At 61.3% G+C, this 57,671-nt stretch carries 52 protein-coding genes, 1 tRNA gene and 1 pseudogene; 15 read left to right on the top strand and 39 right to left on the bottom strand.

Annotation, left to right across the window (positions count from 1 at the left end):
• Positions 1-275: 275 nt before the first annotated feature.
• The 9 genes from F506_RS22470 to F506_RS00715 all read right to left on the bottom strand — a co-directional run bounded on the left by F506_RS22470 (position 276) and on the right by F506_RS00715 (position 10,652).
• Positions 276-845: a histone H1-like DNA-binding protein gene (locus tag F506_RS22470; RefSeq protein ID WP_083457494.1), complete on the bottom strand. Its 570-nt coding sequence runs from the start codon at positions 843-845 to the stop codon at positions 276-278.
• A 504-nt stretch (positions 846-1,349) separates the two neighbouring features.
• Positions 1,350-2,543, bottom strand: a complete 1,194-nt coding sequence (locus F506_RS00750) for a ribonucleotide-diphosphate reductase subunit beta (RefSeq protein WP_053194850.1) — start codon at positions 2,541-2,543, stop codon at positions 1,350-1,352.
• 151 nt (positions 2,544-2,694) lie between these two features.
• Positions 2,695-5,667 (bottom strand): ribonucleoside-diphosphate reductase subunit alpha, encoded by a 2,973-nt coding sequence (locus F506_RS00745; RefSeq protein WP_053194848.1) that lies wholly within the window; start codon positions 5,665-5,667, stop codon positions 2,695-2,697.
• A 492-nt stretch (positions 5,668-6,159) separates the two neighbouring features.
• Complete coding sequence (ampD, locus tag F506_RS00740; RefSeq protein ID WP_053194846.1) at positions 6,160-6,783, bottom strand: 1,6-anhydro-N-acetylmuramyl-L-alanine amidase AmpD; 624 nt, start codon at positions 6,781-6,783, stop codon at positions 6,160-6,162.
• A 1-nt stretch (position 6,784) separates the two neighbouring features.
• On the bottom strand, positions 6,785-7,060 hold the full coding sequence (locus F506_RS00735) for a PP0621 family protein (RefSeq protein ID WP_053194844.1): 276 nt from the start codon (positions 7,058-7,060) through the stop codon (positions 6,785-6,787).
• Positions 7,057-7,872 (bottom strand): cytochrome C assembly family protein, encoded by an 816-nt coding sequence (locus F506_RS00730; protein WP_053194842.1) that lies wholly within the window; start codon positions 7,870-7,872, stop codon positions 7,057-7,059. Before F506_RS00730 ends, F506_RS00735 begins: the two co-directional genes overlap by 4 nt.
• 172 nt (positions 7,873-8,044) lie before the next feature.
• The gene (locus F506_RS00725) at positions 8,045-8,842 is read right to left on the bottom strand and encodes an ABC transporter ATP-binding protein (protein WP_053194841.1); all 798 of its coding nucleotides are present in this window, start codon (positions 8,840-8,842) and stop codon (positions 8,045-8,047) included.
• Between the two features lies 1 nt (position 8,843).
• Positions 8,844-9,665, bottom strand: coding sequence for an ABC transporter permease (locus F506_RS00720; protein ID WP_053194839.1), 822 nt, complete (start codon positions 9,663-9,665; stop codon positions 8,844-8,846).
• 24 nt (positions 9,666-9,689) lie between these two features.
• The gene (locus tag F506_RS00715) at positions 9,690-10,652 is read right to left on the bottom strand and encodes an ABC transporter substrate-binding protein (RefSeq protein WP_053194836.1); all 963 of its coding nucleotides are present in this window, start codon (positions 10,650-10,652) and stop codon (positions 9,690-9,692) included.
• Positions 10,653-10,959: 307 nt separating this feature from the next.
• Between F506_RS00715 and ffh the strand changes: the two genes are divergently transcribed.
• The 3 genes from ffh to F506_RS00695 all read left to right on the top strand — a co-directional run bounded on the left by ffh (position 10,960) and on the right by F506_RS00695 (position 13,738).
• Positions 10,960-12,327 carry a signal recognition particle protein gene (gene ffh / locus F506_RS00710; protein WP_053194835.1) on the top strand — a complete coding sequence of 456 codons (1,368 nt, stop codon included), beginning with the start codon at positions 10,960-10,962 and terminating at the stop codon, positions 12,325-12,327.
• A 320-nt stretch (positions 12,328-12,647) separates the two neighbouring features.
• Positions 12,648-13,106, top strand: coding sequence for an SWIB/MDM2 domain-containing protein (locus F506_RS22465; RefSeq protein WP_083457492.1), 459 nt, complete (start codon positions 12,648-12,650; stop codon positions 13,104-13,106).
• 206 nt (positions 13,107-13,312) lie between these two features.
• The gene (locus F506_RS00695; RefSeq protein WP_053194829.1) at positions 13,313-13,738 is read left to right on the top strand and encodes a hypothetical protein; all 426 of its coding nucleotides are present in this window, start codon (positions 13,313-13,315) and stop codon (positions 13,736-13,738) included.
• Positions 13,739-13,805: 67 nt separating this feature from the next.
• Here the strand turns inward: F506_RS00695 and F506_RS00690 are convergent, their stop codons facing one another.
• Both F506_RS00690 and F506_RS00685 read right to left on the bottom strand, forming a co-directional pair.
• Positions 13,806-14,462, bottom strand: a complete 657-nt coding sequence (locus F506_RS00690; RefSeq protein WP_053194828.1) for a lytic transglycosylase domain-containing protein — start codon at positions 14,460-14,462, stop codon at positions 13,806-13,808.
• A gap of 20 nt (positions 14,463-14,482) precedes the next feature.
• Positions 14,483-16,207: a proline--tRNA ligase gene (locus F506_RS00685; RefSeq protein ID WP_053194827.1), complete on the bottom strand. Its 1,725-nt coding sequence runs from the start codon at positions 16,205-16,207 to the stop codon at positions 14,483-14,485.
• 237 nt (positions 16,208-16,444) lie between these two features.
• Between F506_RS00685 and F506_RS00680 the strand changes: the two genes are divergently transcribed.
• Positions 16,445-17,044 carry an RNA pyrophosphohydrolase gene (locus F506_RS00680; protein WP_053194825.1) on the top strand — a complete coding sequence of 200 codons (600 nt, stop codon included), beginning with the start codon at positions 16,445-16,447 and terminating at the stop codon, positions 17,042-17,044.
• A 6-nt stretch (positions 17,045-17,050) separates the two neighbouring features.
• On the top strand, positions 17,051-17,617 hold the full coding sequence (locus F506_RS00675) for a CNP1-like family protein (RefSeq protein ID WP_053194824.1): 567 nt from the start codon (positions 17,051-17,053) through the stop codon (positions 17,615-17,617).
• 77 nt (positions 17,618-17,694) lie between these two features.
• Here the strand turns inward: F506_RS00675 and proB are convergent, their stop codons facing one another.
• From proB to rplU, 4 genes are all read right to left on the bottom strand, one after another.
• Complete coding sequence (proB, locus tag F506_RS00670) at positions 17,695-18,813, bottom strand: glutamate 5-kinase (protein WP_053194822.1); 1,119 nt, start codon at positions 18,811-18,813, stop codon at positions 17,695-17,697.
• A 133-nt stretch (positions 18,814-18,946) separates the two neighbouring features.
• Positions 18,947-20,056, bottom strand: a complete 1,110-nt coding sequence (gene obgE, locus F506_RS00665) for a GTPase ObgE (RefSeq protein WP_053194820.1) — start codon at positions 20,054-20,056, stop codon at positions 18,947-18,949.
• Positions 20,057-20,421: 365 nt separating this feature from the next.
• Complete coding sequence (gene rpmA, locus F506_RS00660) at positions 20,422-20,679, bottom strand: 50S ribosomal protein L27 (protein WP_007878065.1); 258 nt, start codon at positions 20,677-20,679, stop codon at positions 20,422-20,424.
• Between the two features lie 35 nt (positions 20,680-20,714).
• Entirely contained in the window at positions 20,715-21,026 is a 312-nt protein-coding gene (gene rplU / locus F506_RS00655) for a 50S ribosomal protein L21 (RefSeq protein ID WP_007878066.1), read from the bottom strand.
• Positions 21,027-21,296: 270 nt separating this feature from the next.
• Between rplU and ispB the strand changes: the two genes are divergently transcribed.
• From ispB to yacG, 9 genes and pseudogenes are all read left to right on the top strand, one after another.
• Positions 21,297-22,286, top strand: a complete 990-nt coding sequence (ispB, locus tag F506_RS00650) for an octaprenyl diphosphate synthase (protein WP_053194818.1) — start codon at positions 21,297-21,299, stop codon at positions 22,284-22,286.
• Between the two features lie 20 nt (positions 22,287-22,306).
• Positions 22,307-22,383 (top strand) — tRNA-Pro (locus F506_RS00645).
• 164 nt (positions 22,384-22,547) lie between these two features.
• A complete protein-coding gene (locus F506_RS00640) occupies positions 22,548-23,846 on the top strand; it encodes an HlyC/CorC family transporter (RefSeq protein ID WP_053194816.1) in 1,299 nt (432 codons plus the stop codon).
• Between the two features lie 174 nt (positions 23,847-24,020).
• Positions 24,021-25,193: pseudogene (locus tag F506_RS00635) on the top strand (ATPase, T2SS/T4P/T4SS family); the annotation flags it as partial.
• 22 nt (positions 25,194-25,215) lie between these two features.
• The gene (locus tag F506_RS00630) at positions 25,216-26,418 is read left to right on the top strand and encodes a type II secretion system F family protein (protein ID WP_053194814.1); all 1,203 of its coding nucleotides are present in this window, start codon (positions 25,216-25,218) and stop codon (positions 26,416-26,418) included.
• Positions 26,418-27,284 (top strand): prepilin peptidase, encoded by an 867-nt coding sequence (locus F506_RS00625; RefSeq protein WP_053194812.1) that lies wholly within the window; start codon positions 26,418-26,420, stop codon positions 27,282-27,284. Before F506_RS00630 ends, F506_RS00625 begins: the two co-directional genes overlap by 1 nt.
• Positions 27,284-27,934, top strand: a complete 651-nt coding sequence (gene coaE, locus F506_RS00620) for a dephospho-CoA kinase (RefSeq protein ID WP_053194810.1) — start codon at positions 27,284-27,286, stop codon at positions 27,932-27,934. Before F506_RS00625 ends, coaE begins: the two co-directional genes overlap by 1 nt.
• Before the next feature lie 142 nt (positions 27,935-28,076).
• Positions 28,077-28,832 (top strand): cell division protein ZapD, encoded by a 756-nt coding sequence (gene zapD, locus F506_RS00615; RefSeq protein ID WP_053194809.1) that lies wholly within the window; start codon positions 28,077-28,079, stop codon positions 28,830-28,832.
• A 66-nt stretch (positions 28,833-28,898) separates the two neighbouring features.
• Positions 28,899-29,087, top strand: coding sequence for a DNA gyrase inhibitor YacG (gene yacG / locus F506_RS00610; protein ID WP_053194808.1), 189 nt, complete (start codon positions 28,899-28,901; stop codon positions 29,085-29,087).
• A 15-nt stretch (positions 29,088-29,102) separates the two neighbouring features.
• On the opposite strand, the gene F506_RS00605 is transcribed toward yacG, so the two are convergent.
• The 7 genes from F506_RS00605 to F506_RS00570 all read right to left on the bottom strand — a co-directional run bounded on the left by F506_RS00605 (position 29,103) and on the right by F506_RS00570 (position 37,229).
• On the bottom strand, positions 29,103-29,519 hold the full coding sequence (locus F506_RS00605) for an NUDIX domain-containing protein (RefSeq protein ID WP_053194806.1): 417 nt from the start codon (positions 29,517-29,519) through the stop codon (positions 29,103-29,105).
• Positions 29,519-30,394 carry an ATP-binding protein gene (locus tag F506_RS00600; protein ID WP_053194804.1) on the bottom strand — a complete coding sequence of 292 codons (876 nt, stop codon included), beginning with the start codon at positions 30,392-30,394 and terminating at the stop codon, positions 29,519-29,521. The genes F506_RS00605 and F506_RS00600 overlap by 1 nt, the downstream gene beginning before the upstream one ends.
• A gap of 239 nt (positions 30,395-30,633) precedes the next feature.
• Positions 30,634-31,869 (bottom strand): bifunctional glutamate N-acetyltransferase/amino-acid acetyltransferase ArgJ, encoded by a 1,236-nt coding sequence (gene argJ, locus F506_RS00590; RefSeq protein WP_053194800.1) that lies wholly within the window; start codon positions 31,867-31,869, stop codon positions 30,634-30,636.
• A gap of 77 nt (positions 31,870-31,946) precedes the next feature.
• Complete coding sequence (locus F506_RS00585; RefSeq protein WP_235471314.1) at positions 31,947-32,702, bottom strand: DUF2272 domain-containing protein; 756 nt, start codon at positions 32,700-32,702, stop codon at positions 31,947-31,949.
• A 4-nt stretch (positions 32,703-32,706) separates the two neighbouring features.
• Positions 32,707-33,027 (bottom strand): quaternary ammonium compound efflux SMR transporter SugE, encoded by a 321-nt coding sequence (gene sugE / locus F506_RS00580; protein ID WP_053194798.1) that lies wholly within the window; start codon positions 33,025-33,027, stop codon positions 32,707-32,709.
• Positions 33,028-33,190: 163 nt separating this feature from the next.
• On the bottom strand, positions 33,191-35,962 hold the full coding sequence (gene secA, locus F506_RS00575; RefSeq protein ID WP_053194797.1) for a preprotein translocase subunit SecA: 2,772 nt from the start codon (positions 35,960-35,962) through the stop codon (positions 33,191-33,193).
• Between the two features lie 292 nt (positions 35,963-36,254).
• Positions 36,255-37,229, bottom strand: a complete 975-nt coding sequence (locus tag F506_RS00570) for a M23 family metallopeptidase (RefSeq protein ID WP_053194795.1) — start codon at positions 37,227-37,229, stop codon at positions 36,255-36,257.
• Positions 37,230-37,282: 53 nt separating this feature from the next.
• Between F506_RS00570 and F506_RS00565 the strand changes: the two genes are divergently transcribed.
• Complete coding sequence (locus F506_RS00565; protein ID WP_053194793.1) at positions 37,283-37,792, top strand: DciA family protein; 510 nt, start codon at positions 37,283-37,285, stop codon at positions 37,790-37,792.
• A 139-nt stretch (positions 37,793-37,931) separates the two neighbouring features.
• Here the strand turns inward: F506_RS00565 and lpxC are convergent, their stop codons facing one another.
• From lpxC to mraZ, 17 genes are all read right to left on the bottom strand, one after another.
• Positions 37,932-38,867 carry a UDP-3-O-acyl-N-acetylglucosamine deacetylase gene (gene lpxC, locus F506_RS00560; RefSeq protein ID WP_016835715.1) on the bottom strand — a complete coding sequence of 312 codons (936 nt, stop codon included), beginning with the start codon at positions 38,865-38,867 and terminating at the stop codon, positions 37,932-37,934.
• A 160-nt stretch (positions 38,868-39,027) separates the two neighbouring features.
• Positions 39,028-39,534, bottom strand: a complete 507-nt coding sequence (locus F506_RS00555) for a peroxiredoxin (protein ID WP_053194790.1) — start codon at positions 39,532-39,534, stop codon at positions 39,028-39,030.
• Between the two features lie 161 nt (positions 39,535-39,695).
• On the bottom strand, positions 39,696-40,892 hold the full coding sequence (ftsZ, locus tag F506_RS00550) for a cell division protein FtsZ (RefSeq protein WP_053194788.1): 1,197 nt from the start codon (positions 40,890-40,892) through the stop codon (positions 39,696-39,698).
• A gap of 135 nt (positions 40,893-41,027) precedes the next feature.
• Positions 41,028-42,260, bottom strand: coding sequence for a cell division protein FtsA (ftsA, locus tag F506_RS00545; RefSeq protein WP_007878109.1), 1,233 nt, complete (start codon positions 42,258-42,260; stop codon positions 41,028-41,030).
• A gap of 10 nt (positions 42,261-42,270) precedes the next feature.
• Positions 42,271-43,044, bottom strand: coding sequence for a cell division protein FtsQ/DivIB (locus F506_RS00540; RefSeq protein ID WP_053194787.1), 774 nt, complete (start codon positions 43,042-43,044; stop codon positions 42,271-42,273).
• A gap of 9 nt (positions 43,045-43,053) precedes the next feature.
• Complete coding sequence (locus F506_RS00535; protein WP_407638234.1) at positions 43,054-44,094, bottom strand: D-alanine--D-alanine ligase; 1,041 nt, start codon at positions 44,092-44,094, stop codon at positions 43,054-43,056.
• Positions 44,094-45,503, bottom strand: coding sequence for a UDP-N-acetylmuramate--L-alanine ligase (gene murC / locus F506_RS00530; RefSeq protein WP_053194783.1), 1,410 nt, complete (start codon positions 45,501-45,503; stop codon positions 44,094-44,096). Before murC ends, F506_RS00535 begins: the two co-directional genes overlap by 1 nt.
• A complete protein-coding gene (gene murG, locus F506_RS00525) occupies positions 45,500-46,576 on the bottom strand; it encodes an undecaprenyldiphospho-muramoylpentapeptide beta-N-acetylglucosaminyltransferase (protein ID WP_053194781.1) in 1,077 nt (358 codons plus the stop codon). Before murG ends, murC begins: the two co-directional genes overlap by 4 nt.
• A complete protein-coding gene (gene ftsW / locus F506_RS00520; protein ID WP_053194779.1) occupies positions 46,573-47,838 on the bottom strand; it encodes a putative lipid II flippase FtsW in 1,266 nt (421 codons plus the stop codon). Before ftsW ends, murG begins: the two co-directional genes overlap by 4 nt.
• Positions 47,838-49,925: a UDP-N-acetylmuramoyl-L-alanine--D-glutamate ligase gene (gene murD / locus F506_RS00515; protein ID WP_053194777.1), complete on the bottom strand. Its 2,088-nt coding sequence runs from the start codon at positions 49,923-49,925 to the stop codon at positions 47,838-47,840. The genes ftsW and murD overlap by 1 nt, the downstream gene beginning before the upstream one ends.
• Before the next feature lie 34 nt (positions 49,926-49,959).
• Entirely contained in the window at positions 49,960-51,129 is a 1,170-nt protein-coding gene (mraY, locus tag F506_RS00510) for a phospho-N-acetylmuramoyl-pentapeptide-transferase (protein WP_053194776.1), read from the bottom strand.
• A 1-nt stretch (position 51,130) separates the two neighbouring features.
• Entirely contained in the window at positions 51,131-52,567 is a 1,437-nt protein-coding gene (locus F506_RS00505) for a UDP-N-acetylmuramoyl-tripeptide--D-alanyl-D-alanine ligase (RefSeq protein WP_053201106.1), read from the bottom strand.
• Positions 52,568-52,575: 8 nt separating this feature from the next.
• Positions 52,576-54,132 carry a UDP-N-acetylmuramoyl-L-alanyl-D-glutamate--2,6-diaminopimelate ligase gene (locus tag F506_RS00500; protein ID WP_053194774.1) on the bottom strand — a complete coding sequence of 519 codons (1,557 nt, stop codon included), beginning with the start codon at positions 54,130-54,132 and terminating at the stop codon, positions 52,576-52,578.
• Positions 54,132-55,913, bottom strand: coding sequence for a peptidoglycan D,D-transpeptidase FtsI family protein (locus tag F506_RS00495; protein ID WP_053194772.1), 1,782 nt, complete (start codon positions 55,911-55,913; stop codon positions 54,132-54,134). The genes F506_RS00500 and F506_RS00495 overlap by 1 nt, the downstream gene beginning before the upstream one ends.
• A complete protein-coding gene (gene ftsL, locus F506_RS00490; protein WP_053194770.1) occupies positions 55,910-56,182 on the bottom strand; it encodes a cell division protein FtsL in 273 nt (90 codons plus the stop codon). The genes F506_RS00495 and ftsL overlap by 4 nt, the downstream gene beginning before the upstream one ends.
• Entirely contained in the window at positions 56,179-57,138 is a 960-nt protein-coding gene (rsmH, locus tag F506_RS00485; RefSeq protein ID WP_053194769.1) for a 16S rRNA (cytosine(1402)-N(4))-methyltransferase RsmH, read from the bottom strand. Before rsmH ends, ftsL begins: the two co-directional genes overlap by 4 nt.
• A gap of 10 nt (positions 57,139-57,148) precedes the next feature.
• Positions 57,149-57,577 carry a division/cell wall cluster transcriptional repressor MraZ gene (gene mraZ / locus F506_RS00480; protein ID WP_053194767.1) on the bottom strand — a complete coding sequence of 143 codons (429 nt, stop codon included), beginning with the start codon at positions 57,575-57,577 and terminating at the stop codon, positions 57,149-57,151.
• Positions 57,578-57,671: the final 94 nt, after the last annotated feature.

The raw sequence follows: 57,671 nt of genomic DNA, 5'->3' as shown, positions 1-57,671 counted from the left end.
GCCCGGCGGAGGCCCTCTGGTGCACATACTAAACCATGCAGCCGTTTTCCCTATGTGGGGACGGCGAATAATTAAAAAAGACTAAGACCGGTTCACGATTTTGCTGCGAGCCCATGCCCGCGAATTGGAAACCCCAGGGCAGTGGCAGGACCCGGCGTCCTCCCGGACTGCGATTGCATTCCAGGCGCATCGCGCAGGCGAAAAAAAACCGCTGCATGAACGAATCACACAGCGGTATTTTGCACCCGATTACTCAGGCGCCAGGCCAGGTCCGATTAAGGACGTGTTGTGCCTGTTGGGAACGGCCAAGCTGCTGCCGGGTTCAGCACAGTCTTCACAGCAGGAGCTGCTGCAGCGGCTGGCTTAGCTGCCGGCTTTTTAGCTGCAGGCTTAGCAGCTGCCTTCTTGGCGACTGGCTTCTTCGCTGCTGGCTTAGCTGCTGCCTTGGCGGCCGGCTTAGCAGCTGGCTTCTTGGCCGCTGGCTTGGCGGCTGCCTTCTTCGCGACTGGCTTCTTCGCTGCAACTGCCTTCTTAGGAGCTGCTGCCTTCTTCGCCACTGGCTTCTTCGCTGCTACTGGCTTCTTCGCTGCGACTGCTTTTTTGGCGACTGGCTTTTTAGCTGCAACTGCCTTCTTCGCTACTGGCTTCTTGGCTGCAACTGCTTTCTTAGGAGCTGCTGCTTTCTTTGCCACTGGCTTTGCTGCTGCCTTAGCTACTGGCTTCTTGGCGGCGACTGCCTTCTTAGGAGCTGCTGCCTTCTTGGCTGCAACCGGCTTCTTAGCGGCGACCGCTGGTTTCTTTGCAGCCGGCTTCTTGGCTGCTGGTTTCTTTGCTGCTGTTGCCATTTTGTTTCTCCTTCTTCACGTGATGGAAAAAATCAAGCTTGATTTAAGAAACCCGTCTGTACCATCGCGATGATGCAGGCGGATTATTCATCGGCACAAGCAAGCTTCTGCTTGCGCTAATGAATTCGGCACCAGCTGAACTGCTGCATCCCCTCATGTATGCAGCACTTCAGCTATCTTGACTGGACCTCTGCCCCGCTTGTTCAGGGGCTCAGAGCTTCGTTTCGCGCCTTCGCGAACGCCACAGCCAAAAAAAACGCCAGCGGATTACACGCTAGCGTCAGGAATACGATTCCCGAAAAACCCTCAGGTTTTTCAAAGGAAAAGCCGCCTGACCCGACTTGATCGAGTTAAGCGGCGATAACAGAGAAGATCGTTTCGGTCTTTTACTGTTCATTAAATTTGGTGAAAGCCTTCCGTTTTTGGCAGTCGGATATCTTGCAAGCTATCCGACCGCTGAGTGCCTCACAGATCTCGCTGAAGAGCATTGACGAGATGGGCACATCATTCCCAGTTAAGCGCGCCTCCGGTTTGATACTCGATGACTCGGGTTTCGAAGAAGTTGCGCTCCTTCTTCAAATCGATCATCTCGCTCATCCATGGAAACGGATTTTCTTCTTGCGCGAACAACGGATCGAGTCCGATTTGCTGTGCGCGACGATTAGCGATGAACCGTAAGTAGCCTTTGAACATCGGCGCATTCAAACCTAGCACGCCTCGCGGCATTGTATCCTCTGCGTAACGATATTCCAACTCTACGGCGCTTAAAAACAACGATTTAATTTCGTTTCTGAATTCCGGCGTCCACAAATGCGGGTTCTCCATCTTCACCGTGTTGATCAAATCGATCCCGAAATTGCAGTGCATCGATTCATCGCGCAGGATGTATTGATACTGTTCGGCGGCGCCCATCATCTTGTTCTGGCGGCCCAGCGCAAGGATCTGCGTGAAGCCGACGTAGAAGAACAGGCCTTCCATGATGCAGGCGAAAACGATCAGCGACTTCAGCAGCTTCTGGTCGTTCTCGGTGGTGCCGGTGGTGAACTGCGGATCGGTCAGCGTGTTGATGAACGGGATCAGGAACTCGTCCTTGTCGCGAATCGACTTCACCTCGTGATAGGCGTTGAAGATTTCCGCTTCGTCCAGGCCCAGCGACTCGACGATGTACTGGTAGGCGTGGGTGTGGATCGCTTCTTCGAACGCCTGGCGCAGCAGGTACTGGCGGCATTCCGGCGCAGTGATGTGGCGGTAGGTGCCGAGCACGATGTTGTTGGCGGCGAGCGAGTCGGCGGTGACGAAGAAGCCGAGGTTGCGCTTGACCAGACGGCGTTCGTCTTCGGTCAGGCCGTTCGGATCTTTCCACAACTCGATGTCGCGCTGCATGTTGATTTCCTGCGGCATCCAGTGGTTGGCGCAGCCGGCCAGGTACTTGTCCCAGGCCCATTTGTATTTGAACGGCACCAGCTGATTGACGTCGGTGTGGCCGTTGATGATGCGCTTGTCGGCGGCATTGACGCGGCTGGTCACGTCGACCGGCGCTTCGTCCTTGGTCACCAAAGCAGGATTCAGGGCCACATCCGAGAATTGCGGACGTGCATTGTTAGCGGCGGCCGATTGCAATTGAGGCTGAGGCGTTTGCGGGGCGCGCGGCGCGGATGGTGCCGGCGTCGCCTTCACTTCATCATCCCAGGAGAGCATGTTTGATCCTTTAATTTACTTTTGACGTCCCGGCGCGGCCGGGATGTGACTTATGACATTGATTCAGGCGGCACGTTCATCTTCCGGAGAAGACTGCCGCCGGACTTGCCGGCGGCTGCTGCCTGTATTTACTTCCTGCTGCCTGCCTCGATTACTGGCAAGCTTCGCACTCTTCGAAACCTGCATCGCCTGGGCGCAGATAGCATGCCGCGCCATCGGCTTCGACTTCTGCCGCCGCCACGGTTGCCACGCTGGCGGCAGACGCCGTCATCGATGTCGGCGCCGAGGCCGCCGCTGCGCTATGGCTGACGCCGCCGTCCACCGCCACCGCGTTCAACGCGCCGGTCTTGGAAGTCGACTTCTCGGTATGCGTCGCGCCGATGGTGCGGAGGTAGTAGGTCGTCTTCAGACCGCGCAACCATGCCAGCTTGTAGGTTTCGTCCAGACGCTTGCCCGATGCGCCGGCCATGTAGATGTTCAGCGACTGCGCCTGGTCGATCCATTTTTGACGGCGGGATGCTGCTTCCACCAGCCAGGACGGCTCGACTTCGAAAGCGGTGGCGTAGATGTCGCGCAGGTCTTGCGGGATGCGGTCGATCTTGGCCAGGCTGCCGTCAAAGTACTTCAGGTCGGAAATCATGACTTCGTCCCACAGGCCGCGGGCCTTCAGGTCGCGCACTAGGTACTCGTTGATTTCGGTGAATTCGCCGGACAGGTTCGACTTCACGTACAGGTTCTGGTAAGTCGGTTCGATGCAAGCCGACACGCCGATGATGTTGGAAATCGTCGCCGTCGGCGCGATCGCCACGCAGTTCGAGTTGCGCATGCCGAACTCGGAAATGCGCGAACGCAATGCCGACCAGTCCAGCGTTTCCGACATGTCCGCTTCCAGATAGCCGCCGCGTTCCTGCGCCAGCAGCTTCAGGGAGTCTTGCGGCAGGATGCCGCGATCCCACAGCGAACCGCGGTAGGAGCTGTAACGGCCGCGCTCTTCCGCCAGTTCGGTCGATGCCCAGTAAGCGTAGTAGCAGACGGCTTCCATCGAACGATCGGCGAATTCCACTGCGTCCGCCGAAGCGTACGGCACGCGCTTGACGTGCAGGCAGTCCTGGAAGCCCATGATGCCCAGGCCGACCGGACGGTGACGCAGGTTCGAGTCACGCGCCTTCTTGACCGCGTAGTAGTTGATGTCGATCACGTTGTCGAGCATGCGCATTGCGGTGCGGATGGTCTTTTGCAGCTTGGCGTGGTCGATCTCGCCGTTCACCAGGTGAGCAGGCAGATTGACCGAACCGAGGTTGCAGACGGCGATTTCGGATTCGTTGGTATTCAGGGTGATCTCGGTGCACAGGTTCGAGCTGTGAACAACGCCCACGTGCTGCTGCGGGGAACGGATGTTGCATGGGTCCTTGAAGGTGATCCATGGGTGGCCGGTTTCGAACAGCATCGACAGCATCTTGCGCCACAGGTCCAGCGCCTGCACCTTCTTGAACAGCTTCAGCTCGCCGCGGGCAGCCTTGGCTTCGTAGCCGGTGTAGGCTTCTTCGAAGGCCTTGCCGAACTTGTCGTGCAGGTCAGGCGCATCGGATGGCGAGAACAGTGTCCACTCGCCCTTTTCCATGACGCGCTTCATGAACAGGTCGGGAATCCAGTTGGCGGTGTTCATGTCATGCGTACGGCGGCGGTCGTCGCCGGTGTTTTTACGCAGGTCGAGGAATTCCTCGATGTCCATGTGCCAGGTTTCCAGGTAGGCGCAGACTGCGCCCTTGCGCTTGCCGCCCTGATTGACCGCCACGGCGGTGTCGTTGACCACTTTCAGGAATGGCACGACGCCTTGCGACTTGCCGTTGGTGCCCTTGATGTGCGCGCCCAGCGAGCGGACCGGAGTCCAGTCGTTGCCCAGGCCGCCGGCGTACTTGGCCAGCAGCGCGTTTTCCTTGATGGCTTCGTAGATGCCGTCCAGATCATCGGCCACGGTGGTCAGATAGCACGACGACAGTTGCGAACGCAGGGTGCCCGAGTTGAACAGGGTCGGCGTCGAGCTCATGAAGTCGAACGACGACAGCAGGTTGTAGAACTCGATGGTGCGCGCTTCGCGGTCGATTTCGTTGAGCGACAGACCCATCGCGACGCGCATGTAGAACGCTTGCGGCATTTCGATGCGGGTGCCCTGGATGTGCAGGAAGTAACGGTCGTACAGAGTTTGCAGGCCGAGGTAGCCGAATTGCAGGTCGCGCTCAGGCTTGATGGCTTCGGCCAGCTTGACCAGATCGAACTGGGCCAGCTTGGAGTCGAGCAGGTCGGCGGCGATGCCCTTCTTGATGTACTTGGCGAAGTAATCGAGATACTCGGCCGGCGCATCGGCTTGCGCCACTTCCTTGCCGAACACTTCTTTACGGATCGTGTGCATCAGCAGGCGCGCGGTAACCTGGCTGTAGGCCGGGTCTTTTTCCATCAGCGCGCGGGCAGCCAGGATGGCCGACTTGTGCAGCTCTTCGACCGGCACGCCGTCGTACAGGTTCTTGACGGTTTCGGCCAGGATGGCGTCGGCGTCAACGTGCTTTTCCAGGCCGACGCAGGCGGCGGTGATCAGGGTGCGGACTTCGTTGAGGTCCAGCAGACGGCTCTGGCCGTCTTCCACCACGTGCAGTTGCGGTGCGGCGAAATCGGTCTTGGCGGTGCTGCCTTGTTGCTGGGCGCGCTCTTCCATGCGCTTGGCGCGGTACAGAACGTAAGCGCGGGCGACGTCGTGTTCGCCGGAACGCATCAGGGCCAGTTCGACCTGGTCCTGGATGTCTTCAATATGGAAAGTGCCGCCGGTCGGCTGGCGACGCACCAGGGCCGAGACGACGCTGGTGGTCAATTGCTCGACCATTTCGCGCACACGCGCCGAAGCCGCACCCTGGCCGCCGTTGACGGCGAGGAACGCCTTGGTCACGGCGATCGAGATTTTCGATGGTTCAAAACCGACCACCGCGCCGTTGCGGCGGATGATTCTGTATTCGCCCAAACCGGAAGCCGGCTTGATCAACTGCGAAGGCGTCGCTTCGTCGAGATTGCCCGCGGTGGGAATGACGCCAAAATCGGCTGGGGATTTAGCGGAAATTTCTTGAGTAGAGCGCACTGAGCCTCCTAAAACTGTGATTGATGGGCAGCAAAACTGCCCGCGTTGCCAATAGAACCTTCTCTCTATATAGATACCAAAACGGAGAGAGGTTCACGAAATACCGGGAACAGGAGAACACCAATGCTGCTGCCTGTTTGCAGCCGCCTGGTTGCTACTGCTCCAAACTGTTAAATAAAAATCTGAGAAAACCTGAGATGAGAGGACTGCCGAGACATCGTTTGAATTGTTGCTTGCCTCAAGACCCGCCACCTTCCATGGAGCCCAACCGTGAAGCCAACTCTGCCGAACCTGTCGAGCCCCTCTTGAGAGCCTGATCCGGCGCTTTATGATGCTTTATGCGTACCGCAGCGAACCGTGAACAGCTACTTCCAACCCGAAGAACGGCTAAAGATTTACTTACCAAAAACACTACATCTAGTTCCAAAGGAATGATTGAGACTAATTCTAGTGTCTGGCATCGGGAGATGCAACCGCTATTTCTGGATATTTTTATATGTTTTGCGCTTGACTTCCGCTACCCCCAGCAGGGAAGCGCAATTGCGCTTGTTCTGCAAGGCAATAGAAATTTTTCTGGAATCTCGTCCAGTCAAAAAATGGACCGGGATCGGTCTTGCGACCGGGAGCGATGTGCTCGTGACCGGCCACGTCAGTCAGAGGATAGTGCCGGCGTAGTGCATCGGTGAGCGCCGCCAGCACCTCGTACTGGAGATCGGTGAAGGGTTCGAAGTCGGTTCCCTCAAGCTCGATGCCGATGGAAAAGTCGTTGCAGCGCTCGCGTCCATGGAAGCTGGACACGCCCGCATGCCAGGCGCGGTCGTTGGCCGAGACGAACTGGACCAGGCTGCCGTCGCGCTGGATCACGAAATGGGCCGACACCCGCAAGGGGCGCAACTGGTCGAAATACGGATGGGCGTCGCAATCCAGCCGGTTGCAGAACAAGTCGCCGATGAACGGCCCACCGAACTGGCCCGGCGGCAGGCTGATGTTATGGATCACCAGCAACTCGGCCGCCACGCCCTCGGCGCGCGCGTCGAAGTTGGGCGACGGCTGGCGATGCGCCTGGCCGCACCAGCCGTCGGCGGCGATGTCCAGGACCGGCGCCGGGCGGTTCATTTCAGGACGAGGCCAGGCGCAGGTGTTCTTCGCTGCAGAACACGGCGCCGGCGGCGCTGCTGACGGATTCCGAGGCAGGGAAATGAATGCCGCAATGCGCACACTGCACCATGGCCTCGGCCTGCTGCTTGTTTTCATTGCGCCTGCGCGCGAACGGATTGCGTCCCGCGCCTTCTCGGTCCGGGGCAGAGGCGGCGCCCGCCGTCATGGACTTCTTGGCGCGCTGGAACCAGACCACCACCGCCACGGCAATCACCAGCCAGATGAGATATTTCATACGAGTATCCGATGCAGCACGACTTCAAGCACGAAGCGGCTGCCGACATAGGCGAGCAGCAAAATGGCAAACCCGGTGAGGGTGAAACTGAGCGCGGTGCGACCGCGCCAGCCTTGCCATTTGCGTCCCGCCAGCAATAAACCGAACAGACCCCAGGACAACAAGGTGAAGATCGTCTTGTGATCCCACACGAACGCCTTCTGGAACAACTGCTCGGAAAACACGACCCCCGACAACACCGTCAGGGTCAACAAAACGAAACCGAATGCGATCAGGCGAAACAGGATTTTTTCCATCGTCAGCAATGCCGGCAAGCGGTCCAGCGCAATCGAGAACCAGCCTGGCTGCGCCGTGCCCATTTTCGGACGGGTATGCAGGCGCGACTCCTGCAGCACCATCAGCACCGCATGGAAGGCCGCGATGGTCAGCGTGCTGTAGGCCAGGATGGAAATCGCGATGTGCCACAGGAACCAGTCGGACTTGCCCGCCAGCTCGACCATGTTGCCCGGGAACACGCTCGGCAGGATCACCGCCACCGCTGCCACCGGCAGCACCAGCACGCGCAGGCTGTCGAGCGAGAAATTGCGGTTTTCCAGCCAGTAGGCGGCCACCGAGACCCACATCGTGGCCGACAGCATCACCGCAAAACCGACGCGCACGGCGTCGGGCGCAAACATGTCGTAGACCAGGGCGCCGCCATGCAGCAGCCAGCCGACCACCGTCCCGAGTGAAATCGGCAGGCGCCGCTCGGAAGGCAGGAAGGCGCAGCCCAGATAGAGCAGTGCAGCCAGAATGAAAAAATAAGTTTGCATCGACTAAGTTTACACCATGTCGCCACTTCGCTGACTGCGGCAGGGCTCGCGAAAAGCGGTCAAATAAGAGCACGATGTGCGCCCACGGCATTTGCCGGAGGGCAAATACGACGCCACCCTATTGCTTCAGCACGAACCAATAGAGTGGGGGCAAAACGGCGAAAAACAATGTTCAGTCGACGGCGGCGGCGCGCATTTCGTCGTGGTGATGGCGCTGCTGCTCTTCCATGACCAGTTGGCCGAGTTCGCGCTTCAAGGCGTTGAACTCGGGGTCGGCCGGGTCGCGCAGACGCGGCAGCGTGACCGTGATGTCGCGCTTGATGGTGCCGGGACGATAGGTCATGACGACGATGCGATCGGCCAGGTAGATGGCTTCTTCGATGCTGTGCGTGACGAAGACGATGGTCTTCTTGAACTCGTCCCAGATGCGCAGCAACTCGTCCTGCAAATTGCGGCGCGTCAACGCGTCGAGCGCGCCGAACGGTTCATCCATGAGCATGATCGGCGAATCCAGTGCCAGCACGCGGGCGATCGCCACCCGCTGGCGCATGCCGCCGGACAGGTCTTTCGGGAAGCGGCTGCGGAAATCGATCAGGCCCAGCTTGTCCAGCAGCTGCGTCACGCGGGCCTGGATCTCGGCCTTGCCGACGCCCTTGATTTCAAGACCGAAGGCGACGTTCTGCTCGACCGTCATCCAGGGGAACAGCGCGTACTCCTGGAACACCATGCCGCGATCCGGCCCCGGCTCGGTGACCGGCTTGCCGTCGGTGGTGATGTTGCCGCTGCTGGGCAGCGCAAAACCGGCGATGGCGTTGAGCAGGGTCGACTTGCCGCAACCCGACGGGCCGAGCAGGCAGACGAACTGGCCGTCCGGGATGTCGAGGTTGATGTCCTTGAGCGCCACCACTTCGCGCTCGTCGCTTTTGAAAACCTTGTTGACGCCGGTGACGACGATTTGGGATGCGCTCATGTCAGCTCTCCAGTCCGCGATGCCAGCGCAGCATGTAATTGTTCAGGCGGCTCATGCCGAGGTCGATTGCCAGGCCGAGCAGGCCGATGGTAATCATGCCGGCGATGATCTTGTCGGACCAGAAATACTCGCGCGCTTCCATGATGCGGAATCCCAGGCCGTTGCTGACCGCGATCATCTCGGCCACGATCACCACGATGAAGGCGGTGCCGATGCCGATGCGCACGCCCGACAGGATATAAGGTACGGCCGCCGGCAGCATCACGCGCACGAACAGCGTACGCTGGCTGGCGCCGAGGTTGCGCGCCGCGCGCAGGTAGATGCTGTCGACCTGGCGTACGCCGGCGATAGTGTTCATCAGTACCGGGAAGAACGCGCCCAGAGAAATCAGGAACAGCGCCGGCGGATTGCCCAGCCCGAACCACAGGATTGCCAGCGGGATATAGGCGATCGGCGGAATCGGACGAATCACCTGTACCGTCAGATTCATCAGACCGTAGACGCGCTGGCTGGATCCCATCAGCAAACCGAGCGGCAAGGCCAGGCCGGCGCCGATCAGGAAACCGACCACCACGCGGTACAGGCTGCCGATGGCATCCATCAGCAGCTCGCCGGAAAACAGCCAGGCCAGCCAGCTACCCTCGGCAGGGTCATACGGTTTCAGCGGCGCCGCGTACTCGAACCACTTGCGCACCACCGCCCACGGCGACGGCAAAACCAGCGGATTAATCCAGCCCAGCGAAGACGCCGCCTGCCAGATGGCGATCACCGCCACCGGCACCAGCAATCCCTGCAGGGCTCCCCCAATTTTCTGTTTTGCCATCGCTGTTCCCTGTTGCTGAAAGAATTACTTCAGATTCATGCTCTTCTTGGCTTGCTCGAGCAGATCGGTCTTCACCCAATCCTTGGCGACCGGCGGCTTGGCCATCTTGCCGGTGCCGTACTTGGCCATGGTGTCGGTGGTGACCTGGATATGCTCGGCAGTGATGTCATAGGCGTAAGGCGAATTGCCGATGGCGTCATAGAAGTCTTCCTTGGTGATCTGGTTCTTGAAGATGACTTCACGCACGTATTTCTCGGCGGTTTCCTTGTTGTCGATGAAGGTCTTGGTCGCCTCCAGGAAGCAGCGCATGAACTTCTCGGCCAGCGGACGCTTCTCTTTGTAGAACTTCTCGGTCATCACCATGGTGCGCACCGGTTCGCCGATCGGGGTGTCGTACGGCTTCATGACTTCGACGCCGAATCCCTTGTTGATCGCCTGCGAGGATTGCGGTTCGCTCTGCATCATGGCGTCGATGTTCTTGCCCAGCAGCGCCTGGTTGAGGTCGGCGAAGGCCAGGTAGACGATGGTCACATCCTTGGCAGTCAGGCCGTTCTGGCCGAGCTCGGCGTCGAGCAGCACTTCATGGATGCCGCCGCGGGTGACGCCGACTTTCTTGCCTTTCAGGTCCTTGACCGACTTGATGCCGGAATCCTTGGCTGCCACGAGACGCGCGCCGCCCTTGGCGAAGCCGGCCACGACATAGATCGGCGCACCGTTGGCGCGGCCCGAGATGGCGGCTTCCGAAGCGGTGGTGCCGACATCGAGCTCGCCGGCGAGGATGCCCTGCATCACGTCGGGGCCTTTGGCGAAGACTTTTTCGTCGACCTTGATGCCGCATTTCGGGGCGATTTCCTTGATATAGGACACCGCGCCGTAGTGCGCGAACTTGAGGTTGCCGAGGCGGATCACTTCCTGTGCGCCTGCGCTGAACGAAGCGCCTGCCGCCACGATGGCGACGGCTGCCGCCGCGATGAGTTTCTTGTGCATCTCTCTCTCCTGTCGTTATGTTTGCGCCGCGGGCGAAATACGCCGCGGGTTGATATGCGCCTTCCTCGTGGGAAGAACCGTCCATTCATTCTGTGCAAGGCCACTGTATACACAAATCCTGCAGCGAGAACAATACCGTACTTTCCCCTACTCCTGCGCAAGGCCCTGCAGGGCCAGCCGCTGAGGCGCGGTGCGATCAGGTAAAATGCCTGTTTACCCTGCGGTTCTCGCCCGGACGGTTTTTGTCCGGATGGTTCGTCTGATTCCAGCGCGACCCGCACCTATTTTCTCAAGATAACGGTTCATCATGCTCGACAATCTCACCCAACGCCTTGCCAAAGTCGTCAAAACCATGCGCGGCGAGGCGCGCCTGACCGAATCCAATACCGCAGAAATGCTGCGCGAAGTGCGCCTGGCGCTGCTGGAGGCCGACGTCGCCCTGCCGGCCGTGCGCGAGTTCATTGCCAAGGTCAAGGAAAAATCCGTCGGCGAAGAAGTCATCGGTTCGCTGACCCCCGGCCAGGCGCTGGTCGGCGTGGTCCAACGCGAGTTGGCCAGCCTGATGGGCGCCGATCTCGGTCCGGAAGCATCCCAGCTCAACTTCGCCACCCAGCCGCCGGCGATCATCCTGATGGCCGGTCTGCAAGGCGCCGGTAAAACCACCACCGTCGGCAAGCTCGCCAAGTACCTGCGCGAGAACACCAAGAAAAAAGTCCTGACCGTCTCCGCCGACGTCTACCGTCCGGCTGCGATCGGCCAGCTGGAAACCGTCACCGCCCAGGCCGGCGCCGACTTCTTCCCGACCAAGACCACAGACAAGCCGGTCGACATCGCACTGGCCGCGCTCGACTACGCCAAGCGCCATTTCCATGACGTGCTGATCATCGACACCGCCGGCCGCCTCGGCATCGACGAAGCGATGATGCAAGAAATCAGCGCGGTGCACGCCGCCGTCAAGCCGATCGAAACCCTGTTCGTGGTCGACGCCATGCTCGGCCAGGACGCCATCAATACCGCCAAGGCCTTCAGCGATGCGCTGCCGCTGACCGGCATCGTGCTGACCAAGCTGGACGGTGACTCGCGCGGCGGCGCCGCGCTGTCGGTGCGCCACATCACCGGCAAGCCGATCAAGTTCGCCGGCGTGGCCGAAAAACTGGACGGCCTGGAAGCCTTCGATCCGAGCCGCATGGCCAACCGCATCCTCGGCATGGGCGATATCCTGGCGCTCGTCGAAGAAGCGCGCAAAGGCGTCGACGTCGCCGCGGCGAACGATCTGGCGCAAAAAATCAAGGGCGGCGGCAAGTTCGATCTCAACGACTTCAAGGCCCAGCTCGGCCAGATGAAAAAGATGGGCGGCATGGCCGGCCTGCTCGACAAACTGCCGGCGCAGATGCAACAGGCCGCAGGAAAAACCAACATGGACCAGGCCGAAAAACAGGTGCGACGCATGGAGGGCATGATCAATTCGATGACCCTGCAGGAGCGCGCCAAGCCGGAACTGATCAAAGCCACGCGCAAGCGCCGCATCGCCGCCGGCGCCGGCGTCCAGGTGCAGGAAGTCAACCGCATGCTGGCTCAGTTCGAGCAAATGCAATCGATGATGAAGAAGCTCAAAGGCGGCGGCATGATGAAAATGATGCGCAGCATGAAGGGCATGATGCCGGGCATGCGCTAAGAACCTCTTCGCAATCCATGAGGATTCCGGGCATCGCCCAGGTTTTTTCGATTGGCGGATCACGACCTTGCATTGAGATCGCGATCCGGTTCCGGGGACCTCTTTGCAGGATGCCCCGGAACAGTGCGAAAGCCGCGCCGGGCGGCTTTTTGAGAGGAGCGAGGGGGGTTTTCGCAATCGTCGTTGCTTATAGCGTGTTTTCGCCCCGAAAAGCGCTAAAAAACACTTGCATCGCCGGGAAAACCGCACCACTATTGCTGGTGCGTGATTTGCGCATTCAACTCTTTCCTTGCTTGATCTCTTATTAAGGAGGCTTACAGATGGCCACAGCCAAAAAACCCGCAGCCGCAGCGAAGAAGCCCGTAGCAAAAGCAGCACCGAAAGCAGCTCCAAAGAAAGCAGTCGCAGCACCGAAAAAGGCAGCACCAAAAGCAGCAGCAAAGCCTGCAGCAAAAGCAGCCGCTCCAAAGAAAGCCGCAGCACCGAAAGCAGCAGCCAAGCCGGCAGCAAAGAAACCAGCCGTCAAACGTACTCCCAACGCCGCCTTCATGAAACCGCTGACACCATCCGCAGCGCTGTCTGAAGTCGTGGGCGCGAAACCTCTGCCACGTACCGAAGTGACCAAGAAGGTCTGGGAATACATCAAGAAACACAATCTGCAAAACGCCGAAAACAAGCGCAATATCGACGCGGACGACAAGTTGAAAGTCGTGTTCGGCGGCAAGAAACAGGTATCGATGTTTGAAATGACCAAGCTGATTTCCGGCCATTTGAAATAAGCAATACAGGTTTTTGCAGACTTCCTTGCAAAACAAAAACGCCCGCAACGCGCGGGCGTTTTTGTTTTCCGGACGCAACCCGGGCACATACCTGCCATGCGCCGACAGTGCATTCCTACAGGACGTCGATATCTCTGTCGCCGGCTGAACTTTGGGTTTTCGGCCGGAGTCTAGATGGCACGGACGTAACCTGAAAGGACTTCAGCATGACATTCCCTCAACAGAATCCGGCCCGTACGGGCTTGCGTAAAACTGCCGCTGCTCTCGGCCTCGCCGCAGCAGGCCTGCTCGCGACCAACTGCGCTTTCGCAGCCGCCAAGAGCAACTCCGAACTCGAGGCGCAATACCAACGTGAAAAAGCCGTCTGCACCAGCGGACAATCGAACCAGGACAAGGCCACCTGCCTGCGCGAAGCCGGCGCCGCTTACCAGCAGGCCAAACAAGGCAAGCTGAATGACGGCCAGCAGGCGCAATACTCGGCGAACGCGCTGGACCGCTGCAAGGCCCTGCCGGCCGGCGATCAGGCGGATTGCCAGCGCCGCATTGAAAACCCGAGCGACGTGGAAGGCAGCGCGCCTTCCGGCGGCATCCTGCGCAAGGATGTGACGATCGTGCCGGCGACGACACAGTAAGCGACATACGGTAAACGATTTACCCGGCAGACTGGACTAGCGACGCGGGCAGAGAAGGCAGAGGGAATCAGCGCAGGATGGTTGCGCCGGTTCCCTCTCCTTTTTGGCCGGCAGAATTTGTGTATTCCCAACGCCTCCACGCACTCAGTACTGCGTTCGGATACTCGGCCTGGCCGCGGCTGCCGTTGTAGCGTCCCAGCGCCATGAAGTAATCGCCGCCTTCCTGATCGAGATAGAGCCGCAGGATCACGCAGCCGTAGCGCAAATTGCTGCGCATGTGGAACAGCTTGCGGCGGTCGCCATCGCCGATGACGCGCGTCCAGAATGGCATCACCTGCATGTAGCCGGTGGCGCCTGCCGACGAGATCGCATATTTCCGGAACGCCGATTCGACCTCGATCAATCCCAGCACCAAAGCCGGATCGAGTCCTGCGCGGCGCGCTTCATACCAGGCGCTCTCCAGCAATTCCAGCCGGCCGCGCCGGTCGGGTACCGTTTCACGCAGGCGATCGGACATCTCGCCCAGCCAGTTGACGTAGGCGATGCGTTCTTCGATGGTGGGGAATTGCGGCTGCGGCGGACGAGCGTCCGCCACCGCTTGCGAGAGCACCGAACGGAGCGAGTCCGCCAGTTGCTCTTCTTTTTGATTGCCGGCGTGAGCGGCTGCGGCGACAAGCCATTGCGCGCCGCACGCCAACGTCAGTACCAACCGGAACAACCGCATGTCGCGGCGAGCGCCGGTCGTCAGGCCAGCTTGCCCTTGATGAACGCCAGCGCGTCGGCCAGCGGCACCGGTGTCGCCGCAGTGTCGCGACGGCCCTGGTATTCGATCTGGCCGTCCTTGAGACCACGGTCGCCGATGACGATGCGATGCGGCACGCCGATCAGTTCCCAGTCCGCAAACATGGCGCCCGGACGTTCGCCGCGATCGTCGAGAATGACGTCGACGCCCGCCGCAACCAGCGCGTCGTACAGCTTGTCGATTTCCGCCTTGACCGCTTCGCTGCGGTCATAGCCCATCGGGCACAACACCACTTCAAACGGCGCCAGCGTGGCCGGCCAGATGATGCCCTTGTCGTCGAAATTCTGTTCGATGGCGGCGCCGAGAATGCGCGTCACACCGATGCCGTAGCAACCCATTTGCAGCGGTTGCGGCTTGCCTGCTTCGTCGAGGTAGGTCGCCTTCATCGATTCCGAATAGGCGGTGCCGAGCTGGAACACGTGGCCGACTTCGATGCCGCGCTGGATCGCCAGCACGCCCTTGCCGTCCGGCGAGGCGTCGCCTTCGACGACGTTGCGGATATCGGCGACGACCGGTTCAGGCAGATCGCGGCCCCAGTTGGCGCCGGTGAAGTGGAAATCGACTTCATTGGCGCCGCAGACGAAATCGTTCATGTTGGCGACGGTGCGGTCGGCCACGACCTTGACCGGCTTCTTGGTGCCGATCGGGCCGAGGTAGCCAGGCGGCGTGCCGAACCATTCGACGATTTCGGCTTCGTTGGCGAAACGATAGCCTGCCAGGCCGGGGATCTTGCCGGCTTTGACTTCGTTGAGTTCATGATCGCCGCGCAGCAGCAGCAGCCAGACTTCCTTGTCGGCCGGCTTGTCCTTTTCCACGGTCAGGACGATGGACTTGATGGTGCGCTCCAGCGGCAGCTTGAGCAACTCGGCCACCGCTTCGCACTTGGCCTTGCCCGGTGTCGCAGTCTTGGTCAGCGCTTCGCTTGCCGCGCCGCGCGTGGCGTTGACGGCGACCGCTTCGGCCGCTTCCATGTTGGCGGCGTAGTCGGAAGTCGGGCAATACACCAGCGCGTCTTCGCCGGTGGCGGCGATGACATGGAATTCATGCGAGCCGGAGCCGCCGATGGCGCCGTTGTCCGCCGCGACGGCGCGGAACTGCAGGCCGAAGCGCGTGAAAATGCGCACGTAGGCGTCGTACATGACCTGGTAGGACTTCTTCAGGCCGTCGACGTCGCGGTCGAAGGAGTAGGCGTCCTTCATGGTGAATTCGCGGCCGCGCATGAGACCGAAGCGGGGACGACGCTCGTCACGGAATTTGGTCTGGATGTGATAGAAGTTGACCGGCAATTGCTTATAGCTGCGCAGCTCGGTGCGGGCGACATCGGTGACCACTTCTTCGGAAGTCGGCTGGATGGCGAAGTCGCGGCCGTGGCGATCCTTCACGCGCATGAGCTCGGCGCCCATCTTGTCCCAGCGGCCGGTTTCCTGCCACAGCTCGGCCGGCTGCACCACCGGCATCAGCAATTCGATGGCACCGGAGCGGTTCATTTCTTCACGCACGATTGCTTCCACCTTGCGGATCACCTTCAGGCCCATCGGCATGTACGTGTAGATCCCGGAGCCGAGCCGCTTGATCATCCCGGCCCGCATCATCAGCTTGTGGCTGACGATTTCGGCGTCGGAAGGAGCTTCTTTCAAGGTGGAAATAAAAAATCGGGAGGCGCGCATGACGATGAGTTCTTTTTAAAAGAGGAAGGTTTATAATCAACCTAATTTTAAAGGATTAGCTGGCTGATGCGCCCACTCTTTGCACATTTGATCCCTGTTTCATGCACATCGCACGTTGATGTGCCGGTCTTTGCCGCGCCTGACAAAGGCGCGTGCTGACAATTATCGAGCAATTGCCAGCGGAGGCCGGATAGGGCAAGAGAGGACGCCCTGCCGCAGAAAGTTTTGAGGTACACCATGCTGGATCGAGAAGGCTTCCGCCCGAACGTCGGCATCATCCTGCTCAATGCCCAGAATGAAGTCTGGTGGGGCAAGCGGGTTAGAGAACATTCGTGGCAATTTCCACAAGGCGGAATCAAACATGGCGAAACTCCCGAACAGGCGATGTTTCGCGAACTCGAAGAAGAAATCGGCCTGAAGGCGGAACACGTCAAGATCATCGGTCGCACGCGCGACTGGCTGCGCTATGAGGTGCCCGATCATTTCATCAAGCGTGAAATCCGCGGCCATTATCGCGGGCAAAAGCAGATCTGGTTCCTGCTGCGCATGGTCGGCCGCGATTGCGACGTCAACCTGCGATTGACCTCGCATCCTGAGTTCGACGCCTGGCGCTGGCACGACTATTGGGTGCCGCTGGACGTGGTCATCGAGTTCAAGCGCGACGTCTATCAGCAGGCGCTCAAGGAGCTGTCGCGTTTCCTGGCGCGGCCGCATGCCGGGCATCGCCGCCCCGACTCCGCCGCCAGGAAAGAGCAAGCACCATCCGACCATCCCGGCAGCGCCCAGCAAGCAGACCCTTGCGGCTCCGCTACTCCGCCCCCGCCCACCACCAAGTGAATCTTCATGCCCCAACGCTTCTGGAATACCTTTGCCTCACCCCGACTTGTCCGCAGACTGGCGGCAGGTGTGCTGCTGTGTTCGGCCACGCTCGGTTTTGCTCAGCAGATGGGCAACTTCGACGAAGAATTCGACGATGAAGAAAAGCCATGGCAAGAGATCGCCGTGCAGCTGCCTCCGGCGCCGCTGCCGGAGAATCTTGCCGAATTCTATGTCGGTCCGACCACGACCTCCAAATCCTATGTCGACCTCAAGTCGCTGAGCATCGGCAGCGACAACGTGGTGCGCTACATCATGGTGACCAAGAGCAGCGGCGGCGCGACCAATGTCATTTATTCGGGCATTCGCTGCGAAACTTACGAGATCAAGCAATACGCCTTTGGCCGCAGTGACGGCAGCTGGTCGCGTTCGCGTCACGACAAATGGATACGGATCAAGGACGCCGGCGCCAATCGCCAGGACGCGGCGCTCTACAAGAGCTATTTCTGCCAAATCGGCATGCTGGCCGGCGACCTGAGAAAAATCAGCAACCGCCTGCGTGAAAATCGACCGATCGATCCCGCCAAAGAGTAAGTCCTGACAAGGCAGAATGCAAAAAGGGGCACAGTTGAACACTGCGCCCCTTTTTTTCGGCCAACTTTTAGCCTCGCTTAAAGCAGCACCAGATTGTCGCGATGGATCAGTTCGGACTCTTCCACGAAGCCGAGGATGGACAGGATTTCCGAAGAAGGATGGCGCACGATGCGGCGTGCGTCCGAGCTGGCGTAATTGCTGATGCCGCGCGCGACAGGCTTGCCGCTTGCATCGACGCAAGTGATGACATCGCCGCGGCCGAATTCGCCGGCCACTTCGGTGACGCCGATTGGCAGCAGCGACTTGCCTTCGGCCGTGAGCTTCTGCACGGCGCCGTCGTCCAACACCACGCGGCCGGCGGTCTGCAAATGATCGGCCATCCATTGCTTGCGGGCGGTCAGTTGCGCAGTTTGCGCCGTCAATTGCGTACCGATGGCTTCGCCGGCGGCGAGCCGGCTCAGTACGCGCTCTTCACGCCCCCAGGCAATCACGGTGTGCGCGCCCGAGGTGGCGGCGCGCTTGGCCGCCAGGATTTTGGTGAGCATGCCGCCGCGGCCGATGCCGCTGCCGGCGCCGCCTGCCATCGCTTCTAGCGACAGATCGCCGGCCTTGGCTTCATGCACGAACTGGGCATCGGGATCGCGACGCGGATCAGCCGTGTACAGGCCGCGCTGGTCGGTCAGGATGATCAGGGCGTCGGCTTCGATCAGGTTGGCCACAAGCGCGCCGAGCGTATCGTTGTCGCCGAATTTGATTTCATCGGTGACGACGGTATCGTTCTCGTTGATGATCGGCACCACGCCGAAGCGCAACAGCGTAAATAAAGTCGAGCGCGCGTTGAGGTAACGTTCGCGATCAGCCAGGTCGGCGTGCGTGAGCAGCACCTGCGCCGTGCCGAGCTGATGCGCGCGGAAACTGGTTTCGTAGATCTGCGCCAGGCCCATCTGGCCGACGGCGGCGCAGGCCTGCAATTCATGCACGCCGGTCGGGCGGCGATCGAAGCCGAGACGCTGCATGCCCTCGGCGATCGCGCCGGAGCTGACCAGCACCACTTCCTTGCCGAGCGTGCGCAAGTGCGCGATCTGCTCGGCCCACATGGCGATGGCGGCGCTGTCGAGCCCCTTGCCATCGTTGGTCACGAGCGATGAACCGACTTTGATGATCAGCCGCTTGGCTTGTTGTATGACGGAATGCATGTTGTTAGAGGAAGATCGGCCGGGCCGTAAAATTCAAATGTCCGCCGCACCGCAGGTGTCGACGGACATGCATCGAGAACAAGATAGTAAACGATTTACTGCGCGATTTACTGCGTGATTTACCGGCAGGTGATCAGTCGATCACCTTGAAACGCGGATCGTCCGGATCGATCGATGAAATGCCGCGCGCTTCTTCGGTCATCTGGGTTTCTTCGGAACGATGTTCCTGGTGACGCTTGGTTTCCAGGTAGCCGTAGATTTCAGTGATCAGGTCTTCGCAACCGTCGCGGGTCAGCGCGGAGATTTCAAACACCGGGCCCTTCCAGCCGAAACGCTTGACGAAGTCCTTGACGCGCTTCTTGCGGTCCGCTTCCGGCACCACATCGAGCTTGTTGAGCACCAGCCAGCGCGGCTTGTCGAACAGGGAGTCGTCGTACTTTTGCAATTCCTTGACGATGGCCTTGGCTTCCTTGACCGGATCAACGGTATCTTCAAACGGCGCCAGATCGACGATATGCAACAGCAAACCCGTGCGCTGCAAGTGGCGCAGGAACTGCACGCCCAGGCCGGCGCCATCGGCCGCACCTTCGATCAGGCCCGGAATGTCGGCGATCACGAAGCTCTTTTCATGGCTCACGCGCACCACGCCCAGATTCGGATGCAAGGTGGTAAACGGGTAATCGGCGATCTTCGGGCGCGCGTTGGACACGGCCGAGATGAAGGTCGACTTGCCGGCGTTGGGCATGCCCAGCAGGCCGACGTCGGCCAATACCTTCAGCTCCAGGCGCAGTTCGCGGCGCTGGCCTTCCTTGCCTTCGGTCTTTTGACGCGGGGCGCGGTTGGTGGAAGTCTTGAAATGGATGTTGCCCCAGCCGCCTTCGCCGCCTTGCGCCAGCAGCACGACCTGCTCGTGTTCGGTCAGATCGGCAATGTGTTCGCCGGTGTTGTGGTCGACGATCAGCGTGCCCACCGGCATGCGCAGGAAAATATCGTCGGCGCCCTTGCCGTAGCAATCCGAGCCGCGGCCGTTTTCGCCGTTGCGCGCCTTGTGCAGCTTGGAATAGCGATAGTCGATCAGGGTGTTGACGTTACGGTCGGCGACGGCCCAGATGCTGCCGCCCTTGCCGCCGTCGCCGCCGTCGGGACCACCGAACGGACGGAATTTTTCACGGCAAAAACTGGCGACGCCGTTGCCGCCATCGCCCGCGATCAGTTCGATCTTTGCTTCGTCGATAAACTTCATGATTGTTACCGCTAACTTAAAAGTAAGAAGCTCTGCTTAAAATAAACTTAGCCGGGCAAGCGGTAGGCATGAATGAAGACCGTTCGCCGGAGACAGTGTCCGAACGACGGCGGCGCCAGGGAGAAAACCGCACGGGCCATGACATCGGAACACGGGTAGCTCAGGCAGAGATTCCTGGAGCTACAAGTACAGTCGCGTCAGCCACGCCGCTGGTCACACCGGACGGCAGGCCTGCGCGCTGCAGGATGAAAACAAAAACAGACAGCTAGAAACTAAAAAAGGCTCCACCAGAGGCAGAGCCTTAAACAACTTTTACTAAGGCTTGCGCCTCATGTAGTCACTAATGTGCAGGACTCAAGTAGAACTTAAGCTGCAACAACAGTAACGTACTGACGCTTCGCAACGCCCTTGATCACGAACTGGACTTTACCTTCTGTCAATGCGAACAGAGTGTGGTCCTTGCCCATGCCGACGTTTTCACCAGGATGGACCTTGGTGCCGCGTTGACGAATGATGATGCCGCCAGCGTTGATCGCTTGGCCGCCATAGACCTTGACGCCGAGTCGTTTCGACTCTGAATCACGGCCGTTGCGCGTAGTGCCGCCGCCTTTTTTATGTGCCATTTAATGACTCCTTGTATCTAGTTTGACCTACGCTTTTAAGCGTTGATCGAGACGATTTGCAGTTCGGTGTAGTTCTGGCGATGGCCTTGACGCTTCTGGTAATGCTTACGACGACGCATCTTGAAGATCTTGACCTTGTCATGACGACCTTGCGCTATGACAGTAACCAGCACCGTTGCACCCTCGACCAATGGCGCACCGAATTTCACGGTATCGCCTGCGCCCACTGCGAGCACTTGATCCAAAGTGATTTGGGAGCCAATGTCTGCCGGTATCTGTTCTACTTTAAGTTTTTCACCAGCGGCAACTTTATATTGTTTGCCGCCGGTTTTTATGACCGCGTACATGTGAAACCTCATCGAAAATGAATGAATAAATTTTCTTCCCCCTCTGCGAAACCCCAGAGAAGCGGCTTTTGAATCGGGAAAACCTCCAATTATACATAGACTTAGCCTGCTCGTCAAAAGCTCTTGACTTTCGTGTGCAACATCTGACGAAAATGGCAATACGGCAATTTCCCAGAGGAAAAAGCACAATTCGAAACAGGCGCGACGGTACGTGGCGGCGTCTTTGTCATCGTATAATCACGGCAATCTTGATTTTTCACAGGTTCAGCCTTGTCCGCCGCTCTCCAAACCGCTACGCCCAATTCCTTCATTGACCCGATAGCTGCCGACATGGGCGAGGTCAATACCGTTATCCGCCGGCAACTTTATTCCGAAGTCCCGCTGGTCAATCAGGTGTCCGAGTACATCATCAGCGCCGGCGGCAAGCGCATCCGGCCGGTCTTGGTGCTGCTGATCGCCAATGCCTACGCCTATAAAGGTACAGCCCACCATTCGCTGGCGGCCGTGATCGAGTTCATTCACACCGCCACCCTGCTGCACGACGACGTTGTTGACGAATCGTCATTGCGCCGCGGCAAGGAAACCGCCAACGCGCTGTTCGGAAATGCCGCGTCCGTGCTGGTGGGCGATTTCCTGTATTCGCGCGCCTTCCAGATGATGGTGGCCGTGGGCAACGCCCGCGTCATGCAAATCGTCGCCGACGCCACCAATGTGATCGCCGAAGGCGAAGTGCTGCAGTTGCTCAACATGCACAACCCGGACGTCAACGAAGAAGATTACCTGCGCGTGATCCGTTCCAAGACGGCCAAATTGTTTGAGGCTGCCGCCCAACTGGGTGCACTGATCTCCGGCGCCGACGAAGCCGGCATCGAAGCGGCCGGCGAATACGGCCGCTCGCTGGGCACCGCATTCCAGCTGATCGACGACGTGCTGGACTATTCCGGCAATGCGGCCGAAATCGGCAAGAACGTCGGCGATGACCTGCGCGAAGGCAAACCGACGCTGCCGCTGATCTATCTGATGGAAAACGGCACGGCCGAACAACGCGAGCTGGTGCGCACCTGTATCGAGAACGGCGACGAGCAGCATTTCGACCAGATCCTGGCCGCCATCACGAGCTCGGGCGCGCTCGATTACACCCGCCAGGAAGCGCAAAAAGCGGCACGCCGCGCAGCCGACGCGGTACAGTCGCTGCCCGATAGCAAGTACAAAAATTCTTTGCTAGAATTATCGACATTCGCCGTTGACCGCAATCACTGATCAACGATGACACACACCGTCGGGGTGTAGCTTAGCCCGGTAGAGCGCTACGTTCGGGACGTAGAGGCCGGAGGTTCGAATCCTCTCACCCCGACCAGGTTTCCCGTGTTTCAAGGTCCGTGTTTTTCATCCGGCACCAGGCCTCGCCCCCTCTGTCCCCCTCTGAATTGATGTTAGAATCCAGCTTCGTTTGCGTCATGGACCGGGCTTGTACCCGTCGCCGGAGCAGGCGGACACATCAACTTCCCTTACGGTGACCCTTTGGATACCGTGCCCATATGGGTGCAAATTCTTGCACTGGCACTTCTGATTCTTTGCTCGGCATTCTTTTCGATGACCGAGACTGCCCTGATGGCCGCCAACCGGCATCGCCTCAGGCATCTGGCCAAGCATGGCAACAGGCGCGCCATCGCCCTGCTGTGGCTGCTTGAGCGTACCGACCGCCTGCTGTCGCTGATCCTGATCGCCAATACGCTGATCAATGCACTGGCGACGGCGCTGGTCACGGCGCTGGCGATCGCCGCCTTCGGCAACCACGAAAAAGTCATCACCCTGGCCACCGCCTGCGTGGCCGGCCTGCTGATCATCTTTGCCGAAATCGTGCCAAAGATCATCGGCGCGACCTATCCGGAACGCATCTCGCTGTTCACCAGCTACATCCTGAAGCCGCTGATGGCGCTGGCCAAGCCACTGCTGTGGGCGGTCAACATCGTCGTGTCGACGATCCTGCGCATCATCCACATCAAGGCCAGCGGCCGCTCCCACGATCAGCGCCTGTCGCCGGAAGAGTTACGCTCAATCGTGCTCGAGGGCGGCAACTTCATTCCGCAAAAACACAAGAGCATCCTGCTGAACCTGTTCGACCTCGAGAAGATTTCGGTGGAAGACGTCATGACACCGCGCGCCCAGGTCGAGGCGCTCAACCTGTCGGTCTCCATCGACGAAATCCGCAACCAGCTGGCGACCTGCTATCACAACAAGCTGCCGGTCTACGAAGGCGAAATCAACCAGATCGTCGGCATCCTGCACGTGCGCAAGGCGATCATGCTGTTCAGCCAGGACGAGGAGATCACCAGTGAGGAAATTCGCGCACTGCTGAGCGCCCCGTATTTCATCCCGCAGGACACCGACGTCTTCACCCAGCTGCAGTACTTTCAGGAAAACCACGAACGCCTCGGCATCATCGTCGACGAATACGGCGAGGTGCAGGGCCTGGTGACGCTGGAAGACATCATCGAAGAAATGATCGGCGAGTTCACCACCTCGGTGCCGGGCGCCGCGCGCGCCGACAGTTTCGCCTGGAACAAGGACGGTGAATGCCTGCTGGAAGGCGCCACCACTTTGCGCGACATCAACAAGCGCCTGGGCCTGAGCCTGCCGCTGGACGGCCCCAAGACGCTCAACGGCCTGCTGCTGGAATGGCTGCGCGACATCCCCGAAGCCAACGTGTCGGTGCGCATCGCCGGCTGCATCATCGAGATCGTCCAGGTGCAGAACCAGGCCATCAAGGTGGTCAAGCTGTTCGCGCCGGCCTCTGCAAAAACGCCGAAAGCCGAATAGCTACGATTTACAAGGCGGTACGCAAGCCGCATCATCGATCGCTTCGGACTCACTTCCGATGCGATACGACGATGCAGGCGAGATGCCGGCGCAACGCCGGTCGCTCCCTCGACTCTTGCCGGCACCGTTACCATGCTCCAGCGCGCCCCTGCTTCTGTTTCCTCGCCCTTCCCGGACTTCGACGACGCTTCCGCCGTCAATTACCTGCAGAAGATCCTGCTCGACGCCGTCAACCTCGGCGCCTCGGACCTGCATTTCGAACCGTTTGAAAAGCATTGCCGCATCCGCTTCCGGATCGACGGCCAGTTGCGCGACATCGTCGAGCCGCCGCTGTCGATGAAGGACAAGCTGGCCTCGCACATCAAGATCGTTTCCGGCCTCGACATCGCCGAAAAGCGCGTGCCGCAGGACGGCCGCATGAAACTGGCGCTGTCATCGACGCGCGCCATCGATTTCCGCGTGTCGACGCTGCCGACGCTGTTCGGTGAAAAAATCGTCATGCGCATCCTCGACGCCAGCCGCTCGCAACTGGGCATCGACACGCTCGGCTACGACGCCGCGCAGAAAGAATTGCTGTTGCAGGCGATCCGCCGTCCCTACGGAATGGTGCTGATGACCGGGCCGACCGGCTCGGGCAAGACGGTGTCGCTGTATAGCTGCCTCAGCATTCTGAATCAGCCCGGCACCAATATTTCCACGGTCGAGGATCCGGCTGAAATCAGCCTGCCCGGCATCAACCAGGTCAACGTCAACCAGCGCGCCGGACTGACCTTTCCGATCGCGCTGCGCGCCTTCCTGCGCCAGGATCCGGATGTGATCATGGTGGGCGAAATCCGCGATCTCGAAACCGCCGATATCGCCGTCAAGGCAGCGCAGACCGGACACCTGGTGTTTTCCACGCTGCACACCAACGATGCGCCGTCGACGCTGACGCGCCTGATGAACATGGGCGTGCCGGCTTTTAACGTGGCCTCGTCGGTGATCATGATCACGGCGCAACGGCTGGCGCGCCGCCTGTGCGGCTGCAAACAGCCGGCGGACATTCCGGCAGCAACGCTGCGCGAAGCCGGCTTCGGCACAGCAGACCTGAATGGCGGCTGGACGCCGCATCGCGCCGCAGGTTGCCGGCGCTGCGGCGCCACCGGCTACAAAGGACGCGTCGGGATTTACCAGGTCATGCCGATCAGCGAAGCCATCGAAAGCCTGATCCTGGCGCACGCCGCAGCACCGGAGATCGAAGCGCAGGCGGTGCGCGAGGGCGTGCTCACGCTGCGCCAGGCAGGCTTGCAAAAAGTGCGCGAGGGCCTGACCAGCCTGGAGGAAATCCTCGCGTGCACCAATCTGTGACGACCGTGCCGGGTGCATCGGCATGACGGCGGCGCGCGACGAACTCTACGCGTGGGAAGGCCGCGACCGCGAGGGCAGACCCGTGCGCGGCGAGATGCGCGCGGGCGGCCCGGCGCTGGTCGGCGCCACGCTGCGGCGCCAGGGTATCCAGCCGACATTGATCCGCAAGAAAAGCGTGCAGCGCGACAAGCGCATCGGCGACAAAGACATCGCGCTGTTCACGCGTCAGTTGGCGACCATGCTCAAGGCCGGGGTGCCGCTGTTGCAGGCGTTCGACATCGTCGCGCGCAGCCAGGCCAATCCGGCGCTGGCGCGGCTGGTGGCCGGGCTGCGCGCCGACGTGGAAGGCGGCAGCGGCCTGCATCAGGCGTTCGGACGCCATCCGCGTCAGTTCGATGCGTTGTACTGCAACCTGGTCGCGGCCGGCGAGCAGGCAGGTCTGCTCGACGAATTGCTGGCGCGCCTGGCCCACTACAAGGAAAAGACCCTGGCCACGCGCAGCAAGGTGCGCGCGGCGCTGGTCTATCCGGTCGCCATCGTGGCCTTCGCCGTGCTGGTGACGTCCATCATCATGATCTGGGTGGTGCCGTCGTTCAAGGAAGTATTCGGCAGCTTCGGCGCCGCGTTGCCGCTGCCGACGCTGATTGTGATTGCGATCTCGGATTTCCTGACGAGGTATTGGTGGATGATGGCCGCCACGCTCGGCGGCGCCGGCGCATGGCTGCTACGGGCATGGCGCCGGTCGCCGGCCTTGCAGGCGAAGGCCGACCGCTGGCTGCTGCGGCTGCCGGTGTTCGGCAACGTCGTGCGCAAGGCGGCGTTGGCGCGCTGGAGTCGCACGCTGGCGACGCTGTTCGCCGCCGGCGTTCCGCTGGTCGAGGCGCTACAGTCAGTGCGCGGCGCGGCTGCCAATGCAGTGTATGCCGACGCCACCGCCGCTATCGGCCGCGACGTCGGCGATGGCGCCAGCCTGGCGGGGGCGATCGAGCGTACCGGCCTGTTCCCCCAGCTGGTCGGACAGATGGTCGCCATCGGCGAGGAATCCGGCGCACTTGACCAGATGCTCGCCAAAGTCGCCGATTTTTACGAAATCGAGGTCGATGAAGCGGTTGCCTCCATCTCCACGCTGATGGAACCCTTTATCATGCTGGTATTGGGCGTCGTCATCGGCGGCCTGGTGATCGCGATGTACTTGCCTATTTTCAAACTGGGATCTGTTATCTGATGTTCGAACTGCTGACTCTGGCCGACATGCACGGCAGTGGCAATGCCGCAGCAGCGGCGCTGGCCGCCTGCGCGGGACTGCTGATCGGCAGCTTCCTCAATGTCGTGATCCACCGGCTGCCGCAGATGATGCAACGCGAAGCGGAAAACTACCTGGCTCACGAAGCCGGGCGCAGCCTGCCGCACGGCGAACGCTACAACCTGTGGACACCGCGCTCGGCCTGCCCGCATTGCGCTGCGCCGATCGCGCCCCGGCACAATATTCCGCTGCTCGGTTATCTGCTGCTGCGCGGGCGCTGCGCGGCGTGCGGTACGGCCATCTCGCGCCGCTATCCGGCAGTGGAGATTTTCACGGCGCTGCTGTCGGCGCTGACGGCCTGGCATTTCGGCCTCGGCCTGGAAGGCGTCGCCGCGCTGGCCCTGGTCTGCTTCCTGATTGCGCTGGGGTTCATCGACGCCCGCACCCAGCTGCTGCCCGACAGCCTGACTCTGCCGCTGCTGTGGCTGGGCCTGCTGGTCAATCTCGACGGCACCTTCGTGCCGTTGGCCGATGCTGTGACAGGCGCGGCGGCCGGTTATCTTGTACTCTGGAGCATTTACTGGGTCTTCAGGCTGGCCACCGGCAAGGAAGGCATGGGTTACGGCGACTTCAAGCTGCTGGCAGCGCTCGGCGCCTGGCTGGGCTGGCAGGCGCTGCCGCTGATCCTGGTGCTGGCATCCTGCACCGGCGCCGTAGTCGGCATCGGCATGGTGATTCTGCGCAAGCACGGCAAGGACCAGACCATTCCGTTCGGCCCCTACCTGGCGCTGGGCGGCGTACTGATGCTGCTGTACGGCAAATCCCTGTTTCTATTCGGATTGTATTGATGAGCGACATTTTTTCCAGCGTCGGCGCAACACTATTTTCCATCGGCCTGACCGGCGGTATCGGCAGCGGCAAGACCACGGTTGCCAATCTGTTCGGCGAGCGCGGCGCCGCGCTGATCGACACCGACGCCATCGCCCATCAGCTGACGACGCCGGGCGGCGTCGCCATTAACGCCATCCGCACGGCATTCGGCGACAGCTTCATCGGCGCCGACGGCGCCATGGACCGCGCCCGCATGCGCGCCCACGTGTTCGCCGACGCCGCTGCGCGCAAACGACTGGAGGCGGTATTGCATCCGCTGATCCGCAGCGAGACCGCGCGCGCGGCACAAGCGGCGCGCGGCGATTACCTGATCTTCGTGGTGCCGCTGCTGGTGGAGTCACAGCAATGGCGCACGCGCACCTCGCGCATCCTGGTTGTCGATTGCAGCGAAGACGTCCAGATCGCACGCGTCATGCAGCGCAACGGCATGACGCGCGCCCAGGTCGAAGCCATCATGGCGGCCCAGGCGACACGTGCCGAACGGCTCGCCGCCGCCGATGACGTCATCGAAAACAACGGCGATGCCGCTGCGTTGCTGCCGCAAATCGAGCGCCTGCACGCGCTCTATCTGTCGATGGCGAAAACAAATCGCGATGGGCATTTGTAATTTTCCTCTGCATGGGTCAGAATCACGTAAATTGAACGCGCGCTTTATCAATATCAGCCATATCTTCAATATTCTGCAATCGTTGAAGACATATTCATAAAGCGTGTTGTCGAATCCGATTCAACTTTAAAGGGACGCAGCTTTGATCGTTTACGAATACCCTTTCAACGAGCGTATTCGCACGCTGTTGCGGTTGGAGGATTTGCACGAGAAGTTCGTGTTCTTCCTGCATCAGGAAAGCCCGCTGCAACATCATGTCGCCCTCTCCACCATTTTCGAGATGCTCGAAGTGGCTGGACGCGCCGACCTCAAATCCGATCTGCTGCAGGAACTGGAACGCCAGAAACAAATCCTGCTGGCCTACCAGTCCAATCCGAACGTCGAAGCCGAGATGCTCAACGCCATCCTGAGCGAAGTGGACCGCGCCAGTGCCGCCCTGTCGGCCTCGCAAGGCCGGACCGGCCAGAACATCCGCGAAAACGAATGGCTCATGAGCATCCGCGGACGCACCATCATTCCGGGCGGCGCCTGCGAATTTGACCTGCCGTCCTACTATGCCTGGCAAAAACGCACGGCGGAGCAGCGTTTCACCGACATTTCCAACTGGTTTGCACCGCTGGAGCCTTTGTTCGACGCCGTCGGCATCGTCATGCGGCTTCTGCGCGAATCGGGACATCCGGTCAAAATCAACGCAGAAGGCGGAAGTTACCAGCAAATGCTGCAAGGAAAAATCTACCAGATGCTGCGCCTGGTGATCGATGAAGAAATGGGGGCAATCCCCGAGATTTCGGCCAACAAGTACATGCTGTGGGTGCGCTTCACCTCGCAGGACGGCGACATGAAACCCAAGCCTTTCGAAGGCGAAGTGCCGTTCGAGCTGGCGCTGTGCGGATTTTAAGCAAGAATATGTTCACGGCGTCGCAGTAATAGCGCGAACAGGTTCCAAGAGATTCAGGTAGAAATTATGGCAACAATCGTAGACTGCCCCACTTGCGGCACCAAGGTGGAATGGACCGAAAAGAATAAATACCGGCCATTTTGCTCGGAACGCTGCAAACAAATCGATCTCGGCGCATGGGCCGAAGAAAAATACGCGATTCCCGCCGTCAACCTGCCGCAGGAGCAGGACGACGACAACCCGTCCGTCCAATAGACGAAGCCGTACCGGTCAGACCGGCAATCGGAGTTTATCGATCCACTCGATCAAGGGAATCGTGGCCGGCAGCAAGGGCGTGACGTCCACGCTGCCCTGCCATGCGAACGCTTGCCCTTCCAGGCTTTGCGGCTCACCGCGCCATTCTCTGCTGATATAAAAATGCAAACGCACGTGGGCGTGCGGATAGATGTGCTGCACCCCGCACCAGGCTTCGGCCGACATCACCTCAATGCCCAGCTCTTCCAGAAACTCGCGCTTGAGCGCATCCAGCACCGACTCGCCGGCTTCGACCTTCCCGCCGGGAAACTCCCAATAACCCGCATACGGCTTGCCTTCGGGGCGCTGCCCCAGCAGGACGTCGCCATTCGGCTTCATCAGGATACCGACCGCAACGTCGATCGGCGGCGTTGTCTCGACAGCAAGCGTCATCAGGCTTTCAGCTTTCCGGCGTAATCCTTGGAGAACTGCCAGGCCACGCGACCCGAGCGCGAGCTGCGCTGCAGGGCCCAGCGCAGGGCGTCGCCGCGGGCTGCCTCGATCTGGGTGGCATCGCAGCCGAAATGACGCAGCCAGTGCGCCACGATCTCGAGATAGTCGTCTTGTTTGAACGGATAAAAAGTCACCCACAGGCCGAAACGCTCGGAGAGGGAGATCTTTTCTTCCACGGTTTCACCCGGATGCAGGTCGCCGTCATCGGTGTGGGTGTAGGTCGAGTTATCCGACATGCGCTCAGGCATCAGGTGGCGGCGGTTGGAGGTGGCGTAGATCAGCACGTTGTCCGACTGCGCCGCGATGCTGCCGTCGAGCGCCACCTTGAGCGCCTTGTAGCCGCTCTCGCCTTCTTCGAAGGACAGGTCGTCGCAGAAGATGATGAAGCGTTCCGGACGCGCCGAGACCAGGTCGACGATGTCTGGCAGGTCATGCAGGTCGTCCTTGTCCACCTCGATCAGGCGCAGGCCGCGATCGGCGTACTGGTTCAGGCAAGCCTTGATCAGCGAAGACTTGCCGGTGCCGCGCGCACCGGTCAGCAGCACGTTGTTGGCCGGACGGCCGTCGACGAACTGCCTGGTGTTCTGGTCGATCTGTTCCTTCTGCGGCCCGATGTTATGCAGGTCGGACAAGGCGATGTGGGAGATATGCCCGACCGACTGCAGATAACCGCCGCCGTTGTTGCCGTTGCGGCGGCGCCAGCGAAACGCCACGCCCTTGTCCCACTCCACCGACGTCGCCGACTGCGGCAGAATGGATTCGATACGGGCCAGCAAGGCCTCGGCGCGCTGAAGAAACTGATCTAATTGGGTCATGACAAAATAGGCAAAGTGGATCGAGCAATCAAGAGCTCACATTGTGACGCAAACCCGATCCGCCCCGCGTGAATAAAATTCGTGAAAACCGCAAGCCGTTCAACTAAAAAATCGCCGGCTCTGAATTCGTTCAGAAGCATAGCGAGCGGCTCAAGGTCGGTGCGAGAAGCGCAGCCGTACTGAAGTACGGCGAGCATCGCAGCGCCGAGATTGAGCCGCGCAGTAGCTTATGAGCGAATTCAGGAGCGGTAGTCGGCATTGATGGTGACATAGTCGTGGGACAGGTCACAGGTCCAGATCGACGCCTTGGCCGTGCCGCGCGCCAGCTTCACGCGCACCACGATCTCGCTCTTCTTCATGACGCGCTGGCCGTCCTCTTCCTTGTAGTCCGGATTGCGGCCGCCGTTCTTGGCGACCCAGACGTCGTCCAGATACAGGTTCAGTTTCGACACGTCGAGGTCGTCGACACCGGCGTAACCGATCGCCGCCAGGATACGTCCCAGGTTCGGATCGGACGCGAAGAAGGCGGTCTTGACCAGCGGCGAGTGGCCGATGGAGTAGGCGATTTTGCGGCACTCTTCGACGCTCTTGCCGTCTTCCACGGTGACTTCGATGAACTTGGTGGCGCCTTCGCCATCGCGCACGATCTGGTGTGCGAGGTTCTGTGACAGCGCGCTCACGGCGGCGGCCAGTTCCTTGTACTCGGCGCTGTCGGCGCTGGTGATTTCCAGTTCGCCGGCGCCGGTGGCGATCAGCATGAAGGAGTCGTTGGTCGAGGTGTCGCCGTCGATGGTGATGCAGTTGAACGACTGGTCGGCGGCGTCCTTGACCAGCTGGTTCAGCAGCGCCTGCGGCACTTTGGCGTCGAACGCCAGGTAACCGAGCATGGTCGCCATGTTCGGCTTGATCATGCCGGCGCCCTTGCTGATGCCGGTCATGACGACTTTCTTGCCTCCGATGGTCAGCGTGCGTGAGGCCGCTTTCGGCTGGGTATCGGTGGTCATGATGGATTCGGCGGCAGCGAACCAGTTGTCGGTCTTCAGGTTGGCGATCGCTGCAGGCAAACCGGCCTTGATGCGCTCGACCGGCAGGGGTTCGAGGATGACACCGGTGGAGAACGGCAGCACTTGCTCCGGCTTCACGCCGAGCAGGCCGGCCAGTTCGGCGCAGGTGGCGTTGGCGCGCGCCAGGCCTTCTTCGCCGGTGCCGGCGTTGGCGTTGCCGGTGTTGATCACCAGGGCACGAATCGGCGCGGCGTCGGTGGCTTGCTCCAGATGCGTCTTGCAGACTTGCACCGGTGCGGCGCAAAAACGGTTGAGCGTGAACACGCCGGCGATGGTGGCGCCCGGCGCCAGCTTCATGACCAGCAAATCCTTGCGGTTGGCCTTGCGCACGCCGGCTTCGGCGTAGCCCAGCTCGATGCCGGCAACGGGTTTCAGATCGGCGGAAACGGGAAGAGGAGAATTGACGGCCATGGTTGTCTAGTCAGCGTTAAAGGTGAAAGGAAATGCGGGAGAGCGTTATTGTAATCGGATCGGATGACGGCAATATTTTATGGCATCAGATTCTTGGCGACCACGAACCACGGCCGCCGCGCCAGCGGCAACAGGCGTGCATTGGCGTCGATGGGGATCAGCGACTCCGACACCGAATTGAAAACATTGCCGCCGATCACGCCGGCCCAGCCGCGCTCGGGATGGATTTCGTAGACAAGATCGCAATGCCCCGGCAAGCCGGGGCGAATATCGTCGAGCGTGGCGGCCTGGTTGGTGTCGCGCGGTGCGCAGATCAGGTCGCCCGGCGCAATCGGCTCGGTGGCCGCCGGACGCAGCACGAACAGCGGCGCCGGAAGGCTCTGGCGCGCCTTGAGATAGCTCAGGTAATTGAAGTGCACGTCGCTGGGCAGGAAGTCGTCCGAAGAAATCCCCGCCGCCTGCATCAGGTAGGAAATGAACGCCGCCGACCAGGCCTGCTGGGTGTCCGCGCCGGTGAAGGACTTGCCCACCGACTGCCAGTACATGCCGACGCGCTGCACCGCTTCGCCTTCATCTTCCAGCAAGCCCAAACGTGGCGCACTCAGGACTTCACCGCGCATGTCGATTTGCTGGCGATCGAAAAACGACCATTCGGTTTCAGCCGCCGCCAGCAAGGCGGCGCGCGGCGGGGCATCCTGGCGCAGCGCCAACGCCGAAACCGCCGGCGCCGATACAGGTGCGCTACCGCAAGCAGCCAGCGTCAGCAGCAAAGCCGTGACCGCAAGGAAGCGGAACGAAGCTGTCGGGAAACGCATTGTTGCTTTCTTTGTCATGTTGTCATTCCGGCGAGACCACTTTCAAACCGATGATGCCGACGATGATCAGCGCCAGGCAGGCCAGCCGCGCCGGCGACGCCGATTCGTGGAACAGTACGATGCCGAGCACGACCGCACCGACAGCGCCGATGCCGGTCCAGATGGCATAGGCGGTGCTGAGCGGCAGTGTCTTTACCGCCAACGCCAGCAAACCCACGCTGACGACCATCGCGGCCAGTGTCGCCACGCTCGGCAACAAACGCGTGAAGCCGTCGGTGTACTTCAGCCCGACCGCCCACGCCACTTCAAACAAACCCGCCAATACCAGAATGATCCAGGCCATCGCCTATTTCCTTTATGCTGCGGGGCCGTCCCCATCGATGGAATCCGCTGCGCGGTCGTCCGCGCGCGGCGCCGGCCATCGATGCACATGGCAGGCGAACAAAAGAAAAAGCCGCTCCGGAATCCGGAGCGGCTCGGCGACGGCTATTGCCAGGTTGCCCTGCTTAAGCCAGCTTGCCGTGGCATTGCTTGTACTTCTTGCCGCTGCCGCACGGACATGGATCGTTACGGCCGACCTTCGGCAGACCGTTGACCAGCGGCTGCTGGCCCTGATCGTCGGAAGCGGCGTTCGCGGTCGGCGCCAGCAGTTCTTCCGGCGCCGCATTGGCGTCGAAGTCGGCATGCTGGTAATGCACGTTTTCGACGTGCGACTGCGCCAGGTTTTCTTCGGCTTCTTCGATGGCTTCACGGCTTTCAATGCGCACCGTCATGACGATCTTGATCACTTCGTTCTTGATCAGGTCGAGCATCTGGGCGAACAGTTCGAAGGCTTCGCGCTTGTACTCTTGCTTCGGATTCTTTTGCGCATAGCCACGCAGATGAATACCCTGGCGCAGATGATCCAGTGCCGCCAGATGCTCACGCCAGTGGCTGTCGATGCTCTGCAGCATGACGCTGCGCTCGAAACCGCTGAACGCTTCGGCGCCAACCACGTCGACCTTGGTCTTGTATGCCGATGCCGCTGCGGCCAGGACGCGCTCGAGCAACTCTTCGTCGGTCAGGTTGGGCTCGGCTTCCAGGATGGCGGTGAGCGGCACGTCCAGCTGCCATTCGTTGCTGAGGGCGGCTTCCAGCGCCGGGATGTCCCATTGCTCTTCAACCGACTCTTCCGGTACGTGGGTGCGGAACGCTTCGGTGAACACGCCTTCGCGCAGCGAAGTGATCATTTCTTCCATTTCGGCGGCTTCCAGCAACTCGTTGCGCTGCTGATAGATCACCTTGCGCTGGTCGTTGGCGACGTCGTCGTATTCCAGCAATTGCTTGCGGATGTCGAAGTTGCGCGCTTCCACCTTGCGCTGCGCCGATTCGATCGAGCGCGAGACGATGCCGGCTTCAATCGGCTCACCCTCGGGCATCTTCAGACGGTCCATGATGGCGCGCACGCGATCGCCGGCGAAGATGCGCAGCAGCGCGTCGTCCAGCGACAGATAGAAACGCGAGGAGCCCGGATCGCCCTGGCGACCGGAGCGGCCGCGCAGCTGATTGTCGACGCGACGCGACTCGTGGCGTTCGGTACCGATGATGTGCAGGCCGCCGGCGCCGACCACGTGGTCGTGCAACGACTGCCACTCGTCGTTCAGCTTTTGCGCTTGCGCCGCCTTGTCGGCATCCGACAGGGATGCGTCGGCTTCGATGATCTGGATCTGCTTCTCGACATTGCCGCCCAGCACGATGTCGGTGCCGCGACCGGCCATGTTAGTGGCGATCGTGATCATCTTGGGACGGCCGGCCTGCGCGATGATTTCCGCTTCGCGCGCGTGCTGCTTGGCGTTGAGGACGTTATGCGGCAGCTTGGACTGGTTCAGGATGCCCGACAGCAGCTCGGAGTTTTCGATCGAGGTGGTGCCGACCAATACCGGCTGGCCGCGCTCGTAGCAGTCCTGGATATCCTTGACCATCGCCATGTACTTCTCTTGCGATGTCTTGTAGACCTGATCCTGGCGATCCTTGCGGGCGCTTGGACGGTTGGGGGGGATCACCACGGTTTCCAGGTTGTAGATTTCCTGGAATTCATAAGCTTCGGTGTCGGCGGTACCGGTCATGCCGGACAGCTTGCCGTACATGCGGAAATAGTTCTGGAAGGTGATCGAGGCCAGCGTCTGGTTCTCGTTCTGGATCTTGACGCCTTCCTTGGCTTCAACGGCCTGGTGCAGGCCGTCAGACCAGCGGCGACCCGTCATCAGGCGGCCGGTGAATTCATCGACGATCACGACTTCGCCGTTCTGCACCACGTATTGCTGATCCTTGTGATACAGCGTGTGGGCGCGCAGGGCGGCGTACAGGTGATGCACCAGCGAGATGTTGGAAGCGTCGTACAGCGAAGCGCCTTCCGGCAGCAGCCCCATGCTGGTCAGGATTTGTTCGGCGCGCTCGTGACCGGCTTCGGTCAGCAGGACCTGATGGCCCTTTTCGTCCTTGGTGTAGTCGCCCGGGACTTCGACCTTGCCCTTGCCGTCGGGAGTCTCTTCACCGATCTGCAGTGTCAGCAGCGGCGGCACGCCGTTGATCTTGTGGTACAGGTCGGTGTGGTTCTCGGCCTGGCCGGAAATGATCAGCGGGGTGCGCGCTTCGTCGATCAGGATCGAGTCGACTTCATCGACGATGGCGAAATTCAGACCGCGCTGCACGCGATCGCCCGCATCGAACACCATGTTGTCGCGCAGGTAGTCGAAACCGAATTCGTTGTTGGTGCCGTAGGTGATGTCGGACGCATACGCGCCCTGCTTGAGGTCGTGCTCCATCTGCGACAGGTTGATGCCGGTCGTCAGGCCGAGCCAGCCGTACAGCTTGCCCATCCATTCGGCATCGCGCTGCGCCAGGTAATCGTTGACGGTGACCACATGCACGCCCTTGCCCGACAAGGCGTTCAGATAGGCCGGCAGTGTCGCCATCAGGGTCTTGCCTTCACCGGTGCGCATTTCGGCGATCTTGCCGAAGTGCAGCACCATGCCGCCGATCAGCTGGACGTCGAAGTGGCGCATCTTGAGCACGCGCTTGCTGGCCTCGCGGCAGACCGCGAAGGCTTCGGGCAGGATGTCGTCGAGCTTGGTTCCGGCGGCCACGCGCTGCTTGAACTCCGGCGTCTTGGCTTGCAGCTCGGCATCCGACAGTTTCTCGATGTCCGCTTCGAGCGCATTGATTTGACGGACAATTTTTTGATATTGTTTGAGCAACCGCTGATTGCGGCTACCGAAAATCTGGGTCAGTAATGACATGCTTGGATTCTAAAAAAGCGCCGAAAAATGACTCTGCGCGGCAGTTTTGCCCGCACGGAACCGGAATGAGGCTGATAAACCGTGAATTCTAGCATGCAAGCGCCCCACGACAGTGTTCCCGCCGGGCACAGACACGCCGGTGAAGCTTGGCCGCCATCATCGCGGGCCAAGTGGTTTCCAACATGCAATGTTTTGCAACCGCCGCAGCGCACCGGGATGCGTGCGCTGAAATACTGTCAATAGATTGGGCTGGGACGCAAAGATTCAATATGTCCGGCGCAGTGCGGCCGGATCAGCGCCCGGCCACGAACACCGGCGCCGCCCTGGGGCCGCCGCCCGGACTGCCGAGGGCGAGGAATTTGCGCGGATCCTGCGCCACGCCGCGGATGCGCACTTCGAAATGCAAATGCGGTCCGGTGGAGCGGCCGGTCGTGCCGATGTCAGCCACGTGCTGGCCGCGCCTGACGATGTCGCCCACCTTCACGAACAGCTGCGAGGCGTGTGCATAGCGCGTGATGATGTCGTTGCCGTGGTCGATTTCCAGCATGTTGCCGAACTGGTAATGATATTCCGCCGCGATCACCACGCCGGCTGCTGCCGCGACGATGGACGTGCCGGTCGAGGCCGGGAAATCGAGCCCCTCGTGGAACGCGTTATGCCCGGTGAACGGATCAAGACGCCAGCCGAAGCTCGACGAGTTGTAGGCCACATTGACCGGCGGATTGGTCGGCAACAGGCGCGACTTGATCTTGTCTCCCATCAGCGTGGACTCCACCGCATTCATGTAATCGGCCCGGTGGCCGACATCGACCGACAAGGCGTCCAGCATTTTTTGCAGCTCGCTCATGCCGAGTTCGCGGCCGGGGCCGCCGATGGATGAAGTCTCGACGCCGCCGCGGCCCGGCTTGTCCTTGAAGTTGAATTCTTCCGGACGTACGCCGGCCAGACCTTGCACGCGTTCGCCGAGCGCGTCGAGACGCATCAGCTGGGCTTGCATTTCACCGAGCTTGACCGCCATGACGGCGAGGTTTTCCTTGAGGTATTTGTCCTTGCGGTCGTCTTCCTGCTGCGTCATCGAGACCATCAGCTTGTGCAGCATCGGAGAACTGTCGCTGTCGGAGGCGTGGCGCAGCACCAGATACGACAGGCCCGCAGCCGAGGCTGCGATACTCACCACCAGGAACAACAGCACCGCGACCACATGCTTCGACGTCAGTGTGACCGACCGAGCGCGCGTGAAGCGCGGGTGCAGCAGAATAATTTGCATCTTTACTCCCTAGTCCCTCCTCCGCACGAGAGGAGATGTGATAAGGTTTAAAGATGAAGTATCCCTCCACATTTACCCCTTATCGCCGTGGCCCTTCGGCCGCGCAGTTGATGCGCAGGCCGCGGGACGCGACAGATTTCTTGCGGGCGGATAATGCGATGGCGACACTGATGCCAGCCATTACCCGCATGGCGTCGCTGCAAAAAAGTTGTGCAGCGATTCTGCCGGCTATTTTCAAATCGTGCGACGTCATGAATTTCGAAGGCGGGCAACTGGTGCTGAGCATGCCCAACGCAGCGCTGGCAACCAAGCTCAAGCAACAATTGCCGAAATTGCAAGAACGCCTCATCCAGGATGGATGGCAGGTTAATGCAATCCGCATCAAAGTACAAGTTGGCAAGAATTACGTGGTGCCGCCACCGCCGCGCCGCCAACTGACTTTGCCAAGCCTGGCGGTGTCGTCATTCGCCGAGCTCAACGACGCTCTCGAAGACTCGCCGCAGAATCAGGCCTTGAAGGCTGCACTGGCGAACATGGTACGCCGCAACACCGGCGTCAAATAGGAAGAGAACCGAAAGAAACCCGGCCTTGTTCTTGCTCTGGCGAAAGAACGGCGGCGGGTTGCAGGGAAGTGCGGGGACGCCTGATCAAGACCTCATTGAATAGGCGGTCGCCTCGCCGGGCGGCTTGGCGGCCAACGGCTCAGTTAAGCGCCCACTCCTGCTTGGCCTGCATGACATACGTCTGCGGCGCCGACTCCAGCGTGTCGAACGTCACGATGTCATAGGCATCCGGCTGATCCAGCAAGGCGCGCAACAACTGGTTGTTCATGCCGTGGCCGGACTTGTGGGCATTGTAGCTGGCCAGCAGCGGATGGCCGATCAGGTACAGATCGCCGATGGCGTCGAGGATCTTGTGGCGCACGAATTCATTCTCGTAACGCAAGCCGTCGGCGTTGAGGATGCGGTATTCGTCCATGACGATCGCGTTCTCGAACGAGCCGCCGCGCGCCAGTCCCATGCCGCGCAAAGTCTCCACGTCCTGCATGAAACCGAAGGTGCGTGCGCGGGCGATTTCCTTGACGTAGGACTCGATGGCGAAATCGACTTCGGCGGTCTGGCCGGTGCCGTCCACTGCGGGATGGTTGAATTCGATGAAAAACTTGAGCTTGAAGCCGTTGTACGGTTCCAGCCGCGCCCATTTCTCCTTGGCGCCCTCGCCTTCGCGCACTTCCACGGGCTTTTTCACGCGGATGAATTTCTTGGCGGCGTTCTGCTCTTGCAAACCCGCTTGTTGCAGCAGGAATACGAACGACGACGCCGAGCCGTCCATGATCGGGATTTCTTCTGCGGTCAGGTCGATGTAGAGATTGTCGATGCCGAGGCCGGCGCAGGCCGACAACAGATGCTCAACCGTCGAAACGCGCGCACCGTCCTTCGACAGCACCGACGCCATGCGGGTATCGCCCACGCCGGTGGCCGACGCAGGAAACTCCACGACAGGATCGAGATCGACGCGACGGAAGATGATGCCGGTGTCGACCGCCGCCGGACGCAGGGTCAGTTCGACCTTGGTGCCGGAATGCAAACCGACGCCGACGGTCTGGACGAGATTCTTGATGGTGCGCTGTTTTAACATCCCGACATTATAGCCAAGATGCCATCCGGCCTGCTGCCGGCTTGCGCACTGTTGCAAAAAAATTCCGCACTGCAAAAAAACGTAAAAGGCGCGGGAGCAGCCCTTTCGGACCGCCCTCCGCGCCTTTCCGGTCAGGCCTCGGGGTGCCTGGAACGGCAGATCAGCCCAACTGGCCCAGCAAGGTCTCGGCGTTCGACACTTCGAACTTGCCTGGCGCTTCCAGGTTCAGTTGCTTGACCACGCCGTCTTCGACCAGCATCGAGTAACGCTGCGAGCGCACGCCCATGCCCTTTTCGGTCAGGTCGAATTCCAGGCCCAGCGCCTTGGTCAGGGTGGCGCTGCCGTCGGCCAGCATGCGCACGGCGCCGCCGGCTTTCTGATCGCGGCCCCACGCGCCCATCACGAACGCGTCGTTGACCGAGATGCACCAGATTTCATCGACGCCCTTGGCCTTGAACTCTGCCGCGTGCTGGATGTAGCCCGGCACGTGCTTGGCCGAACAGGTCGGCGTGAATGCGCCCGGCAGCGCGAACAGCGCGATTTTCTTGCCCTTGACCAGATCGGACACCTTGAACGTGTTCGGGCCGAGCGAGCAGCCTTCGGTTTCGGTCTCGATGAATTCAGCCAGGGCGCCTTCCGGCAGGCGATCGCCAACTTTGATGGTCATGATGATTTCCTTCTTGTGAGTAATTCGGGAATACGGAGTGCCATGAAAAAACAGGCAAAAAAACGCCGCGCCAGGAGGCGCGGCGCGCAGGCGATAGTATGCCTGTTTATGCCATCGGTTGCTGCCCGCGGAAACAGGCGGCAACCGGGGCCTGATGCTGCTTAGTCGGCTTGCTTGCGCAGGAACGCCGGAATGTCATACGTTTCCATGCCATTCTTTTCCAGCGCGCGCACGGTGTCGGAAGCCGACTCGCGACGCCATACCGCCGGCGCCTTCATGCCGCCGAAAGCAGCGCCGGTTTGCGCGCCGCCGTTGACACCGTTGTTCATGGTGCCGGTACCGGCCATCATCGGTTCATTGTGAGTGCCGGTGCGCAGCATCGGGGTCTGCACCAGTTGCACCGACTTGCGGCTGCGGCCCAGGCCGGTCGCCACCACGGTCACGCGGATGTCGTCGCCCATGCCGTCGTCGTACGCGATGCCTTGCGCGATCGATGCATCGGGAGCGGCGAAAGCACGCACGGTCGCCATGACTTCCTTGATTTCCTTGCCCTTCAGGTTGCGGCTGGCGGTCACGTTGACCAGCACGCCGCGCGCGCCGGACAGGTCGATGCCGTCGAGCAGCGGCGATGCCACTGCCTGCTCCGCCGCGACGCGGGCGCGATCCACGCCGGAAGCGGTGGCCGTACCCATCATGGCCTTGCCCTGCTCGCCCATGATGGTCTTGACGTCGTTGAAGTCGACGTTGATGTGGCCAGGCACGTTGATGATCTCGGCGATACCGGCAACGGCGTTGTTCAGCACGTCGTCCGCATGGCCCAGCCATTCGATCATGCTGTCGTCCTCATAGATCTCTTCCAGCTTTTCGTTGAGGATGATGATCAGCGAATCGACATGCTGCGCCAGTTCTTCCAGACCCTGGTCGGCGATGTCCATGCACTTCTGGCCTTCGTACGAGAACGGCTTCGAGACCACGGCGACAGTCAGTGCACCCAGCGACTTGGCGACTTCGGCCACCACCGGCGCAGCGCCGGTGCCGGTGCCGCCGCCCATGCCTGCGGCGATGAACACCATGTGCGCGCCGCGCAGCGCATCTTCGATGCGCGAACGGGTTTCTTCCGCCAGGCGGCGGCCGACTTGCGGCTGCATGCCTGCACCCAGGCCGGTTTCACCGATCTGGATGACGTTGTCGGCCTTCGACATTTTCAATGCTTGCGCATCGGTATTGGCTGCAATGAACTCAACGCCGGACACGCCCTTGTTGATCATGTGCTGCACCGCGTTGCCGCCTGCGCCGCCCACGCCCACGACCTTGATGATCGTGCCGAGAGTGGCATTGTCGAGCATATCTATTTCCATGATGACTCCTTAAATATATGTATGTGCAGCTTGCAGTTGATAGGCATCACGCGGTGTGACGACTAGCAACTGAGAACTGCGTGTTGCTGATCCGAAGACTGAATAACTAAAAAACCAATTGAATGCTGCGACTGCTTAAAAATTACCTAAAAACCATTCCTTCATACGCTGCCAGATTGCCTTTACCGAACCTTCCTGGCGGGTCACGATGTACCCGCGCAGATACTGCTTTTTCGCTTCCAACAACAACCCCAATACGGTGGAATATCGTGGACTGCGCACCACGTCGGCCAACTGGCCGCTGTATTCCGGCGTCCCCAGGCGGGCCGGCTTGAGGAAGATGTCCTCCGCCAGCTCAATCATTCCCGGCATCATCGCTGAGCCGCCGGTGAGGACGATGCCCGACGACAGCACCTCTTCGTAACCCGACTCGCGCACCACCTGATGCACCAATGCAAACAACTCTTCGACGCGCGGCTCGATCACCGCCGCCAGCGCCTGGCGCGACAGGGTGCGCGGATTGCGGTCACCCAGGCCCGGCACTTCCAGCGTCTCGGTCGGATCCGCCAGGATCTGCTTGGCCACGCCGTAGCGCAGCTTGATCTCTTCCGCTTCCAGGGTCGGCGTACGCAAGGCCATCGCGATGTCGTTGGTGATCTGGTCGCCGGCGATCGGGATCACTGCGGTGTGGCGGATCGCACCTTCGGTAAACACCGCCACGTCGGTGGTGCCGCCGCCGATGTCGACCAGCACCACGCCCAATTCACGTTCGTCCGGCGTCAGTACGGAATCGGCCGAGGCCATCGGTTGCAGGATCAGGTCGGATACTTCCAGACCGCAGCGGCGTACACACTTGACAATGTTCTGCACCGCCGACACCGCGCCGGTCACGATGTGCACTTTCACTTCGAGTCGGATGCCGCTCATGCCGATTGGTTCACGCACATCTTCCTGGTTGTCGACAATAAATTCCTGCGGCACGGTATGCAGCAATTGCTGGTCGGTCGGGATGTTGACGGCCTTGGCGGTTTCGATAACGCGCGACACGTCCGCGGCGCTGACTTCCTTGTCCTTGATCGCCACCATGCCGCTCGAATTGAAGCTGCGGATGTGGCTGCCCGCGATGCCGGTGTAGACATTGCGGATCTTGCAGTCGGCCATCAGCTCGGCCTCTTCCAGCGCGCGCTGGATCGACTCGACCGTGGCTTCGATGTTGACCACCACGCCCTTTTTCAGCCCCTTGGATTCGGACTGGCCCAGGCCGATCACCTCGTGACGTCCGTCCTGCAATACTTCCGCCACCACGGCCACCACTTTGGAGGTGCCGATGTCGAGACCGACGATCAGGTTTTTTGCGTCTTTTGTCATATCGTTCCGCTTATTTTTTCTTTCCGTTCAATGCAGCCAGTACCAGTCCATCCGCCTTCAGCGCCAGACCGTTCGGGTAACGCATGTCGACATTTTCAATCTTCTTCCCCTGCAGGCGATCCACCAGTTGTGGATAAACCGAGACCAGCCTGGCAATTCTTTCCTTCAGCGTGGCGTCGCTTTCGGCGCGCCCCAGTTCCACCGTGAGACCGTTGTCCAGCTTGACGGTCCACGCGTAACGATTGGACAGTGCCACCGATTCCGGCTCCAGCTTGATCGGCGCGAACCAGTTGCGGAACTGGTCGAAGCGCGCCACCACTTCCTTCTCGCTGCCGGCCGGCCCGTCGAACTCCAGCAGATCGCCGTCGTCTTCCGCCTCCGCCAGGTTGGCGGTGAATACGTCGCCCTTGACCGACAGCAAGCGACCGTCGTCGCCCCAGGTGCCGAGCGCGCGATGCTCTTCCAGCGTCACGATCAGCTTGTTCGGCCATTCACGCCGCACCATCGCCTTGCGCACCCACGGCACCGACTCGAAGGCGGCACGCACCGCATCGAGGTCGGCGGTAAAAAAATTGCCCTTGATGCGCGGCACCGCGCTGGCGCGTATCGTCAGCGGATTCACGCGACGCAACGGTTCTTCGGCCACGCCCTCGACGCGTATCGTCCTGAGCGTAAACATCGGCCGCTGCGCCAGCCACCACAGTCCGGACGCCAGCAATGCCAACGCCACCAGCGCCAGCAGGGCGTTGGTGGTTGCGTTGAGCATCTTGACGTCTTGCCACATGGTCGCGCCTTATCCTTTATCCGAAACGTCGGCATCACCGGCATTCGCCGCTGCGGGTGATTTCCACGCATCGGACGGCTTCAGGTCGAGTGCCGCGAATTTCAGAATCTCGTAGCACAGGTCTTCGTAAGTCATTCCTGCCTGGCGGGCCGACATCGGCACCAGCGAGTGTCCGGTCATGCCTGGCGAGGTGTTGATCTCCAGCAGGAACGGCTCGTTGTCCGAGGCGCGCAGCATGAAGTCGACGCGCGACCAGCCGCGGCAGCCGAGCGCGTTGTAGGCCTTCACCGCGAGTTCCTGTACGCGCTGCGTCAGCGCTTCGTCGAGCGGCGCCGGACACAGGTACTTGGTGTCGTCGGTGAAATACTTGTGCTGATAGTCGTAGTTGCCTTCCGGCGCGCGGATCTCGATGACCGGGAAGGCTTTCGCCTTGTTGTCCCCGCTCGTGCCCTTGCCCATCACCGGCACGGTCAGTTCACGGCCGGTGACGAATTCTTCGGCCAGCACCACCGCGTCGTATTGCGCGCACAGGTCGAAACCTTCCTGCATGTCGGAATAACCCGCCACCTTGGCGATGCCGATGGTCGAACCTTCGTGCGGCGCCTTCAGCATCAGCGGCAGACCCAGCACGTCGGGCACCTGGCGCAATTCTTCACGCGGCGTCGCGGCGCTGTCGAGCACCACGAAGCGCGGCGTCGGCAAGTCGTAACCCAGCCAGATGCGCTTGGTCATGACCTTGTCCATGGCAATCGAAGACGCCATCACGCCGGGGCCGGTGTAAGGAATGCCGAGTTGCTCCAGCGCGCCTTGCAGCGTGCCGTCTTCGCCGTAACGGCCGTGCAGCGCGATGAACACGCGGTCGAATTTCTCGGCCGCCAGTTCCGCCAGGCTGCGCTCGGCCGGATCGAAGGGATGCGCGTCGACGCCCTTGCTGCGCAGCGCCTTGAGTACGCCCGCGCCGGACATCAGCGACACTTCGCGCTCGGCGGAACGGCCGCCGAACAGCACGCCGACTTTGCCGAATCCGGCAGCTTGATTGATCTGGTTCATCATGCCCCCTGTCCTTGCGCCGCCAGCTTGGCCGGCACGCCGCTGATGGAGCCAGCGCCCATGGTCATGACGACGTCGCCGTCGCGCACCACATTCAGTATCGTTGCCGGCATGTCGGCGATGTCTTCGACGAACACCGGTTCGACCTTGCCCGCCACGCGCAAGGCGTGCGCCAGCGCGCGACCGTCGGCGGCGACAATCGGCTGCTCGCCGGCGGCATAGACATCGGCCAGCACCAGCACGTCGGTCGTCGACAGCACCTTGACGAAGTCTTCGAACAGGTCGCGCGTACGGGTGTAGCGATGCGGCTGGAACGCCAGCACCAGACGGCGGCCGGGATAAGCGCCACGCGCTGCGGAAATGGTGGCCGCGGTCTCGACCGGATGGTGGCCATAGTCGTCCACCAGCGTGAACGAACCGGCAGGTTTGCCGGCGGCGTCCTGCAGCTGCACGTCGCCGTAACGCGTGAAGCGGCGGCCGACGCCGTTGAATTCGGTCAGCGCCTTTTGCGTGTCGGCATCGGCGACGTCGAGTTCGCGTGCGATGGCGACGGCGGCGCAGGCATTCTGCACGTTGTGCATGCCGGGCTGGTTCAGGCTCACTTGCATCGGCGCGTAGCCGTCCTGGATCACGGTGAATTCCATCTTGCCGTCGACCGCCCGGGCATCGACGGCGCGGATGTCGGCGTCTTCGTGGAAGCCGTAGGTCAGGATGGGCTTGGAGATCATCGGCATGATTTCGCGCACGTGCGGATCGTCCAGGCACACCACCGCGACGCCGTAGAACGGCAGGCGCTGGGTGAACTCGACGAAAGCCTGCTTGAGCTTGGCGAAATCGTGGTTGTAGGTTTCCATGTGATCGGCATCGATGTTCGTGATGACTTCGATCACCGGCGTCAGGTTCAGGAACGACGCATCCGATTCATCAGCCTCGGCCACGATGAAGTCGCCCGAGCCAAGCTTGGCGTTGGCGCCGGCGCTGGTCAGGCGGCCGCCGATCACGAAGGTCGGATCGAGTCCGCCCTGCGCCAGCACGCTCGCCACCAGGCTGGTGGTGGTGGTCTTGCCGTGGGTGCCGGCAATCGCAATGCCCTGCTTCAGGCGCATCAGTTCGCCCAGCATCACCGCGCGCGGGACGATGGGAATATGTTTCTTGCGCGCCGCGACCACTTCCGGATTGTCGCCCTTGACCGCGGTCGACGTAACGATGGCGTCGGCGTTTTCAATGTTCTCGGCCGCATGGCCGTACAGGATGCGCGCGCCCAGTTGCGCCAGGCGCTGCGTGGCCGCGTTGCTGCCCAGATCCGAGCCGGATACGCCGTAACCCAGGTTGAGCAGGACCTCGGCGATGCCGCTCATGCCTGACCCGCCGATACCGACGAAGTGAATATTTTTAACCCGATGTTTCATTGCTTTACCAATCTTTCCAGCACCTGCGCAATCGCCTCATTGGCGTTGCGCCTGCCTTGTTCATATGCCGCCAGCGCCATTTGCAGGCAGGCAGGCCGATCCATTTTTTGCAGCAATGCCGCCAGGCTGTCCGGCGTCAGCCCGGTCTGCGGCAAATGCACTGCCGCCTTGTTCTGCGCCATCCATTTGGCGTTGTCGCGCTGATGCGAAGTGGTCGACGCCACCAGCGGCACCAGCACGCTGGCCACGCCTGCCGCGGTCAATTCCGACACCGTGATGGCGCCGGCGCGGCAGATCACCAGATCGGCGTCGGAGTAGCGGCGCGGCATGTCGTCGATGAAATCCACCACTTCCGCCTGCACGCCCGCCTGCGCGTACGCCGCACGCAAGGCCTCGATATGCTGTTTGCCCGATTGATGCGTCACCAGCGGACGCCGATCCGCCGGCAACCTGGCCAGCGCGGCCGGCACGCATTCATTCAATACTTTTGCCCCCAGGCTGCCGCCCACCACCAGGATGCGCAGCGGGCCGTCGTGACCCGCATAGCGCGTCGCCGGCAGCGGCAGCGCCAGGATTTCCTTGCGCACCGGATTGCCGGTGACTTCAGCCTTGGCGGCGGCCTTGCCGAAATCGGCAGGAAAACCGAACAGCACCTTGTCCGCCAGTGGCGCCAGCGTCTTGTTCGACAGCAGCAGGGCCGCGTCGGCGTTCACCAGCGCCAGCGGCACGCCGCGCAACCGCGCCATCGCGCCGCCCGGCACCGTCACGTAACCGCCCATGCCCAGCACCACGTCGGGGCGGCGCTTGCCGATGATCCCGTAGCAGGCGCCGAAGCTTGCCATCATTCGCCACACGCCCTTGAGCGTATGCATCAGTCCTTTGCCGCGCAGGCCGGCAAAGACGATGGAGTCCATCTCGACGCCATGCTTCGGCACCAGATCGCGCTCCATGCCGTGCGTCGTACCCAGCCAGGAAACCTGCCAGCCGCGCGCGCGCATGGTGTCGGCGATCGCCAGGCCGGGGAAAATATGCCCGCCTGTGCCGGCCGCCATGATCAGAAGACGCTTCGTCATAGCCGTCCTCCCCGCATCAGCACGCGATTTTCGTAGTCGATGCGCAGCAAAATCGCCAGGCCGACGCAATTGATCAGCACGCCCGATCCGCCATAACTCATCAGCGGCAAGGTCAGCCCCTTGGTCGGCAGCAAGCCGAGGTTCACGCCCATGTTGATGAAGGTCTGCACGCCGATCCAGATGCCGATGCCCTTGGCCACCAGGCCGGCGAACGTCAGGTCCAACGCAATCGCCTGGCGTCCGATTTCGAAGGAGTGCTTGATCAGCCAGTAGAACAGCAGCACCACCACCAGCACGCCGGCAAAGCCGAGTTCTTCGCCGATCACGGCCAGCAGGAAGTCGGTGTGCGCTTCCGGCAGGTAATGCAATTTTTCCACGCTGCCGCCGAGGCCGACGCCGAACAGCTCGCCGCGGCCGAAGGCAATCAGCGAGTGCGACAACTGATAGGCCTTGCCGAGCGCGTTCTCTTCCACCCATGGATTCATGTACGCAAAAATCCGCTCGCGCCGCCATGGCGACAAAATGATCACCAGCGAAAAGATTCCCACCAGCGTGGCGCCGATGCCGCCGAACCAGATGCCGTTGATGCCGCCCAGGAACAGGATTCCCATGGCGATGCAGACGATCACGCCGAATGCGCCGAGGTCGGGCTCCAGCAGCAGCAGCAAACCGACCACGCCTACCGCCAGCGTCATCGGCATGAAGCCCTTGGTCAGCTTGTGCATCACTTCCTGCTTGCGCACCGTATAGTCGGCGGCGTACAGCACGATGAACAGCTTCATCAATTCCGACGGCTGCAGATTGAATACCTTGAACGACAGCCATCGCTTGGCGCCGTTGACGCCCTTGCCGATGCCCGGGATCAGTACCATCGCCAGCAGGATCAGCGTGCCGACGAACAGATACGGCGCCAGCTTTTGCCAGGTCTCGATCTTGATGCGGAACACCAGCAGGCCGGCCAGCAGCGAGACGCCGATGAACATGGCCTGGCGGATCAGGAAATGGGCCGTCTTGTAATTGGCGTACTTGGGCGAGTCGGGCAAGGCGATCGACGCCGAATACACCATGACCATGCCGAACAGCATGAGCAGCAACACCACCCATACCAGCGGCTGGTCATATTCCATCATGCGCGAACGCTGCTCGATGCCGCTGATGCCTTTCAGGCTGCCGCTGCTGCTGCCCGAGCGCGCGCTGCCGCGCACGCCAGGTTCATCCTTGGCGCCGAACCAGCCGGTGATCGAGGGCAGCGTCAGTTTCATCACATTACCTCACCGCGCGACAAGGCCAACTCACGCACGGCATTAACGAAAACTTCGGCGCGATGCGCATAGTTGCGGAACATGTCGAAACTGGCGCACGCCGGCGACAGCAGCACGGCATCGCCACCGCGCGCCATGGCGCCGGCTTTTTCGACGGCTTCTTCCAGCGTCGCGCAGTCAATCAGTTCGATGCCGCTGTCGGCCACGGCGCTGCGGATGGCGCCGGCATCGCGGCCAATCAGGAACACGGCGCGACCGTACTTCGACAGCGGTTCGGCCAGCGGCGCGAAATCCTGTCCCTTGCCTTCACCGCCGGCAATCAACAGCAGGCGATTCGGCGTGCCGCCATGACCGAGGCCATTGAGCGCGGCCACGGTGGCGCCGACATTGGTGCCCTTGCTGTCGTCATAATATTCCACGTCCTGGATGGTCGTGACCAGTTCGACACGGTGCGGTTCGCCGGTATATTCGCGCAGGCCGTGCAGCAGCGGCGCCAACGGCAAGTCGACGGCGCGGCACAGCGCCAGCGCGGCCAGGCCGTTGAGCGCATTGTGCAAGCCACGAATGCGCAAGGCGTCGGCGGGCATCAGGCGCTTAAGCTGGAACGGCTGCTCGGCCACTTCCTTGGGGTCCTTCTTGCGGCGGCGGCCTTCGGGTTTTTCTTCGTCTTCGATGGCCACGGCGTTGGCCAGCCACAGCATGCCGTTTTCATCGACCAGGCCGAAGTCGCCGGCCTTGGTCGGCTCACTCATGCCAAAACTAGATATGTTCGCGCCCGGCCTGGTCATCTGCATGACCAACGGATCGTCGCGGTTGAGCACGCGCACGGTGTTGTCGCCAAAAATCTTCGCCTTGTCGGCGGCGTAGGCTTCCATATCGCCGTGCCAGTCGAGATGATCCTGCGTGACGTTGAGCACGGTCGCGGCGCTTGGCTGCAGGCTGTGCGTGGAGTGCAGCTGGAAGCTCGACAGCTCCAGCACCCAGGCTTGCGGCAGGATGCCGGTGTAGACTTTTTCGGGTTCGGGCGGCGGCAGTTCGAGCTGCAACGGGCTCGTGTCTTCTTCGTCGGCAGATCCGGCTTGAGGCGGTGCGGCTTCTCCTGCTGGGTCGCCCTGCTCTGCCTGTGCTTGCGCGTCGAGCTCCGGCGCTACTTCGCCAACGATCGCGGCAGCTTCAGCGTCCGATTCTACGTCTGATTCTGCGTCTGATTCAGCATCCGGCACTGCCGAGGCGTCGACACTCAGCATCGCATCGCCTTCCATCCGGGCGGCCTGGGTCGCCGGTGCACCGGCTTCCTTCAACTCATTCGCGGCTTCATCGATGGCGGCCTGCAGTTCAGCGGCTTCTTCCTGTTCACGCAATTCCAGCTGGGCTGCGGCTGCTTCAGCTGCTGCGGCGAGTTCGGCTTCTTCCGCTGCCTTCCGTGCAGCTTCGGCTGCTTCGATGGCGGCTTGTCGCGCAGCCTCCGCAGCAAGCTTTTCAGCTTCCACCGCATCGGCCTCGGCTTGCAAGGCGGCGGCTTCCTGCTCGATCCGTATTTGTTCTGCAACTACCTTGGCGTGCGCGTCATCATCGATCAGCGCCTGACGCAAGACGTCCAGCACTGCCGGGCTGATATTGCCCGCGACCTTGGTAGTCAGGCCTGCGCGGCGGCACAGCATGCCGGTCAGGGTGGTGACGGTGGTCTTGCCGTTGGTGCCGGTGATCGCCAACACTTTCGGTGCATAAGCTCGTCCTTCGCGCAACGCCGCCAGGGCTTGCGCGAACAATTCCATTTCACCCCACAGCGGGATGTTGCGTTCGTTCGCGGCGGCGGACACCGCCGCCAGTTCGCGCCCGGGTGCCAGGCCGGGACTGACGGCGACGAAGTCGACGCCGTCCAACAAATCGGCCGACAAGGCCCGGCCGCCGACAAATTCGATATCGCCGGACGCCGCGCGCAATGCCGCCAGGCGCTCAGTCACGGCCTGCTCGTCGCGGGTGTCGGCCACACGCACGCGCGCGCCGCAATGGACCAGCCATTGCGCCATCGCCAGACCGGATTCACCGAGTCCGAGCACCAGAGCGTGTTTCTCGACGTAATTCATTCTTTAATACCTGAGTCTTTCCAATGAGATCTGATCAACGCAACTTCAGCGTCGACAGACCGAACAGCACCAGCATCATCGTGATGATCCAGAAGCGCACCACGACCTGTGTTTCTTTCCATCCTTTTTGCTCATAGTGATGATGCAAAGGCGCCATCAACAGAATTCGTTTGCCAACCCCGTAGCGCTTCTTGGTGAACTTGAAATACGCCACCTGGATCATCACCGACAGCGTCTCGACCACGAAGATGCCGCCCATGATGAACAGCACGATTTCCTGGCGCACGATCACGGCGATGGTGCCGAGCGCGCCGCCCAGCGCCAGCGCGCCGACATCGCCCATGAACACCTGCGCCGGATACGCGTTGTACCAGAGGAAAGCCAGACCCGCGCCGGCCATCGCGCCGCAGAAAATCAGCAATTCGCCGGCGCCCGGGATGTGCGGAATGAACAGATATTTGGCGTAGCTGGCGCTGCCGGTCAGGTAGGCAAAGATGCCCAGCGCACCGCCGACCAGCACGGTCGGCATGATCGCCAGGCCGTCCAGGCCATCGGTCAGGTTGACCGCATTGCTGGTCCCGACGATGACGAAATAGGTCAGTGCGATGAAGCCCCACACGCCCAGGGGATAGCTGACGGTCTTGAAGAACGGCACGATCAGGTCGGCCTTCGGCGGTAGGTCGAGATTGAAGCCCGACTGCACCCAGGCGAAGAACAGATCCAGCACCTTCATGTTGCTGACTTCGGACACCGAGAAAGCCAGGTAAAACGCCGCCACCAGGCCGATCAGCGATTGCCAGAAATACTTTTCACGCGAACGCATGCCGTTCGGATCCTTGTAGACCACCTTGCGATAGTCGTCGACCCAGCCGACCGTGCCGAAGCCGAGCGTGACGATCAGCACGATCCAGACGAAGCGGTTGCTGAGATCCGCCCACAGCAGCGTCGAAATACCGATGCCGATCAGGATCAGCACACCGCCCATGGTGGGCGTGCCGGATTTGATCAGATGCGTTTGCGGACCGTCCGTGCGCACTGCCTGGCCCACCTTGAGCAAGGTCAGCATGCGGATCACCGCCGGACCGGCGACCAGGCCGATCAGCAGCGCCGTCAGCGTCGCAAACACGGCGCGGAAGGTGATGAAGTTGAAGACGCGCAGGAAACTGAAATCCTGCTGAAAATTCTGAGCCAGCCAAAGCAGCATGTTAATGAGTCTCCTGGTGAAGTGGCGCCCCGGTCTGCAGCTGCGCCCCGACCAAATGCTGCACAACGCGTTCCATCTTCATGAAACGCGAACCTTTTACCAACACCGTTGCGGCGGCGACGGCAACCTCCTGGGCTGCAGCGCCGATGGCGTCGACGGTGTCGAAATGGCGCGCCGGGAATGCTGCTCCCGGCACGCTGTTGTATGCCTCGATGGCGTCGCGCATGGCGTCGCCGAGACCGAAGAAATGCTCGATGCCGCGTTCGCGCGCATAGGCGCCGATTTCGCGGTGGAATTTGGGACCTTCGTTGCCGACCTCACCCATGTCGCCCAGCGCCAGCACACGCGGTGCGGCTGTTTGCGCCAGCACGTCGATGGCGGCGCGCACCGAATCCGGATTGGCGTTGTAGGTGTCGTCGATCACCAGTGCGCCACTGACAGCGGTCTTGCGCTGCAGGCGGCCGTTGACCGGCGCAAAGGCTTCCAGTCCGCGTACGATGGCGGCGGCGGAAATGCCCGCACCCAGCGCGCAAGCGGTCGCCGCCAGCGCGTTGCGGACATTGTGCTCGCCGACGGCGGCGAGCTTGATGCCGAATTGTTGCGAACGGCCGCCGACTTTTGCATTGACGGCGATGGCGCTGCCGAATTCGCGGATCTGATACGTTGCGCTGACGTCCGCATCCGGATTGAGTCCGAAGCTGATGACCGGACGCGTACCGGCGATCTCGCGCCAGACCCAGGCGTGGTCGTCTTCTGCCGGGAACACCGCGACACCGTCGGCCGGCAAGGCGGCGAACACGGCGCCGTTCTCGCGCGCCACAGCTTCGACGGTCGCCATGAATTCCTGATGCTCGCGCTGGGCGTTGTTGACCAACGCCAGCGTCGGCCGTGCGATCTCGGCCAACACGGCGATCTCGCCGGGATGGTTCATGCCGAGCTCGACCACTGCCGCCTGGTGTTGCGGCTGCAAACGGAACAGCGTCAGCGGCACGCCGATTTCATTGTTGAAATTGCCGCGCGTGGCCATGCAGCGGTCCTCGCCGAAATCGGCGGCGAGGATGGAAGCGATCATTTCCTTGACCGTCGTCTTGCCGTTGCTGCCGGTCACGGCAATCAGCGGCAACTTGAATTGCTGGCGCCAATGGCGTGCAATCTGCCCCAGCGCGACGCGGGTGTCCGGCACGACGATGACGGGAAGAGTCAGTCCGGCGGGAACACGCTCGACCACGACCGCTGCAGCACCTTGAGCCGCTACCGCGTCGAGGAAATCATGCGCGTCGAAACGCTCGCCGCGCAAGGCGATGAAGAGGTTGCCGGGTACGACCGCGCGGCTGTCTGTGGTGGCGCCCCGAATGGACCGCGGCCCCGATGCGCCGGTATCGTTGTGCACCTCCGCCCCATCCAGCCACTGCTTCAATTGTTCAAACGTCGTCTGCATCGTATTGCTCATGATGCGCCCCCCATCATCGTGGCGCGCGCGGCCAGGGCCAGCGCAACGTGGTCGGCGTCAAGGAAGGGATATTTCTTTCCGGCGATTTCCTGGTAGGTCTCGTGGCCCTTGCCGGCCAGCAGCACGACGTCCTGCTTGACGGCGTGGCGTACGGCCCACAGGATCGCGCCGGCGCGGTCCGCCAGCACATGCGGCGTCAGCCGGGTCATGCCGCTCTTGATATGCGAAATGATGACGGCAGGATCTTCGGTGCGCGGATTGTCGCTGGTCAGGATCACGTGATCGGCCAGCTCGGAGACGGCTCCCATTTGCGGACGCTTGCCCGGATCGCGATCGCCGCCGCAACCGAACACGCACCACAATTCGCCGCCGCGCTGATTGGCGACCTGGCGCAGCGCCAGCAAGGTCTTCTCGAGCGCATCCGGCGTATGGGCATAGTCGATCACGATCAGCGGCACTTCCTGGCCGCCGAATTGCTGCATGCGTCCAGGCACTGCCGTGAGCGTAGCGATTACCGCCAGTGCGGCATCCCAGCCGGTGCCCTTGGCCAGCATCACGCCAAGAATGCCGAGCACGTTGCTGACATTGAATTTTCCCACCAGCTGCGTCTTGACCTGGCCGGCGCCGAATGGCGACTCGATATGGAAACTGGTGCCGGCATTGGTGCTGCGGATCGCCGAAGCGCGCAACACGGGCACATCTTCCAGCCCCTCGTCCACGGCGGCGTCGCCCAGCGAATAGCCGATGATCGGCACACTCTTGGCCTGCACATAAGGAATCAGGCGCTGCCCCATCTGGTCGTCCAGATTGATGACGGCGTGCTGCAAGCCGGGCGAATCGAACAACTGAATCTTGGCTGCTTCGTAGGCGATCATGTCGCCGTGGTAATCCAGGTGGTCGCGCGTGAAATTGGTGAACAGCGCGACGTCGACGTGCAGGCCGTTCATGCGGCCCTGATCGAGACCGATCGACGATGCTTCGATCGCCAGCACCGATGCGCGCGCCGCGCGCAGATCGGACAACTTGCGCTGCAGCAGCACCGCGTCCGGCGTGGTGTAGCCGGTAACGTCGAAAGCGTGCGGCTTGCCGTCCTGGAACATGCCCACGCCGAGCGTGCCGACCACGGCTGCCGGCGCGGCCGAACCCTGCAGGCGTGATAGCGCCATGCCGAGCCAGTACGAGCACGATGTCTTGCCGTTGGTGCCGGTCACGGCGACGGTGAACATTTCCTTGTCCGGCTGTTCGTAGTAGGCATTGGCGGCAAAGCCGGCCAGATGCTTGAGTCCGCTCACGCCCAGATGGGGTACGTCATCCGGCTTGACGCCTTGCATCTCGTCCCAATCGTAACCGGCCTCTTCATACACCACCGCAGCAGCGCCGCGCTCGACGGCGTCGGCAATGTAGCGGCGTCCGTCGGCGCTGTCGCCGGGATAGGCGAAGAAGATGTCGCCGGCCTGCACACGACGCGAGTCCGCAGTCAAATTCGCGCCGGCGACGGCGATTCCCTGCAGCCAGGTCACGATTTTTTGCGCGGGAAGCATGTTCGCAAGCATTACATGCTCTCCTCTAAGGCGTCTTTTGGAATGATGATGTTGGTCACGCTGGAATCCGGTGCGACATTGAGCGCACGCAAGGCGTTGGCCGTCACGCTGGCGAAGACGGGACCGGCGACGGTGCCGCCGAAGTGACTGCCGGCGCTGGGCTCATCCAGCATCACGGCGATGATCAGGCGCGGATCGGACATCGGCGCAATGCCAACGAAGGACGATACGTATTTTTTCACGTACTTGCCGCCCTCGATCTTGTAGGCGGTGCCGGTCTTGCCACCGACACGATAGCCGGGCACCTGGGCCTGCGGCGCGGTGCCGCCCGGCGCCACCACCGTTTCCAGCATGCGGCGCATTTGCAGTGCGGTGTTTTCGGAAATCACGCGCTGGCCGATCGGCGAGTCGTTGACCTTGGTGAACGACAAAGGAATCAGATCGCCGTTGCGGGCAAAGATCGTGTAGGCATGCGCCAGTTGAATCAGCGATACCGAAATGCCGTGGCCGTAACTCATGGTGGCCTGTTCGATCGGACGCCACGCTTTATAAGGACGCACCCGGCCCGCCACCGCGCCGGGGAAACCGAACTTCGGTTGCTGGCCGAGGCCGACGTTGGTGAACATTTCCCACATTTCCTGCGCCGGCATTTCCAGTGCGATCTTGGCGGTACCAATGTTGGAGGATTTCTCGATGATCTGCGCGACCGTCAGCGGTCCGTGCGCATGCGAGTCGCCGATGGTCGCGGTACCGATGGTCATCTTGCCTGGTGACGTCTGGAACACCGTCGACGGCGTGACGCGATGCGTATCCAGCGCCAGCGCCACGGTAAACGGCTTCAGCGTGGAGCCCGGCTCGAAGGTATCGGTCAGCACGCGGTTGCGCAGCTGCGCACCGGTCAGCACCGAGCGGTCGTTGGGGTTGTAGGTCGGCAGGTTGGCCAGCGCCAGCACTTCGCCGGTGCGCGCATCGACGACGATGATGCCGCCGGCCTTGGCCTTGTTCTTTTCGACCGCTTCTTTCAGCTGCGTGAAGGCGATGTACTGGATCTTGCTGTCGATCGACAGGGTCAGGTCCTTGCCGTCGTGCGGCTCGCGCACGGCTTCGATGTCCTCGACGATGCGGCCGAGGCGATCCTTGATCACCCGGCGGCTGCCGGTCACGCCGGCCAGGGTTTTCTGCGAGCCGAGCTCCATGCCGTCCTGCCCGGTGTCTTCGACGTTGGTGAAGCCGACCACGTGGGCCATGACTTCGCCCTCGGGATAAAAGCGCTTGTACTCCTTGCGCGTCTCGATGCCGGCGATGCCGAGCTTGACGATCTTGTCGGCGGTGTCCTGTTCCACCTGACGTTTCAGATAGACGAAGTTGCGGTCGGAATCGAGTTTCTTGCGCAGCTCGGCGTCGCTCATGCCGAGCAATTTGGCCAGCTCGCGCAGCTTGTCCTTGGGCGCTTCCTGGACGTCGTCGGGAATCGCCCAGATCGCCTTGACCGGCACCGACGAAGCCAACACCTGGCCGTTGCGGTCGGTAATCTTGCCGCGCGTGGCCGGCAACTCGAGCGTGCGCGCGTAGCGCGACGCGCCCTGCTTCTGCAGGAAATCGGTGGACATGCCCTGCAGCCACAAGGCGCGGCCGGCCAGCGTCAGGAATGCCATGAACAGCACAAACAGCACCACGCGCGAACGCCAGGCCGGCATCTTGACCTGCAAGACCGGGCTGGCAGAAAAGGCAACGCCGCGCGAGGCGGCGACGCGCCCTCCGGCGACGTTGGTGCGGGGCGGCATGCGGGTCACTTGTCCCTCACCGTCAGGTACTGCGTTCGCTCCGGCGTGAGCGACACCATATTAAGATCGCGTCGCGCCAGCGCTTCGATGCGGGAATTCTTGCCCAGCGTGGATTGGTCCAGCTGCAATTGCGCCCAGTCGATGTCGAGCTGGCGCGCGGCGGATTGCGCGCGTTCCAGTTCGATGAACAGGCGGCGCGCCTGATATTGGGCGTTGACCAGCGACAGCGCGCACAGCACCAGCATCGCGGTGACGACGAAGCTCAGGCGGCCGGTCATGATCCCGCCTCGGCAGTGCGTTCGAGCGAACGCATCACGGCGGAGCGTGCGCGCGGATTGGCGGCGACTTCAGCGTCGCTCGGCTTGACGCGCGAATGGAGTTTTGCCAGGGGTTGCGGCAGGTCGACCGCACGAATCGGCAGGCGGCGGTCAGGCTGCGGCACATGGGCTTTGGATGCCATGAACTGCTTGACGATGCGATCTTCCAACGAGTGAAAGCTGATCACAACCAATCTCCCATACTGCGCCATCTGCCGAAATGCTTTTTCCAGTCCTATCTCGAGTTCTTCAAGCTCTTGATTGACGAAAATCCGTACAGCCTGAAAGGTACGAGTGGCCGGGTCTTTGCCTTTCTCGCGGGTTTTGACGGCTTGTGCCACGAGCGCGGCAAGCTGTCGTGTGGTTGAAATTGGCTCGACTGCCCGGCGAGCAACAATCGTCTTTGCAATCTGAAGAGCAAACCGTTCTTCCCCATATTCTCGTATCACCTTTGCTATCGTCTGTTCGTCCGCCGTTGCCAGCCACTCCGCTGCCGACACGCCGCGCGTGGTATCCATGCGCATGTCCAGCGGGCCATCGAACCGAAAACTGAAACCCCGCGCCGCGTCGTCCACCTGCGGCGAAGAAATGCCCAAATCCATGAGCACGCCGTCGACTTGCTTCACGCCGTGCTGCGCCAACGCTTCATCGAGCGTGGCAAAACTGTCATGCACGATCGCGAAACGCGGATCGGCAATGGTCTGCGCCGTGGCGATCGCCATCGGATCCTTGTCGAACGCGATCAGGCGTCCGCGCGCACTCAGGCGCTCCAGGATCTTGCGGCTGTGGCCGCCGCGGCCGAACGTGCCGTCCAGATAAACGCCGTCGGCGCGCGTACCTTCGATCGCCAGAGCATCTACCGCTTCATCCAACAACACCGTGCGGTGCTGCAAATCGGGCACCGATTGCAAAGTCATCGCGTCGCCGTCAGAAGGAAAAGTTGCTCAACACGTCCGGCATGCCCGCTGCGACAGCTTCCGACTCGTTCTCGGCCAGCTTGGCGGCATCCCAGATTTCAAAATGGCTGCCCATGCCCAGCAACATGACGTCGCGCTCGAGGCCGACCGCCGCGCGCAATTCCGGCGCGATCAGGATGCGCCCGGCCGAATCGAGTTCGACGTCGGAGGCATTGCCGAGAAAAACCCGTTGCCAGGCGCGCGCCGACATCGGCCAGGCGGCGATCTGTTCACGGTGGCTTTCCCAGGTCGGACGCGGGAAAAACAGCAGGCAGCCGTGCGGGTGGCGCGTCAGCGTGACTCGCCCTTCGCACTGAACCGCCAGGGCGTCACGGTGCTTGGCCGGAATTGACATCCGTCCTTTGGCATCGAGATTGATTGCTGACGCGCCCTGAAACACTGTGTTTGACCCTTTTTGCTGTCGCTGTTGGCATGCTTGAAACCAGTGCTCCGATGCGGGAAATTCGGAAATACCCCACAAAAAGACACTTTTT

It is taken from the genome of Herbaspirillum hiltneri N3 (genome assembly GCF_001267925.1).
In the GTDB taxonomy this organism is placed as follows: domain Bacteria; phylum Pseudomonadota; class Gammaproteobacteria; order Burkholderiales; family Burkholderiaceae_D; genus Herbaspirillum; species Herbaspirillum hiltneri.
Note: the sequence above shows the minus strand (reverse complement) of the source record. Positions and strands in the feature narration are given on the sequence as shown.

Excerpts from the sequence above, each read along its gene's own strand:
- obgE (WP_053194820.1), bottom strand. The coding sequence starts at position 20,056 with ATGAAGTTTATCGACGAAGCAAAGATCGAACTGATCGCGGGCGATGGC.
- rpmA (WP_007878065.1), bottom strand. The coding sequence starts at position 20,679 with ATGGCACATAAAAAAGGCGGCGGCACTACGCGCAACGGCCGTGATTCA.
- F506_RS00715 (WP_053194836.1), bottom strand. The coding sequence starts at position 10,652 with ATGCACAAGAAACTCATCGCGGCGGCAGCCGTCGCCATCGTGGCGGCA.
- F506_RS00750 (WP_053194850.1), bottom strand. The coding sequence starts at position 2,543 with ATGCTCTCCTGGGATGATGAAGTGAAGGCGACGCCGGCACCATCCGCG.
- F506_RS00725 (WP_053194841.1), bottom strand. The coding sequence starts at position 8,842 with ATGAGCGCATCCCAAATCGTCGTCACCGGCGTCAACAAGGTTTTCAAA.
- murC (WP_053194783.1), bottom strand. The coding sequence starts at position 45,503 with ATGAAACATCGGGTTAAAAATATTCACTTCGTCGGTATCGGCGGGTCA.
- F506_RS00605 (WP_053194806.1), bottom strand. The coding sequence starts at position 29,519 with ATGACGCTTGCTGTCGAGACAACGCCGCCGATCGACGTTGCGGTCGGT.
- F506_RS00500 (WP_053194774.1), bottom strand. The coding sequence starts at position 54,132 with ATGCTTGCGAACATGCTTCCCGCGCAAAAAATCGTGACCTGGCTGCAG.
- F506_RS00730 (WP_053194842.1), bottom strand. The coding sequence starts at position 7,872 with ATGCAAACTTATTTTTTCATTCTGGCTGCACTGCTCTATCTGGGCTGC.
- ftsL (WP_053194770.1), bottom strand. The coding sequence starts at position 56,182 with ATGACCGGCCGCCTGAGCTTCGTCGTCACCGCGATGCTGGTGCTGTGC.
- F506_RS00690 (WP_053194828.1), bottom strand. The coding sequence starts at position 14,462 with ATGCGGTTGTTCCGGTTGGTACTGACGTTGGCGTGCGGCGCGCAATGG.
- F506_RS00570 (WP_053194795.1), bottom strand. The coding sequence starts at position 37,229 with ATGCAAATTATTCTGCTGCACCCGCGCTTCACGCGCGCTCGGTCGGTC.
- F506_RS00625 (WP_053194812.1), top strand. The coding sequence starts at position 26,418 with ATGTTCGAACTGCTGACTCTGGCCGACATGCACGGCAGTGGCAATGCC.
- F506_RS00540 (WP_053194787.1), bottom strand. The coding sequence starts at position 43,044 with ATGTGGCAAGACGTCAAGATGCTCAACGCAACCACCAACGCCCTGCTG.
- F506_RS00720 (WP_053194839.1), bottom strand. The coding sequence starts at position 9,665 with ATGGCAAAACAGAAAATTGGGGGAGCCCTGCAGGGATTGCTGGTGCCG.
- ftsW (WP_053194779.1), bottom strand. The coding sequence starts at position 47,838 with ATGAAACTGACGCTGCCCTCGATCACCGGCTGGTTCGGCGCCAAGGAT.
- ftsZ (WP_053194788.1), bottom strand. The coding sequence starts at position 40,892 with ATGGAAATAGATATGCTCGACAATGCCACTCTCGGCACGATCATCAAG.
- ftsA (WP_007878109.1), bottom strand. The coding sequence starts at position 42,260 with ATGACAAAAGACGCAAAAAACCTGATCGTCGGTCTCGACATCGGCACC.
- F506_RS00735 (WP_053194844.1), bottom strand. The coding sequence starts at position 7,060 with ATGAAATATCTCATCTGGCTGGTGATTGCCGTGGCGGTGGTGGTCTGG.
- F506_RS00565 (WP_053194793.1), top strand. The coding sequence starts at position 37,283 with ATGAAGTATCCCTCCACATTTACCCCTTATCGCCGTGGCCCTTCGGCC.
- rsmH (WP_053194769.1), bottom strand. The coding sequence starts at position 57,138 with ATGACTTTGCAATCGGTGCCCGATTTGCAGCACCGCACGGTGTTGTTG.
- murG (WP_053194781.1), bottom strand. The coding sequence starts at position 46,576 with ATGACGAAGCGTCTTCTGATCATGGCGGCCGGCACAGGCGGGCATATT.
- F506_RS22465 (WP_083457492.1), top strand. The coding sequence starts at position 12,648 with ATGGCCACAGCCAAAAAACCCGCAGCCGCAGCGAAGAAGCCCGTAGCA.
- F506_RS00675 (WP_053194824.1), top strand. The coding sequence starts at position 17,051 with ATGCCCCAACGCTTCTGGAATACCTTTGCCTCACCCCGACTTGTCCGC.
- F506_RS00535 (WP_407638234.1), bottom strand. The coding sequence starts at position 44,094 with ATGAACCAGATCAATCAAGCTGCCGGATTCGGCAAAGTCGGCGTGCTG.
- coaE (WP_053194810.1), top strand. The coding sequence starts at position 27,284 with ATGAGCGACATTTTTTCCAGCGTCGGCGCAACACTATTTTCCATCGGC.
- F506_RS00600 (WP_053194804.1), bottom strand. The coding sequence starts at position 30,394 with ATGACCCAATTAGATCAGTTTCTTCAGCGCGCCGAGGCCTTGCTGGCC.
- lpxC (WP_016835715.1), bottom strand. The coding sequence starts at position 38,867 with ATGTTAAAACAGCGCACCATCAAGAATCTCGTCCAGACCGTCGGCGTC.
- mraY (WP_053194776.1), bottom strand. The coding sequence starts at position 51,129 with ATGCTGCTTTGGCTGGCTCAGAATTTTCAGCAGGATTTCAGTTTCCTG.
- argJ (WP_053194800.1), bottom strand. The coding sequence starts at position 31,869 with ATGGCCGTCAATTCTCCTCTTCCCGTTTCCGCCGATCTGAAACCCGTT.
- F506_RS00505 (WP_053201106.1), bottom strand. The coding sequence starts at position 52,567 with ATGCAGACGACGTTTGAACAATTGAAGCAGTGGCTGGATGGGGCGGAG.
- F506_RS00685 (WP_053194827.1), bottom strand. The coding sequence starts at position 16,207 with ATGCGCGCCTCCCGATTTTTTATTTCCACCTTGAAAGAAGCTCCTTCC.
- ffh (WP_053194835.1), top strand. The coding sequence starts at position 10,960 with ATGCTCGACAATCTCACCCAACGCCTTGCCAAAGTCGTCAAAACCATG.
- yacG (WP_053194808.1), top strand. The coding sequence starts at position 28,899 with ATGGCAACAATCGTAGACTGCCCCACTTGCGGCACCAAGGTGGAATGG.
- ampD (WP_053194846.1), bottom strand. The coding sequence starts at position 6,783 with ATGAACCGCCCGGCGCCGGTCCTGGACATCGCCGCCGACGGCTGGTGC.
- F506_RS00680 (WP_053194825.1), top strand. The coding sequence starts at position 16,445 with ATGCTGGATCGAGAAGGCTTCCGCCCGAACGTCGGCATCATCCTGCTC.
- proB (WP_053194822.1), bottom strand. The coding sequence starts at position 18,813 with ATGCATTCCGTCATACAACAAGCCAAGCGGCTGATCATCAAAGTCGGT.
- rplU (WP_007878066.1), bottom strand. The coding sequence starts at position 21,026 with ATGTACGCGGTCATAAAAACCGGCGGCAAACAATATAAAGTTGCCGCT.
- F506_RS00695 (WP_053194829.1), top strand. The coding sequence starts at position 13,313 with ATGACATTCCCTCAACAGAATCCGGCCCGTACGGGCTTGCGTAAAACT.
- secA (WP_053194797.1), bottom strand. The coding sequence starts at position 35,962 with ATGTCATTACTGACCCAGATTTTCGGTAGCCGCAATCAGCGGTTGCTC.
- murD (WP_053194777.1), bottom strand. The coding sequence starts at position 49,925 with ATGAATTACGTCGAGAAACACGCTCTGGTGCTCGGACTCGGTGAATCC.
- F506_RS00585 (WP_235471314.1), bottom strand. The coding sequence starts at position 32,702 with ATGACAAAGAAAGCAACAATGCGTTTCCCGACAGCTTCGTTCCGCTTC.
- F506_RS00555 (WP_053194790.1), bottom strand. The coding sequence starts at position 39,534 with ATGACCATCAAAGTTGGCGATCGCCTGCCGGAAGGCGCCCTGGCTGAA.
- sugE (WP_053194798.1), bottom strand. The coding sequence starts at position 33,027 with ATGGCCTGGATCATTCTGGTATTGGCGGGTTTGTTTGAAGTGGCGTGG.
- F506_RS22470 (WP_083457494.1), bottom strand. The coding sequence starts at position 845 with ATGGCAACAGCAGCAAAGAAACCAGCAGCCAAGAAGCCGGCTGCAAAG.
- F506_RS00630 (WP_053194814.1), top strand. The coding sequence starts at position 25,216 with ATGACGGCGGCGCGCGACGAACTCTACGCGTGGGAAGGCCGCGACCGC.